The organism is Methylomonas sp. MED-D, assembly GCF_050276835.1.
GTDB lineage: Bacteria > Pseudomonadota > Gammaproteobacteria > Methylococcales > Methylomonadaceae > Methylomonas > Methylomonas koyamae_A.
In genome coordinates, this window is the sequence record NZ_CP189965.1 from 2,697,036 (window position 1) to 2,754,706 (window position 57,671).

A 57,671-nucleotide genomic window follows, 5' to 3' on the forward strand; every position below is an offset into this window, starting at 1 on the left:
GCAGAGAATGGCCGGGATTGTGTAACGCTATTCGAAAACTGGCATCCGGACTTGATTTGGATGGACCGGCGCATGCCGGTGATGGACGGCATCGAGGCCACCCAGCGGATTCGGCAAGCGCCGGGAGGACGACACGTTAAAATTATCGCGGTCACCGCGTCGGCGTTTCAGGAACAGCAGCAGGAAATGTTGGACGCCGGCATGGACGACGTGATCCGTAAGCCTTACCAGTTCGCGGAAATATACGACTGCCTGGCGCGGCAGCTGGGACTGAGCTATCGCTACGCCAGCGAGGCGCCGGCCACCGCCGCGCCGGCCGTGGATACCGACGCGCTGGCGGCGCTTCCGGCCGAATTGCGCAATCGGCTGACCGACGCCTTGGAAAACCTGAACAGCGAAGCGGTCGCCGCGCTGATCGCCGAAATCGCCTTGCTAGACCCAAGCCTGGCGGTCGCGTTGTCCGGCGTGGCCGACCAATTCAATTATCAAGCGTTGCTCGGATATCTGGATGCCGCTAAGCGGAAGAACGGCTAGATCGGCGCCGGTCCACCAATGGCTATATTCTGGCCATTCAACGAACGCTCGACGCAAGATGGCGCACTATGATTAACGATCCGGCGTGACGCGATGCTCAAAACCTTAGCTTAAAAAGGGAAGCCGCTCGTGCAGGGCAAGACAACTCGGCATACAATAACCGGTTGTATACGACCGATGCGGCGCTGATTCAGGAGCGTTGACAACCAAGGAAGCGCCTGTCGGCAGAATCGGCGAATTCCTCCGCCGGCAGCCACAGATAACGGCTCCCGGCGGAGAAATTCGAGTACCCAAACCCATCGGCCGCGCCAACCCAAGTCGCGGCCGCGCAACCGGAGGAGGCCCGCCTTGACCAGGGAAAACCCAATGCTCAATGAACAACCCGGTTCGACTTCGTCCAAAGGCTTGATCTTAGCGGTGGACGATACGCCGGCCTCGCTCAGGCTGCTGACCGACGTACTCAAGGCCGAGGGCTACGAAGTGCGCTCGGCGATCAGCGGCGAACTGGCGCTGCACGCTGCCGAGATCCAGGCACCGGAACTGGCCTTGCTTGACGTCAGCATGCCGGGCATGGACGGCTTCGAAGTCTGCAGACGGCTTAAGCAAATTCCCGGCTCCAGCGACGTGCCGGTCATTTTCGTCAGTGCAATGTCCGACACCCAGGAAAAACTGCGCGGCTTCGAATTAGGCGCGGTCGATTACGTGACCAAACCGTTCCAGCGCGAGGAACTGCTAGCCCGCGTCCACACCCACCTGGAACTCAACCGGCTGCGCCACCATTTGGGCGACATGGTCGAGGAGCGTACCCAGTCGCTGAAACGTAGCGAATTGAAGTTGAGGGCCAATTTACTGGAATCCATCACCGCAATCGCCGCTACCGTCGAGATGCGCGATCCGTATACCGCGGGTCACCAACGCCGGGTCGCCCAGGTCGCCACCGAAATTGCCCGAGAAATGAACCTGCCGGATAATCGCATCGAAGGCATGCATCTGGCCGCGGTCGTCCACGATGTCGGCAAGGTCAAGATTCCGGCGGAAATTCTGTGCAAGCCGGGCCGGCTGACCGAACTGGAATTCTCGCTGATCAAATTGCATGCCCAGGACGGCTACGACATCCTGAAAGCCATCGATTTCCCGTGGCCGATCGCCGAGTTTGTCGGTCAACACCATGAACGGCTGGACGGTTCCGGCTACCCGCAAGGCTTAAAGGGCGAGGAAATTCACCTGGAGGCCAGGATCATAGCAGTTGCCGACGTCATCGAAGCGATGGCCTCCCATCGCCCTTACCGGCCTGGTTTGGGCATAGACACCGCTTTGGCGGAAATCGAAAGTAAGCGGGGGATCATGTTCGACCCGCAGGTCGCCGACGCCGCGCTTCGGCTGTTTCGGGACAAGGGCTACCAGCTGGAGAGTTAACCGCGGACCCGCCGGGTCCGCTTAGGCGCCGTAACGATAGATCGGCGGAATCTCGGCGGTATGATCCAGCTCTATCAATTGCTCGATGATCCCGTCGTTCAATCCGTACACCCAACCGTGCAAGGTCGGCTGGTGGCCGTGTTTCCAGGCCGTCTGCACGATGGAGGTATGCGACAAACGGTGTACCTGCTCCAGGATATTCAGCTCTATCATCCGATCGACTTTTTTGTCTTCGCTCAAATAAGCGAGCTCGTCCTGATGCAGCCGATAAACATCCTTGATGTGCATCAACCACTTATTGGTAATCGTCAGATCGCCGCGTTGCGGCTGCATCGCCGCCTTGACGCCGCCGCAACCGTAATGGCCGCAAACGACGATATGTTTTACCTTCAAAACCGCGATGGCATATTGCAAGACACTCAGGCAATTGAAATCGGTGGTAATCACCTGATTGGCGATGTTGCGATGCACGAAGATTTCGCCGGGCTGAGCATTGACCACTGTTTCGGCCGGCACCCGACTATCGGAACAACCGATCCATAAAAAATCCGGGCGCTGTTCCTTGGCCAACTCGATGAAATAACCGGGATCCTTGGCGACCATGTCCTGCGACCAGGCGCGGTTTTCCAACAGCAGTTTAGAGGGTGTATGCATGGGCCGACCTATCGGGTTGAGTTGTTTGCAAACCGAGACTCAGTGTCGCCGCACCCTGCCAGACTCGACGCCGTCCGCCAGGCCGGGTAGCACCCGAATCTCAAACCGCCCATTATCCCCGATAGCGCCGGCGTTTTCGACCGCTACCTTTCCGTCGGTTATAGACCTAGTACTCGACCTTGATAGAACCGATAAAACTGATCGGCGCGCCGGGCATATTGCCATAGTAGCGCTGGCTGGCGTCGAAGGTATCAGCCCCGGTGAAATAGCGCTTATCCAACAGATTATAAGCGTTGAGTTGCGCGGTCATCCGAGTCGGCCCCACCTTAAATTTGTAAGCCGCCGAAGCGTCCCAGGTCGCATAGCCCGGCAATTGATAGCTGTTTTGCGGATCGCCCTGGCGCTGGCTGGTCACGCGGATACCGCTGCCCAAACTGAGGCCGGCGAAGGCCGGATCGGTGAATTCGTATTTCAACCAGACATTAGCCGAATGGCACGGTGCGTTGGGAAAACGCTTGCCCAGCAGGCTGACGCCACCGTAGACGTCCTGCTCGGTAAACTTAGTAATGCGGGTATCCAAATAGGTGTAATTGGCGATCAAACTCCAATTCTCGGATAGCTCCCCGGCCAAGTCGAACTCAACGCCCCGACTGCGTGCCGCGCCCACCGTGGTCGTATAGCCAAGTAAAGCCAGCGTTGGATCGGGATTGCCGGTGGCCAAATTGGTTTTGACGATATCGAAATAAGCCAGACTGGCGGTCAATTTTTGATCGAACAGTTCGGTCTTGATGCCGCCTTCGAATTGTCTGGCTTCTTGCGGCTTTAACGGCGTGCCGTCCGTATTGCGGGCGCTGTAGGAATTATTGGTACCCAGCGATTCGGTGTAGTTGCCGTACAAGGACAGCCACGGAAAGGCCCGATACAACACGCCGACCCGCGGACTGAATTTTCCGGCCGACACATGGTTTGCGTTCATGGCGGCCTCGGCGGCGGCATAGGAACTGCCGGAGCTGCCGACGCCGTAGTCGGCCCAGTCATAGCGGCCGCCGCCCAATAAATGCAGCCTGTCCCAGAACACCATTTGATCCTGAAAATACACGCCGTTCCATTCCTGATGGTAATGGCCGTAATTCAACGGTAGCAGCGCCAAGTTGCCGGTAAAAGGCTGCGGGTTATAGATGTCGATACTATCGACGCTGGCGCAGCAGCGATTCTGGCTTTCGTCGGTGTACGCGTAATAGTCGTGACCCACCAACAAGGTATGTTTGACGCCCCAGGTATTCAGATGGCCCAACAGATTGGTATTGAACGAATAGGTTTGCGAACTTTTGACATTGTTGTCCCAATTGTAGCGATCGACGGTGCGCTGGTCGGCATGAATGCCGTACGGAAAAATGTCGTATTGAATCCGGCTGCCGAGAAAGGCCGAAAATTGCTGACTGATTTTCCAATCGTCGTTAAAAGCATGCGACCAGTTCAGGTCGGCGACATTGCGCTCCTGATTGGCGTGCGCCGACTGATCGCTTAACGCGGTGTTGATCGGCAAATTGGCCGGTCGAGTCGCTCCGTTCAGCACCGGAAGCCCGTCGTCCCAGCGAAAGTCGTCGCGTTGATATTCCATACCGAAATTGACCTCGGTCCGATCGCTGACCTTCCAGGTAAATTGCGGGGCGATGAAGATACGGTCGCGGTAAAACAAGTCGCGAAAGGATTTGGTGTCCTGGTAGGCCAGATTGAAGCGGTAGGCGAAGGTTTTATCCTGGTTCAACGCGCCGGTGGCATCCAACGTGGTCCGATAATTATCGAACGAGCCGAACTGTTGCTGCAGCGAGTAGTACGGCGTGAGCAGCGGCTTTTTTAAAACCCGATTGATCATCCCGCCCGGCTCGATCCGACCGTACAGCATCGCGCCGGGACCTTTCAGCACTTCCAAACGCTCGACATTGGCGGTTTCCGCCGCCCAGGAGGCTTCGCGAATGCCGTTACGGTAGGTCGCGCCGTTCATGTCGAAGCCGCGCACGGTAAAGTTTTCGTAGGTTGGCGACGGGCTGATTTGCACGCCGCTGACGTTGCGCAAGCCGTCGGCCAATGTAATCGCTTGCTGATCCTTCAAGACTTGTTGCGGCACGACTTGTATCGAAGTCGGCGTGTCCATCAACGGCGTATCGGTGCGGGTCGCGGTACTGGCGTTGGTGCGATGATAGCTAGGATTGTAGGGATCATCGGCCAAGTAAGCCGTTTGAGCGGTCACTGTCACCGCGCCCAGCGTCTCGACATGGTCCACCGCCGCCCCCGCCGGCTTGATCGCGACGGTGTTGGCTGCGGTAAAACTGAACACTAGACCGCTACCGGCCAACAACTGCTGTAAGGCCTGCGCCACACTGAAGCGGCCGTTAACCGCCGGCGCGGTTTTGCCGGCCACCGCGCCATCGGCGTAAAACGGTTGCACGCTGGTCTGCCGCGATAAAGCATCCAACGCGCGGGCCAGCGGTTGGGCGGGAATATTGATCGCGAAAGTCTGGTCTTCCGCCCGCGCGGCGCTGGAGGCCAGCAGCAACGGGGCAACGAAAATATACAGCGGCATGTTTGACATCGGTTCTCCTTATCGTGGTTTGGGTTCCGTTCGATAAGACCGTTTCAAAAATAAAACACCGCCACATTCGCCGATTTGACAATCAGCGCCCGGCCGTTTAAACACTCCCGTGCCGAAATTTATCGCCTGGCCAGAATGCCGATTCGGTTACCGTCCAAATGCGCGATCCTGACCGGCAATGCGGTGGCGATGGTATTCAGGGCCAGTGGCAGATTGTCGGTCGGAAAGCGGCCGCTGACCGACAATTGCCGCAAGTCAGCGTCGGCGATTTCAATCGACACCGCATGATAGCGCTCCAGCTCCCGCGCCACGTCCGCCAGGGTCAGATTTTTCAAAACCAGCACCCCGCCCCGCCACGCGGCAATGGCTGCTAGATCGCCGGCCCGCACCGGCGCGGCATGCCCTTGTCGATCAAAGTTGGTTTGCTGACCGGCGGTCAAATGCAGCACCTCGGGGTTCGTGGCAACCTTAACCGCGACTTCGCCCTCTTGAACAGCGACATCGACGTTCGCCGGATCCCGGCGCACATTGAATTGGGTGCCGATATCCTCTATCCACCCCTCGCCGACGCGAACCTCGAACCGGGTTAAGTTATTGTGGGCCACGCTAAACCAGGCCTCTCCCCGCTCCAGCCAGACCCGGCGGGCCCGCGCCGAGTAATTGACCCGAATCGCCGTGTCGGTATTCAATTCGATGCTGGAACCGTCACTCAACGTCACGGTTTCCCGTTCGCCCTTGCCTGTCGTAAAGCGCTCGGCGGTCAGCCACTGCCAGATCGGCGGATTGACGATCAATACGCCGGCCAGTAATGCGGCGGCGGCCAAACCGGCCATCGGCCAACATCGCTTGCGGCGAGCGTGCCGGTAAACCGCTTGAGCCTGTTTAAGTTGCGGCCGCGCCAATTCGCCCAGACCGGCCAACTCGCGCCATAAACGCTCCGCGCGGCGAAAGGCGTCCGCGTGGCGAGTATCCATGACCAACCAGGCCTCGAAGCCGACACGATCGTCGGTTGAGCAGTCGCCGGAATTCAGGCGCGCTAGCCAGGCCGAGGCTTCCTTGCGTATCCGGGCGTCTCGCTCGTCGCTATTCGTCGAGTTCATGGGCATTCGGGCGGCCACGCGATCAATCCCTATCCCAATCGGCGGCGTCCACTGCCGTCAGGAATAGTTCCAATGCTTTCGCGCAATGCCGCTCGATCGTACGTCGCGGCAGATTCAGGGTCTCGGCGATTTCCCGATGACTGTAGCCTTCGATGCGGTGCAACAGAAAAATATGCCGTTGGATTTCCGGCAATTCCTGCAACACCTGCATGCACAAGCGCAGGGTTTGTTGATCGGCCGATATGGCTTCAGGCGTTGCTACCGAGCTGCTGATTTGATCGAAATCTTCGATTTCGCCGTCGTACAGTTCGCGTACCTGCCGCTTGCGGCGCAAATCCACCGCAGCATTGGCGGTTACCCGATACAAATAAGCGCGCGGGTTCAAGATCGCATCCGGCGCCTCGTGTTCCAACAAGCGCAGATACGCATCCTGCACCAGGTCTTCGGCGGCATCGTCCAAGCGCTGCCCGGCAAATCCCAGCAACTCCTGCCGGTGCAGTCTGAACAAGCGTTCCAGCCAATTTTGTTTTCGGGCCATCACTGATGCAGGGACAAAAATCGCCTTTATAGCAAATACTCCGGCGCTGCGTTATCAATAATCACGGCCGATCGCCGCAAAGCGATCGGCCTTAGCGCGACCAAGCACCACGCAAACCAACCGCCCTGCCGTGCCGTCTATCCGGTTTAAAACTCCAACTTCATCGACCCAATCACCGTCAACGGATCGCCGGGCATATTCCAGGCGCGATTGGCGTTATAGGGTTCGCCCGCCACGAAATAGCGCTTATCGAAAATATTGTAAACGTTCAATTGGGTGGTGAGTTTGCTGGCACCCAAGTGCAAACTGTATCCGACCGAGGTATCGACCCGCACGTAGCCGGGCAACTGGTAGCTATTGGCATTGTCGCCTTCCCGCTTACCGGCCAGATAGGCGCCGATTCCAAGTTGTAAACCGGACAAGGCCTGATGTTGAAAGGCGTATTTCAGCCAGGTGCTACCGGAGTGTTCGGCGACGTTCGGCAAGCGGTGGCCGATGTTGCCGGACAACGCGCCGTCCTGGGTGATACGGGCGTCGGTGAACGCATAGCTGGCGATCAGGCTAAAGCCGCCGCCCAATTGCCCGGCGACGTCCATTTCGATACCTTGGCTGCGCGCGGCGCCGATGGTCTCGGAAATGCCTTCCCGAACCAGGGTTGCCACATTTTGTTTATCGATATGAAAATAGGCCAGATTAGCGGTCAAATCGCCTTTAAACCATTCGCCTTTCAAGCCGGCTTCATACTGTTCGGCGGTTTCGGGTTTCAACGGTTGTCCGCTCTCGGAGCGGCCGTTGTTCGTCCCGAATCCCTCCACTCGGTTGCCGTACAGTGACAGCCAATTCCATGGGCGGTACAGAATACCGACTCGGGGGCTAAAAAACCCCTCGCTTTGGGCCGCGAGATTGACGTTGCCGAAACTGGGAATGTAGCCGTTGTAGTTGTCGTTCTGATCGGCGGAGTTTTGATAAGAAGTCGAGGCGCCCGTAGCCTGGTGGGCCCAGTCGTAGCGGCCGCCGCCCAGAATTTGCAATTTGCCGTCGAAAAATGCCAGATGATCTTGGAAGTAAAGGCCGTACCAGGAGGTTTGGTTGATCGAGAAATCGTTGGGATGGTTGATGCGTTGAAATTCGTAGGCGTTGTAATCCAAATTCGCGTAAACCGGGTTGTAAAGGTTGACCCGGGTAAAGGCGAAATTGCCGCCGCCGAAATCGGCGGGAAAATGATAAGGACTGTTGGCCGGCGCGTTGACGGCATTGAAACCGAAGAAGCCGGATTGGCGCACCTCGTCGTAAAAGTAATCCCCGCCCACCAAAACGTTGTGGTTGACCGGACCGGTCGCGAATTTGCCGTTTAAATTAAAAAACGCGTTATAGGATTCCTCGGTGCGATCTTCGAATTGCGAGCCGCGACGAACGACCTGCGGATTGTTGTCGGTTGCCAACAAAGGCTGAAATACAGCGACCAGCAATTCGCGGTAATGCTGGGTGGTCCAGTTGGCGACGAAACCGTTCTTGAAGGTCCAATGATCGTTGAATGCGTGCGACCAATTGAAATCCAACAGCGTGCTATCGGACGGATCTTGGTTGAACTGCCCGCCGGGTTGACCGTAATTGGTGTTGATGGGTACGTTGGCCACTCGCGTACCGACGGCCGGAATACCGGTATCGTAAGGCAAGTTACGATCCATATATTCCAGGCTCAGATTGAATTCGGTCGCATCGCTGGCTTGCCAATGCAACGACGGCGCCACGAATACTTGAGTTTGGCTGACGAAATCGCGAAAGGAGTTTCGGTCGGTGTAACCGAAATCCAGGCGGTAAGCCAAGCTCTTGTCGTCGTTCAGCGGTCCGGTGGCCTCCGCGACGGTGCGGTATAAATCGTAACTGCCGAATTGTTGTTGCAGCGAATAATGCGCTTCGCTTAGCGGCTTTTTGGTGACGACGTTGACCATGCCGCCCGGCTGAACCCGGCCGAACAACATCGCCGCCGGACCTTTCAAGACTTCCACTTGTTCGATGTTGGCCAAGTCGGCATTGAAGTTGGATATACGTTGACCGTTGCGAAATCGGGAATAGTTGGTGCCGAAGCCGCGAATCACGAAGTCCTGGCCTTGCCCGCCCGATGTCCATACCGGCTGCACGCCGCTGACGTTTTTGACCGCGTCTTCCAGGCGGATGGCCTGCTGATCGCTCAAGACCTGCCGGGGCACGACCTGCACCGTCATCGGCGTATCCATTAACGGCGTATCGGTTTTTGTCGACGCCGACGCGAACGCGCGATTGTAGTTGGCGTTGTTGGGATCGAACTGCTCGGCGTTCGCCTTGGCAACCACCGTCACCGCCGCCAAGGTCGCGGCGGAATTGGCATCCGGTTGGGTAATCGCCACCGCATGATCGCCGTTGAATTTGAAACTCAAGCCGGTACCCGACAAAAGTTGCTGCAAAGCCTGCGCGGCGGTCAGATTGCCGGATACCGCATGGCCGGTTTTGCCGGAGACGACCTGATCGGAATAAAACGGTTTGATGCCGGTCTGGGCCGCCAGCGCGTCCAACGCCGCCGGCAACGGCTGGACCGGAATGTTGAAGTGGAAGGTTTGTTCCTCGGCCTGCGCGGAAGCCAGGCAAACGGCCAGTGGCGCGGCGGCCAGCAAATCTCGTAGCGGATTCATCGGTTCTCCTGAAAATGAATGAGTCACCGATAAGAGCGTTTTAGCGTGGGCAAACACCTCAATTTATTTTGTTTCGAAACCAACGGTCGCAACGTACCGAAATAGCCTCAACAAGGCAGACCGAGATATACGCCGGACATGGATTAACGGTTCGTAAAACCGGGTGACGTTTCGGGGAAGGATTTCGACGCGGCATTTTGCAAGCGCTCCAAATAGTTCAAGATTTGCTCGTCCAGCAAGAAGCGCAATTCCCATTCCATCGCCAGGTCGGCCGGCAGGCTGCCGATATCGTGATACCGGATGTAACTCTGCCGCAGTAATTGGCCAATCGCATCGGCGTCGTATAAATCGACGGCTTTTTCGCCGGCAACGACGTCGGCGGTGTGGGCCAGGGTCTTGGCCAGCTCAGCGTCGAAGTCGCGACTGTGGCGTTGCAAAGCCTCGGGAAAACGGTCGAATTGCTGGCCGCTCAGCAAACGATAGCGCTTGCGGACCTGAAGCAATGCCGACAGATTGCTCGCGTCCCGAATGATCGCGCGCAATACGCCGCGTTCGCGCATCTTGCCGGCTTGGCGGGCATCCGGTTCCAGCACCGCATGTGCCAGCAAGTCTTGCGCCGCGGCCAAATCCTTTTCCGCCGCCAGCCGCAGCGGCAGCGTATAGCTCATCAGATGGCCGGGATCCGGCAGTCGCACCGTCAGTTTGGCCAGCGTACGCAACGCGGCGATGCAATGGTGACGCGCCAACGCCGCGGACCGGCGCGGCCACAACGCATAATCGAGTGCGCCCATCACCGTCAGACCCAGCAAAATACCGATGACGCGGTCGCGCGGCAAAAATAGATCTTCAACCGCGCCGAAGTCGTGCAGTACGAACAATGCAAACGAAAAACCCAACTGGCGGCCGAGGTAGGCGATGCGCTCGCTGCCGGCGGTGATCCAGGCAGACAAAGCCCAAAACGGCGCGGTCGCCAGCATGAAGCCGATGATGGAATCGAACTGCGACTGAAACACCCACACGTACACATAGGCGCACGCTCCGCCTAACGCGGCGCCGCCGACCCTGAGCAGCGACAGCCGGTAATCGGCGCCAAGACTGGTCTGCGCGGCCACCAGGCAAGTCGGTATCGCGGTGTTGATGTCCGGCCAATCTAGGCTTTGCACGATCAGCATGCAAAGGATGGCGCCCAACGAAAACTTGATGCCGAATTGCAGACTGTCGGCGTGTCGCTGCCAAAATTCGTAGCCCAGCCAGGCCGGATAGACGGTTTGCGGCTCGGTTTCCGTTTCGGCCGGGTCCGAGTCCGTCGCCGGCTGATGCAAACGTTTCATCAGCGCGGCAATGCGTTGCAAGGCTTGCCAAAATGCGGTTAGCACCGTCGGTTGACCAGTCCCTGCGTAACGCCGCAATACCTCGTCGTCCAATAACGCGGCCACGGCGTCGCTGAGGTCTTGCCGGTTGGTGAAACCCTGTCTCAAGATCGCGCAAGCTTGCTGTAAGGCCGCGTAGACGGCTCGCTTTTCCGCTGTCAGCGGCTGAGCGCGATAATCTTCGGTCAGCGATTGCTCCAGCCACAGCGCGATTTGACGCAAACCGTCGATTTCCTGCAGCAACTCCAGATACGCCGCATGCCGGCGCCGTATCGACACATGCAGCAATTCGCTGTTGGCCAACAAGGTTTGCAATTTGCCGAACAGACCGATCGATGACGGTTTGACCGAAGCGCGGCGTGGTCGGCGGGCTTCGCTGTCGGACAAGCGGCCGAGAAATATCGTCTCCGCCGCTTTCAGTTGATCGGCGATGCCGGCAATCAGCAAAGTGCGCGGGTCGCGCGGCGCGATACTGAGATGGACCAGCGTCCAACTACCCAAGCCGAGCACGCCGATCACCGGAATGTTCCAGAGTGCGTGATATAGGTTTTCGTCGGGCGTGGTCGGACTGTACAACACCGGAATCGAATACCACAGCGCGATGCCGGTCGGCCAGGCGATGAGTCGGGCGTGAAACAAGGCCAGCGCCATGATCGCGAACGACAGGCTCAACATCAGCCAAGGATCGTTGCCGGCCAACATCAACGCCAACACCGAGATCAGTACCGTCACGAACAGATAAAACAACTGGCGCAAGCCGAATGCCAGCGATTGGCCGGCGTTGGCGTAAGCGTCGTAGCTCAGGCAAACCAACAGCGATAGCGCGCCCAGCGGCGGCACGTGCAGGCTTTGGCTGACCGTCGCGATAATCAACGACACCGCGAACAGCCGCGCCGCGGCAATCCGCCGCTCCGGGGAGTCCTTCAATTCGGCGGCCAGGAATTCGGCCAGACCGGTGCCGAACCAAAACCGGCCGTGGCGTTCCCGCCTGGCGCGGCGGTTCGAATCAGTCATGTTGCCGATCGCCGTCCGCCGATGCGGCGCTATCGTCCGGAATCGGCAACGTGCGATCCAGTACCGTGACGAAGGCGGTCATCCCCATGCGTAGCGGATGCTCCGGATCGCGGTCGAGGATTTCGATTCTGACCGGAAAACGCGACGCCAGCACCACCCAGTTCAGCGTACGTTGTACCTCCGGCAATCCGCCTTGCTGTTTGACGTTGTCCGGCGCATTGGCCCAAGCGATGCCGGTCACCACGCCGCGAAAGCGCTTGCCGGGATAACCGACCAGAAACACGTCCGCTTCCTGACCGGGGCGTATCGATTGCAAATAGGTTTCCTTGTAATTGGCGACGGCGTACCAATGGCGGTCGTCGACCAGCGCGAACAACTGGCCGCCGGCCTTGGCATATTCGCCTTCGCGGGTATTCAAATTGGTCACGTAGGCATCGAACGGCGCGCGGACTTCGCAATATTCCAGCTCCAGCTCGGCGGCTGTCACGGTGGCGCGGGCCGCTTCGACGCGGGCATTGACGTCGCCGACCTGAGCGATCAGGGATTGCGCGCGCCGGCTATCGCTCTCCGCTTCGGAGACCGCACTCCCGACCGACAGCGCCTTGGCCTTGGCATCGGCCAACGCCGCCCGGGAGGCCGAGTAACGGGCGCGTGCCTGCCGAAGTTGATCGCCGGTCACGTATTGCTTTGCCGCCAGCGGCTCCAGTTGCTCGAGGTACTGTTCCAGATAGTCGTCGTCGGCCGCGATGCGTTTGATTTCGGCCAGCGCGGCCGCGTACTGATGTTCCAGGCGCGCGACCGCGCTGACGGCGGAACTTTTCGACGCCCGCAGCGATTCGACCTCTTGTTCCGCCAACATCAGTTCGGCCTTGGCGCGATCCAGTTTGGCTTGATAAGGTCTGGGATCTATGACGTAGAGCAACTCGCCCTTGCGTACGAACTGATTGTCGCGCACGTGCAGTCGCACGATGCGGCCGGAGACTTCGGGCGCGATGCCGACAATGTCGGCGCGGATCATCGCGTCGTTGGTACGCGGATGGCGGAAATTGATTTGCCATACCCAAGCGCCGGTCGTAACCGCCGCCAATACGATCGCCATGCCGAGAATGCGGCCGATGCGCACCCGGCGCCGATAGTCGAGTTTAGGGTCGTTTGCCATGCCGGGCCTCAACTTGCGTAAAACAACAACCAAATCACGAAGGTGCATAATGCCCACAGGCTGGGAGCGATCAACAACGGCGGCCCCAGATGCGGCGCCAAGCCGACACGCGCCAATTGCCACATCAACGCCACGCTGGCGGCCAAACCGGTCAAAATGCAGATGATCCAGGCCGGCCAAAACGAACCGTGCAGGCTCAACATCGGATCGCAGCCGGCCAGCAATAGCGGCGCCGAATACGCCAGCGGGAATGATCTAAACAAACGAAACGGAGTCATGACGGCCCTCAATGCGAAACGTTGGCGTTATGGAAAAAACGGACTATCGCGAACGCGGCTGTTGTAAAACCCCCGATAGGCTGTTAGCCGTGCCAGGCGCAACCACCGATACGATTTCAAACATCGTTATTGTAAAGCGCTACAATCGGTTTGATACAACGATATTGTTCAATATTCGTTGGCAATTTGTTGCCACATTCGCAGTGGCGCTTCCGTTACTATATAAGCATTTCCTTCTAATGGTGGCGAATTTTTTGACTCAGTCAGTTTCCGCGTTTCCGCCTGTACCGCGCGTTCGGCCCGCCGATTTTAGTCCCGGCCGCCCGTTACGATTTAAATGCTGCCTGCCGTTGCTGTTGTCGATAAGCACCGCCTGTGCGCCGCCCGTCGCGCACCGGCACCCCGACGCCGGCGAACCGCAACAAGCGCCGGTGGTGCGCTGGTCCGAATACCGTGTTAGCCATCCGCTGCCGTCCGTGGAGAAGGCGCCCAGCCCATCCGCCGCGCCGAATGTGCGGCAACGTTACGATCTGCCGGCCCTAATCGACATGGCGCTGCAAAACCATCCGGAAACCCGGCTCAGCTGGGAAGACGCCAAAGCGGCCGCCGCCAGAGTCGAACGGGAAGCCGCCAGCTGGTACCCGAAACTGACCGCGTTGGCCTTCGGCCAATATTTCAAGACCAGCATCCCGATTCCGCAAAGCACGCTGGTCAGCACCGGCGTCGGGACTTTCGGCGGCGCCGAATTGGCTTGGACCCTGTTCGACTTCGGCCGCCGCGAGGCCTTGGACGAAGCCAGTCTGGAGCGCTTCGAAGCGGCTCAATTCGGCTTCGGCCGCAAACACCAGGAGATCGCCTACCGCGTCGCCGACAGTTTCTTCGCCTATCAGGCGGCAATCGCCAAAGTCGCGGCGGCGGAGCAAACATTTACCGCCGCCAAGGCCAACGCCGATGCGGTCAATGCCAAACTGTCGCAAGGTTTCGCGACGCGGCCCGATTTGCTGCTGGCCCTGCAGGAACAAGCCAAGGCCAATTACGATTGGCAGGATGCGCGCGGCGCCGTGACTCAGACCAGAGCGGCGCTGACCACCAGCGCCGGTTTGTCGCCGTCGGTCGAACTGTCTCTGATCGATCTGAGTCAGGTGCCGTTGCCCGACACCTTGGCGCCGTCGGTGGAAAAAATCGTCGACCAGGCCCTGGAGCAGCGCCCGGATTTGCAGGCCAAGCTGGCCGAACTGCGCGCCCGCGAAGCGGAGGTGAGAAAAGCCCGCGCCGAGTATTGGCCCAAGCTGTCGTTGAAAGGCAGCATCGGCAATCAGTATTGGGGCGACGTGCAGACCGATCCGCCAAGCCGGCGGCATTATTCGTCGGACAATCTGGTCGGCAGCGCGATGCTGAATCTGGAATGGAATTTGTTCGACGGCTTCGAACGCCGCGGCGCGGTGGACGAGGCCGAAGCCAAACGCCGGGCCGGCGAAGCGCAGATCGACAGCTTGCGTCTGGAGATCATGCGCCATATCTGGCAAACCTACGCCGACACCAAAACCGCGTTGGAAAAACGCGAATTCGCGCTGGCCCTGCTACGCGCCGCCGAGGAGTCCTACGCGGCGACCCAGGAATCCTACCGGCACGGCTTTTCCACCGTCATCGAGCTGCTGTCCGCGCAAAAGGATCTGGCCCGAGCCCGCTACACCGAAATCGACAGCCGGGCCGATTTGCTGAAATCGGCCGCCGCGTTGGTATATGCGGCCGGCGGGGGCGAGTCGCCTTAAAGCGATCGGCAATATTGCGTCCCGTCAGTCGGAGGCCAACACCGGATAATCCGTATAGCCCTTGCTCGGACCTTCGTCGCCGTACAGATAAAAGGTCGCGGCGTCGAACGGGGTCAACGGCGCGCCAAGTGCTATGCGGCGCGGTAGGTCCGGGTTGGCGATGAAGTGTTTGCCGAACGACACCGCGTCGGCATCGCCATTGGCGATGGCTTGTACCGCGCTTTCGGCCGTGAAGTTTTCGTTGGCGATCAACGCGCCGCCGAAACGGCGTTTCAACGCCGGACTGATCGCGTCGGGACCTTGCGCTTCTCGGGTAAAGATGAAGGCAAGTTTGCGTTGGCCCAATTGTTCGGCGACGTAAGCGAAGGTCGCCGGCGGGTTGGCGTCGCCCATGCCGTGCATGTCGCAACGCGGCGACAGATGCACGCCAACCCGGCCGGCGCCCCACACCGAAATCGCCGCGTCGGCCACTTCCAGCAGCAAACGAGCGCGGTTTTCCACCGGTCCGCCGTAGGCATCGTCACGGCGATTGGTGCTGTCTTTCAGGAATTGGTCGAGCAAATAGCCGTTGGCGGCGTGAATTTCGACGCCGTCGAAACCGGCCAGTTCGGCATTGGCCGCGCCTTGGCGAAAGGCTTCGATAATTGCGGGAATTTCGTCCAACGCCAAGGCCCGCGGCGTCACGTAATCGCGCATCGGCCGTAGCAGGCTGACGTGACCTGGCGCGGCAATCGCGCTGGGCGCGACCGGCAAGGCGCCGTCCAGATAATACGGATCAGAAATCCGGCCGACATGCCACAGTTGCAACAACATGCACCCGCCGGCGGCGTGTACCGCGTCGGTCACGCCGCGCCAGCCGTCGATTTGTTCCGGCGACCAGATGCCCGGCGTATCCGGGTAGCCGACGCCTTGCGGGCTAACGCAAGTGGCTTCGCTGATGATCAGGCCGGCACTCGCTCGTTGAGCGTAATAGTCCGCCATCAGCGCATTCGGCACGCGGCCGGCGCTGGCGCGGCAACGGGTCAGCGGCGCCATCACGATGCGGTTGGGCAATTCAATGTCGCCGATACGGATGGGATCGAACAAGGGATTCATGCGCGGCTCCTGAGCGGTTAAATCCCTCATGATACCAGGGCCGCCGCGAAGCGAAGCACTAGACTGGTTCGGTTAGCGACGGCCCTGGTCCGTCATCCTAAAAAGGGCAGTTGGCGTGTATTGCGGGCCGTTCGTGCTGAGCAATGTCGAAGCATGGACGGCTCGCAATACACTCACCAAACGGGTGAATGAAAAGTCCCGCGCGCCCTTCGACAAGCTCAGGACGAACGGGATTTTTCATCGCCAAACTGCTCTTTTTAGGGTCATTGCTTGGCGCTGATTAGGATCGTGCCATCCCCTTCCCTGACAATCCGCGCCGCCAAACCGTTTTGCAAGGTGCTTAAACTCTCGTTCAAATCGGACGTGGAAAAGCGGCCGCTAACCGTCACGGTTTGCAATTGGCTGTCCGTCAGCTTGAATTCGACCGCGTGATAGCGCGACAGTTGGCGCAACACTTCCGGCAAGGGTTGGCGTTTGAAGATCAGCGTACCGTCGCGCCAAGCGCCGCTGGCGGCGTCGGCGACACTGGGCGCCCGCAGATTTCCGTCGGCGCTAAAACCGGCTTGCAGACCGGCCGTCAGCGCCAGCGCCGGCTTACCGGGCACGCTCAACGCCACTTCGCCTTCGACCACCGCGACCGTCGTGTTCTCGCGGTCGATCGCGACGTTGAATTGCGTGCCGACGTCGCGGATGCGCCCGGCGCCCACCCGCACTTCGAAAGGGTGCTCGGCATCGTGAGCGACGCTGAACCAGGCTTCGCCCTGCTCCAGCCAGACCGTGCGCGCGCCGAAACGGTCGATCCGCAATCGCGTCGCGGTATTCAGTTCGATGCGGCCGCCATCAGCCAAGACCAGGGTCCGGCGCTGGCCAATGTCGGTTTGGTAACGAGCCGCCGCCAATTTTTGTAAGGGTTCCGGGTACTGAAAACCCAACGCGACGGCGAACCCGACGGCGATCAAAGCGGCATTGCGCCGCCGGCGGGCCAACTGGCTATGGCGAACGAAGCCACGCGCGGCGTCCAGCTGCTTGCCAGCCACATCGGGTAAATCGCCGAGCTGTTGCCAGAATTGTTGAACTTGTTGGTAAGCCTCGGCATGTTCCGGCGACCCGCCGAGCCAATCTTCGAATTGCCGGCGTTCGGTTTCGTCCGCGTCGCCGCGCAAGCGCGACAACCATTGCAGAGCTTGGCGTTGAGATTCGGTCAGACTGGCGAGGCTCATGACGGCACAACCTAAGAATTCAACGTTTGCCGGCCAACGCGGCCGCAAAGCAGTATTCCAGCGCCGCGTAAAATTGGCGTTCGACGTTGCTGCGCGACATCCTGAGCAGTTTGCCGATTTGCAGGTAGGTCAGTCCGTCGACGCGATGCAACAGGAAGATGCTGCGTTGCAGCGGCGGCAGCTCGTCCAACGCGCGCATGACGCCCTGCAGAATTTGTTGGTGGTGCAGGCTGACATCCGGACCCGGCGCATCCGCCGGCAGGCTATCCAAGTCCTCGACTTCGCCGTGGTAACGTTCGCGGACCGCGAGCTTGCGCTGGTAATCGATCAGCGCATTGCCGGTCAATTTGTAAAGATACGCGCGATGATTTTCGATGGTTTGCGGCTCGGGATGCTGCATCAATCTTAGAAACGACTCCTGCACCACATCTTCCGCCACCTCGGCGGCGCGCTGACCGGCGAAGTACACCAATTCCTTGGAATGACTGTGAAACAATTGCTCGAAAAGGCTTTTGATAGTCATGGTCGGCGAGAAGATCGGAGAAACCAGGCGGATAATATAGCAAAAGCCAAGCCACTCACCCGCTTCGATGCCGACATCAATCCCTCGGCCCACGATAATCCGTGGTTACCGGCTAACCGAGTTTTTTGGCCGGTCCGGTTTGGTCGGCCGGAGGCCCGATCCTAAATAAAACAAATACGGCATATCACACACTCGATACGTCATATGCCGCACTTTTTTGTTTGCAACGCTCCAGCTGATCTCCGGGTATAGGCTCTATCTGGCGCTCGCCGACCGCAAAAAGTGGCCTGTAATTTGCTGAAAGCGACCATTCCATTGCCGATTCGAACTGCATGTCCACGGTTAGCGAACCCCTATTGCTGGACGCGTTTTTACGCCACCAAAGCGAAATCCGCCAATTCTTGGCCCGCAAAGTCAGTTGTCCGACCGCGGCGGACGACTTGACCCAGGAAACCTATTTGCGTATCGCCAGATACCGCGGCGGTGAAGAAATTCTGGATTTGCGGGCGTTTTTGTTCCGGATAGCCAATAATCTGGCTCTGGATTATTTGCGCGGCCTGGCCCGCTCCGAAGCCCGCGACTACGGACCTATCGAAGACTCGATCGCTTGCCGGGCGCCGCAACCGGATTCCGCCGTCGCCGCGCAACAGCAACTGGCCAGGATGGAACGCTTTATCTACGCGCTGCCGCAACAATGCCGGACCGTGTTTCTAGCCTGTCGGGTCGACGGCAAGAGCTACGCCGAAATCGCCGACGAACTAAACATTTCGCCGCGCACGGTCGAAGCTCACATGTACAAAGCGATCAAATTATTGAAGGAACGCATGGATTGGTTGTGAGCTGCCGCCGTCCGTTTCCGCTTGCCGAGTAAAACTGGCATTATTTCGTTACCGTCATTTTCGAGCCGCCCAGCGCATGTCCGACCAACACCCGCGATCGATCGCCGACCAAGCCGATGCCTGGTTCGCCCGCCTGCAAGACGCCGACGCCAGCGACGACGAGCGCCGCCGATTTCAGGCCTGGTACGCGGCGGATCAACGCCATGCGCAGGCCTACGAGCGCACCCGCCAATTGTGGAGTTTGCTGCAATTGCCGGCGGAACGGGTGACCGAACGCCTGCAAGCGGAATCCCGCCCTGCCCCATCGCCGCCCCCGAGAGCCGCAATCCCATTCCGCCGCTATCTGGCCGGCGCGAGCGCGGCGCTGCTCATGATGGCCTGGCTGTTGCCGGCGCGGATTCAGGATTGGCGCAGCGACTACCGCACCGGCCCCGGACAGCAAACCAATGTGACGCTGGCGGACGGCTCGCGAATCATGTTGAATACCGACACCGCGCTAGCGATCCGGTTCGGCGCCCGCGAACGGCGCGTCGTGTTGCTGCGCGGCGAAGCGTTTTTCGAAGTGGCGCCCGACCCGGCCAAACCCTTTATCGTGGACGGCGGCCATGCCGAAGCCCGCGCGGTCGGCACCGCCTATGGCGTGAAAAAGTCCGGCGCGGACTTGGCCGTGACCGTCGCCGAAGGCACCGTGGAAGTCGGCGACGGCGTGGGCGCGCAAGCGGTGCGCGCGATGCAGCGCATCGAATTCAAGCAAGGCCGCTTGCAAGCCCCGCAACGCCTGACCAACGACGACAGCCTGGCCTGGCGCCGCCACCAAGTGGTATTCCAGCAGCAGCCGTTGAACGAGGTGTTGGCCGAAGTCAACCGCTACCGCGCGGGCCGCATCGTCGCGGTCAGCGGCGAACTGGGCGGACGCATCGTCAGCGGCGTGTTCAACGTCGGAAATTCCGCCGCTGTCGTCGATGCCTTGCAAGCCACTCTCAACGCGCGAGCCGCGCATTTACCGGGCGATTGGGTGTTGTTGTATTACTAACCCGGCCTTTAAATACCGTTCTCCCTGAGCCTGTCGATGGGCGCGCTACAGTGCTTCGCCCGACAAGCTCAGCCCAACGGATACCAGTGATAAATAGGGCCGGGTTAATAAATGCCCCGGCACTCACGGTGCGCAATTCACCACCAGTTCCTGACTGTACTGACCAACTTCCTGGTCCTTGGACATGAACACGGCGGTGTAGCGGCGCAGTTCCGGCTTGCCGGGCGTCAGCAGCGGCCGGCGATCGACGAAGGGCGAAACGGTGGCGCGGCCCAACAACACCCAGTCGGTGTCGATGTCGCGCTGGCAATAGAGATTCACGCCATCGCTGCGGTGCTTCACAAAACTCAGTACCACCACGCCACCGGTTTGATCGTTGCCGCTCAATTTGGGATTGGCCGTGGACAGATCGCCGGCCCGGTTGCTGCTGTCGATACCCAATTGCGCACCGATACCGTCGGTGTAATTGGCGCGCGCCTTGATGCGCCGCACTTCCGCCCGAATCAGGTTTTCGGACGCTTTACGACTGTCGCTCTTGTCGGCGGTGGCCTGCTTGGCGAGCGCGGCGGCGTTGCCGGCCAGCCGCGACTTATCGTGAAAATCGGCGTTCGCCGCCGTTAGCGCCGCCAAGTCGGCGTCCGCCACGCCGTGTTCGGGTTTCAGATTGGCCAGGAAATGGTCGAACCAGGCCAGAAAGTCGTGATCGGCGTTCGGGATAAACGTGGATTTGGGCATGTTAAATTCCTCGATGAATGAATTGTATCCGCCCACCTACTCCAGTTTCGCCACCGGCAACGCCCGCGACGAGGGTGTCGGCGTTTCCATGCCGTATTTTTATGTTGGAAACACGTCCTTCCGCTGTCCAGTGACGTGCTTCCAAGGTTCCGTGACGTGTTTCCAGGCTTCCGTGACGTCCTTCCAGCCTTCCGTGACGTCCTTCCAACGTTCCGTGTCGTGTTTCTACGGCTCCGTGAACGGCAAATCGCCGGAAGCCTTGCCAGCCGTGGTCTGCAGCGGTTGCCCCCCAACGTTGGAAACACGTGTAAAAACCGTTCAGGGACGGGCAAGCAAAGCGGCTTACCGCCAGCCGCGTTGAGATGCGCGCCTATTCGCTCGCCAGCGAGCTAACTTAAGCGGAAAAGCTAGTGGATTAGCAGAGGCGCGCCCTCCTTGAGCGTTGGAAAGGATAGTCTATAAATTAAAAACAGCATAGAATAGCCACTAACGACTTCGCGCGGACATTTTTCCATGCGCTATGATTGCGGCTCGTTGCGTTTAGGAAGTTTAGTTGGCAGCTAACGACCCCAAGCTGACTATTAGATAAATTTTACGAAGGGCAGCAAGTTTATGAAGAGCAGACATTTAAAATCATTCAAGTATTTGTCACTAGCGGTCCAGTCGTTGAAGTGTTCCAGACCCAGTTATCATGTCAAAAATGCATGTTACCCCGTTTAGAACTTCAAGGGCTCTTCAAAGAAATTGACTCAAATGATTGGCCTAGTGTACAAATTATGTGGACATAGACAATAACTTGTTATGCCTTATAAGTTTAATAAAATAATTATGGAACAATGAAAAATTATAATTTCGCGCTGTTGTGTATGGTGTTTGTATCTGGTTGTACAACTGTTCAAACCGAAAATATAGACATCAAGGATACAGAAAAATCAATAAAAGTTAACACTATTGACGAACAATGGCAGCCAATACTAGCGGCAATTAACAATGAAAATTATGCATCTGTAATGGATGAGCTTCATAGGCTTGCAAACGCCGGCCATCCTGAATCCCAGTATTACTTAGGTCTTGCATACGAAAACGGGTATTCTGTTGAAAAAAATTCAAATCTAGCTATTAAGTGGTATGAATCATCGGCGAATAGTGATCTTCCGAAAGCCCAATATAAAATGGCAGTGATATTTGCTAATGGTGAACTTACACAGAGAGACTATTCCACTTCCAAAGTTTGGTGCGAAAAAGCTGTAAACAATAAATATATAGAGGCTTATTCGTTATTAGGCTACTTACACGAATTTGGTTTCGGAACAGAGATAAATATAGAAAAATCCAAGGAATTATATCTTGAGGGTGTCAAATTAGGTGAGCCTAATGCCAAACTCAATTTAGCCAATTTGTATTATTCGGGTGGCTTGGGAAATAAAGATTATGATAAAGCGTTTCAATTGTATAAGGAGGCTGCAGTAGAAGGTGTACTAAATGCGCAATATATGTTGGGAAGTATGTATGACTTTGGATTCGGCACTAAAAAGGATCCCAAAGAAGCTGCAATTTGGTATAAGAAGGCCGCAGAAAAAGGGGAACCTCAATCTCAAAATGCGCTTGGAGTATTATATGCTCTCGGGGATGGTGTGCCCCAGAGCGATGAAAATGCACTATATTGGTACAATAAGTCCGCAATACAAGGATTCCCAGAGGCCCAATTTAACTTAGGTTATCGATTTGAAAAAGGTTTAGGCGTTGATCAAAGCTATATAAAAGCAAGAGAATGGTATACAAAAGCATTTGAGCACGACCACCCTAAAGCAACTCACAATTTAGGAATACTTTACGCAAAGGGTTATGGAGGCAAGACAGATAAAGAGTTAGCATTAAAAATGTTTCATAAGGCTGCAGATTTAGGGCTTCCTGAATCGCACTATGAGATTGGTGTCGCTTACAATATTGGTAGCGGAGTCATTAAAAATCAATCGATTGCAGCAAAGTGGTTTCAAAGTGGAGCCGCCCTAGGGGGGGCGGATGCGCAAGTGGCACTTGGAAACCTCTATTTCATTGGAGAAGGGGTAAAGAAAAACCTTGTCAAAGCAGTAGAGTACTACAGACAAGGAGCTGAACAGGGTCAAACTGAAGGACAGCAAAAGCTTGGTTACGCATATCTAAATGGTTTGGGTGTAAATAAGAATCTCGTTCTAGCTGCCCAATGGACACGTAAATCAGCGGAACAGGGAAATATTGGTGCGCAGGTAAATTTAGCAGTTGCATATGAAGATGGATTAGGTGTTAATCAGGATTATAATAAAGCATTAAAATGGTATCGTCTGGCAGCGAATCAGGGCGATCCTTCAGCTCAGTTTAGAGTAGGGTATTTTTATTTCAAAGGTTATGCTGGAAATATTGACTTCAAAGAAGCCGTCAAATGGCTTCGTTTATCCGCGAAAAAGGAATTCGCGAATGCAGAATATATGCTTGGTTATATGTATGATAACGGCTTTGGCGGACTTGATGTCAATTCTGATGAGGCGCTTACTTGGTATAAAAAAGCAGCCTCTCATGGATCAATTGAAGCTCAGAATATAATTTCTAAATAGTGTCTGCGCGAAAATCAATTAAATTTATATGATTCATTACATGGGTAAGGTCTTGGTTGCGGTGGGTGGTCAATCAAAGCCAGGTCAATCCGAGCCTACCCATTGTGCGCGCCTTAAGACCATTTACTTACCAGACTTTGTTTAGCGCCTATTATCAAAATAATGTGAACAATGAATTATAGAGCCTTAAAAAAACAAATAATAATTATAATTCTGTCGTTTCCATTATCTTTTTCTATATCGGCTAAAGATAGGCAAATCTATAAACCTTTAGGCCCCCAGGGGCTCACAGAGATATTTAATAAAATTGAAAAAGAGCATTTGCTGCCTATAGATCAATCGACAATATTTAAGCAAGGCATAGCCGCGTTAAGTAACTTTGATAATGATTTTAAGTTTACCCACACAGAAAGTGAAATTGTTATTTCCTATAAAAATCAACAGATGAAGTACAATATTAATGCGCCTCTTAGTATCGGGGATCTTATATATAAAATAATTAATGATACCAAGTCTTTATCTAAATTAATTTCATATATTGATCTTAACACCCTCGAAACTAGTATTATTGATCGAGCGGTGTTTTCTATTGATGGGCGCTCTTATTTTCAGCAAGATTTTAGAGGCACAACCCAACAAGAAGCTGGGCGGAACAACTTTCGAAACAGCAAGTTCCACAGGACAGATGAATCTAATATTACTTTCGCACAAGAAGTTAAAAACGATATTTTATATATTCGAATTGTTGATTTTTATAATGGCTTTGAACGCGTAAACGAAACTATTTTTTCCGAAAAATTAAAATATAATCCAACGCTCTTCGATATTGTTATTGATATTAGGGGTAATACTGGAGGAAGTTTAGATGTAATTGGGCTTTACTTGGACTTATTTATTACTGATTCAGTTGTGATACAAGAATCTAACCGTACACAAGTGCCAAAACCTGAAATCCGAACTGGCACAGCTACAAAATTTCCAAAAAATCGTATTATATTATTGGTAGATGGTCAAACTTCGAGTGGAGCAGAGGCCTTTGCGCTAGCTTTGAGGGATTTGCGAAATGCAAAAATTGTTGGAACTCGTACGCTAGGTGACGCATTCGTTTTAACAGTATTCCCCCTACATAATGGCAATGCATTAGCTGTGACGACATACAAATTATTAGACTATAAAGGAGACTTTTTGCCTAATGGAGGTATAAATCCAGATATATGCACTAATATGCTTGAATCAGAATGCGCCAAAAATATTTATTCTGGCCCTAGGGGCAGCAACGAAGATATGGATTTCTTAGCTGCAAAAAATTACCTAGAGCGAACTAGAAATATTTTAACAAATCAAACTCAACCGCCCGCCGAAAGCGGTGACTGATTTAAATTGTTAAGCGGCTGCTTTTAGGTGCTTACCTGCTATTGGTGGAACGATGACGATAGGCAGCTTTTGGCCGAACCCCCAGTCCCCTAACCCAGCGAACCCGCGCGGTTTCCGCCGGCTTGCCCACTTTACCGCTATGTAACCCTTTGGCCGGATCGGCTCGGGCCTTTCCTCGTAGCAGCTTTCCAGCCCCAACCGATAGACCACTGCCCTATCGCGCTTGATGCCCGCCCTACTTCGAGTGTCGGCGTAGCCCATCTACCGCGTGCGGCCGAAACTTTTTTACATCCGCCGCTAAGGGTACAGATGCGGTCGCGGCGTCTTGGTAATCGATACCGTTCACTTATGGAGAATGCACGATGATTTACCAGGACTCATTGACCCGCGCCGTAGTATTGATTTCCGCCGTTACGATACCGGGGATTGCGACCGCCGAGACTACGACGCTGAGCTTCGACATAGCTTCGCAACCGTTGAGCAGCGCGTTGATACGGTTTTCGGCGATCAGCGGCTTGCAGGTGCTTTACGAAGGCCGGCTCGCCGATCAAGTTCAAGCGCCGGCGTTAAAAGGAACTTTCAGCGCCGAACAGGCCTTGCGCCAATTGCTGCAAGGCTCTGGCTTGAGTTTCCGCTTCAGCAACGCCTCGACCGTGACGCTGGATAAAACCCCGGCGGCGCCGACGCCGCAGTCCAACGGCACCGCGACGATGCCGGCGGTGACGGTGACCGGCCAAGGCGTCTACGACACCGCTTCGCCCTACAACAAGGATTATGCACTGCCGAATGCCACCACCGGCACGAAAACCGATACGTTGCAGTTCGATACGCCGGTATCGGTACAAGTGATACCAAAAGCCGTCATCGAAGATCAACAGGCGATCGGCCTGGAAAACGTCTTGAAAAACGTCAGCGGCGTGGCGAAAAACTGGGGTTTCGGCGCGGACGCCAACGAAAACATTTATCTGCGCGGCTTTGCCAACGGCATCAACAGCGTCGGCAATATTTATCGCGACGGCGTACTGACGCCCAACATGCCGATCTCGCTGGCGAACGCCGAGCGCGTCGAAGTCTTGAAAGGTCCCGCCGCGATGCTATACGGGCGAGCGCAACCCGGCGGCCTGGTCAACGTCGTGACCAAGCGGCCGCGCGGCGACGCCTATTACTCGCTGCAGCAACAATTCGGCTCCTACGATACCTATCGGACACTGCTGGACGCGACCAACAAAATCACCGAAGACGGCGCGCTGGCTTATCGGGTGAATTACGAACATCTGGACAGCAATTCGTTCCGGAACAACATCTTCAATCAGCGCGACTTTCTGGCACCCAGCCTGACCTGGCATATCACCGATAAAACCCAGCTTGATCTGGACTTTATCTACCAGGACAGCCGCAGCATCGCCGACTCCGGCATTCCTTACGATCAGCAATTGTCCGGCGCGATTCCCGGCAAGATTCCGTTGAGTTTCAACGGCAACGAGCCAACCGACTACAGCAACAAGCGCTCCTACCAGCAAGGTATTACGCTGACCCATGCTTTCACCGACGACTGGAAGGTGCGGGCCAAGTTTTCCGCGCTGGTGCAAGACAGCGCCGCCGCGCAAACGCCGTCGAACGAAACGACCAACGGCTCCGGCGATATTGCCAGGGGCTTTTTGAAGAACGCCACGGATTTCGATAACAAATACGGCACGATAGACATCACCGGCCGGTTCGCAACCGGACCGATACAACACAACGTGTTGCTCGGCGCCGATTATTACAACTCGACCGATAAACACTTCAGCAGCCCTTACCGAACCGCTGTGCCGACCATCAACGTGTTCGACCCGCAATACGGTTTTACCGGCTTTCTGAACGATCCGCTAAGGCTGGGTAATATCGAACATAACGAGTGGTACGGCATTTATCTGCAGGACCAATTGGCTTGGAACGATACTTGGCATTTATTGCTCGGCGGCCGCTTCGACAACGCCACCTACCGCAATAGTTTCGGCGACAAAACCGACGACGATTATTTCAGCCCGCGGATCGGTTTGATGTACCACCCGCTGGATTGGCTGGGCGTTTACGTCAACTTCGTCAAAGGCTTTAACGCGTTCAACAGCGGCACTGCGTTAAACGGTTCGTCCTACGATCCCGAGCAATCCCGCGAAATGGAGTTCGGCATGAAAGGAAACTGGTGGAACGGCAAATTGCAAGCCAATCTGGCCTTCTTCGAATTGACCAAGAAGAACGTCAAATCGCCGCTGCCGGCGCCGTTCAGCGATTACTTCGTCACGATAGGCGCGCAGCGCAGTCGCGGCATCGAGTTCGATTTGCAAGGCCAATTGACCGACGCCTGGAACGTCATCGCCACCTATACCTACATCGGCGCGGTGGTCACCAAAGGCTTGACCGGGGACTTCACCGGGGTCGGCGGCACTGGCGACCGCTTGGAAAACATTCCGCGCAACACCGCCAGTTTGTGGTCGACTTACGATTTCAGCCACCTGGGCGCGGAAGGCTTGAGCGCCGGCGCCGGCGTTTATCTGGTGGACAGCCGCGAAGGCAACGTCAACAACAGCTACGAAATCCCCGGCTATACCCGCGTCGATTCGATGCTGCGCTACCGGCGCAAGATTGGCCCGTCCAACGTGACCTTCCAATTCAACGTCGAGAATCTGCTGGATAAGGAATACATCGCCTCGGCCAACGGCTATAGCCAATTCATCCACCAGGCGATGCCCGGCGCGCCCAGGACGTTTTTAGGTTCGGTGAAAGTGGAGTTTTAGCACGAAGCGTTTTCTACAAAGCTCGGGCCGGGTGCCACGTTACCCGGCCCGAGTTGCGGCTCGTCGCGGCCCTTCATCGACCAATGCGTTTCAATACCGTTGCATTCTTATATCGTCCTTTCAATGCATACGGACACAATCCGATTCTGTTCAGGGTTAAATTGATGTCCACTCCACCAGCCAAACACCGACGTCCAAAGACCGTCAAAATTCCCGCCTTAAATTACAGCGACTTATCCGAAAAATAACTCAGCCAAACTATTCAACATTGGCAGACAAAAGACGTAATCCGTCAAGCAGTTTTACATCTTCTTTACAAGCGAACTATTAACTTTTACGATCTTTTTATTCGTGTTTCGGTAACTTGAGCCCTAGGCCATCAAGGACGGCTGAATGATCGGTGAAGGGATGGGGTTAACGGCTATCGAGTATTTATCGATAGCGACAGTCCTTTTGGGGGCAAAATGCGCAAATTGAAGAATTTAACTAGAGATATTTTTACCGCGATTACCTTTACGGCGGGAATGTTTGTATTTATGTCCGGCGAATTTATTCTATCTACCGTATTATTTTGCTTGGCGAGCATTTCCAGTAATATCGACTCAGATGCTAGGACCGGATTTAACGATCGTCGAGCGAAACATCGTTAATAACTACCTGATTTTTTCGATTATATCGGCATTTATCAGCGTACCCTATGGACTTTAATCAGCCGCAACATGGATGATTAACTTCAGACCATCTTGTTACTATAAAAGTCGCTGGGCGCTGCAGACATACCGGTGTCCGGACGCCCTTAATCCCGGCTAAAGCCGCGCCGATGCCCACTTTTTAAGTCTCCGTGGCGTAACCCTGTCGTAGCCGCAGTTAGGATCGAAAAGGCCGTTGCGTGCTTCCGGCACTCTGATTTTTATATTCCATTTATATCCGGCATGGCTATTTTTACGACTTTTTTATCGGTCGTTTTGTACATTGTTTAACAGGCGATCGCGGCTGATTGCAATCGTAGTTTTTTCAATTTTAACGAGGTAATCCAAATGGATATTGCGTATTTGCTGTTAACGGCGGTGTTCTTTGTGGCGACCGCATTATTGATCGGCGCGTGCGAAGCGTTGAGGGGGCAATCATGAGCTGGATTTATTTACTAAGCGGCGGCTTGACGCTGGCCGTGTTCGTTTATTTGGTCGTGGCATTGTTTTATCCGGAGAAATTCTGATGACAGGTCAAGGTTTTTTACAGATTGCCGTTTACCTCTTTACGCTGTTGGCTTTAGCCAAACCTTTGGGCGCTTATATGGCACGGGTTTATCAAGACGAATCCGTCGGATTGAACCGCTGGTTCGGCGGCGTTGAAAGACTGTTTTACCGGCTGAGCGGCGTCGATCCGGAACAGGAAATGCGCTGGACTCAATATGCGCTGGCGATGCTGGCGTTCAATTTGTTCGGATTACTGGCGGTTTACTGCTTACAACGTTTTCAGGACGTGTTGCCGCTGAATCCGCAAGCCTTAGCGGCAGTGACGCCCGATTCGGCGTTCAATACCGCAGTCAGCTTCGCCACCAACACCAACTGGCAAGGCTATGGCGGCGAAACCACAATGAGTTATCTGACCCAGATGTTGGGCCTGAGCGTACAAAACTTCGTCTCGGCCGCCAGCGGCATGGCGGTGCTGGTGGCGTTGATTCGCGGCTTTAATCGCCGCAACAGCGCCAGCATCGGTAACTTCTGGGTGGACATGACCCGCAGCACCTTGTACATCTTGCTGCCCTTGTCGTTTTTGCTGGCGATGGTATTGGTCGGTCAAGGCGTGGTGCAAACCTTCAATCCATATCAAACCGTCAATTTGCAAGAAGCGGTCAGCTACTCCGCACCGAAACTGGATGCCGATGGTAAAGCCATGGTCGATGCCGATGGCAAACCGGTGACCGAAACCGTGTCCACCCAAACGCAAACCCTAGCGATGGGGCCGGCGGCTTCGCAAGTTGCTATCAAACAATTGGGTACCAACGGCGGCGGATTTTTTAACGTCAACTCCGCTCATCCGTTCGAGAACCCGACGCCGCTGTCCAATTTCCTGGAAATGCTGGCCATCCTGCTGATCCCTGCAGCACTGTGCCATACCTTTGGCGCGATGGTCGGCGACACCCGCCAGGGCTGGGTAATCCTTGGGGCAATGACTTTGGTGTTTGTCGCGCTGATTTTCGTCACGGTGCCGGCCGAACAAAACGGCAACCCGGCTTTAACCGCCTTGGGCGTCGATCAATCCGCCACCAACCAACAGGCCGGTGGCAATATGGAAGGCAAGGAAAGCCGTTTCGGTATCGTCAACTCCGGCCTATGGGCGGTGGCGACGACTGCGGCATCCAACGGCTCGGTCAACGCCATGCACGATTCTTTTACGCCGATCGGCGGCATGGTGCCGATGTGGCTGATGCAATTGGGCGAAGTGATTTTCGGCGGCGTCGGTTCCGGCTTGTACGGCATGCTCGTGTTTGCCATCGTCGCGGTGTTCATCGCCGGCCTGATGATAGGCCGCACCCCGGAATATTTAGGCAAAAAAATCGAAGCCTATGAGATGAAAATGGCCGCCATCATTATCCTGATTCCGCCTTTGATGGTATTGGGCGGCACGGCGGTGAGCCTGATGCTGGAGGTCGGCAGAGCTTCGATCTTCAACCCCGGCGCTCACGGTTTCAGCGAAGTGCTGTATGCCTGGTCGTCGGCCGGTAATAACAACGGTAGCGCCTTCGGCGGTTTGTCGGCCAACGTGCCGTTCTATAACTTCATGCTGGGTCTGGCGATGCTGTTTTCCCGCTACTGGCTGATGATTCCGGTGTTGGCGATTGCAGGTTCCTTGGCAGCTAAAAAGACCGTGCCGGTCGGCCCCGGCACCCTGCCGACGCACACGCCGTTGTTTGCCGTTTTATTGATCGTCACCGTGCTGATGGTCGGCGCGCTGACCTTCGTCCCGGCCTTGGCCTTGGGGCCTATCGTCGAGCATTTGCAGATGACGGCCACCAAATAAATTTAGGGTGGATTAGGTGCGCAAGGCAGAAAGTTCTCCGACAAACGATGATCTTTATGCGCACCGTAACCCGCCATGGCAGCGCCGATTGCCCCCAAAGGCGCATCAGAATAGAGATAACACCATGACTAGCAAACCCGTTTCAACGTCCTTACTGGACCCGCAAATTCTGCAACAAGCCTTGTTCGATGCTTTTGCCAAACTGACGCCGCAACAACAATGGAAAAACCCGGTGATGTTCGTGGTCTACCTCGGCAGCTGGTTGACCAGTGTGTTGTGGTTGCAGGCGCTGAACGGCGAAAGCGAAGAATCCGCCGGCTTTATCCTCAGCATCACGCTGTGGTTGTGGTTCACCGTGTTGTTCGCCAACTTCGCCGAAGCGGTGGCGGAAGGCCGCAGCAAGGCCCAAGCCGCGTTTTTGCGCAGTGCCAAACGCGACATCGCCGCCAAAAAACTGGATGAAGCCAAATACGGCAGCAACTACAGCAAAGTCGAAGGCTCCAGTCTGCGCAAAGGCGATGTGGTGCTGATCGAAGCCGGCGATTTCGTGCCCGGCGACGGCGATGTCATCGAAGGCGTGGCCTCGGTGGACGAAAGCGCGATCACCGGTGAAAGCGCGCCGGTGATCCGCGAGTCCGGCGGCGATTTCAGCTCGGTGACCGGCGGCACCCGAGTGCTGTCCGACTGGCTAGTGGTGCGTATCAGCACCAATCCCGGCGAAACCTTTCTGGACCGCATGATAGGCATGGTGGAAAGCGCCAAACGCCAGAAAACCCCCAACGAGATTGCGTTGACCATTTTGTTGGTGGCGTTGACGCTGGTGTTCCTGATGGCGACCGTGACCTTGCTGCCTTTCTCGCTGTACAGCGTGCAGACCGCCGGTGCCGGCAACCCGATCAGCGTCACCGTGTTGGTGGCCTTGCTGGTGTGCTTGATTCCGACCACTATCGGCGGTTTGCTGTCGGCGATCGGCGTGGCCGGCATCGGCCGGATGATGCAGAAAAACGTGATTGCCACCTCCGGCCGGGCCGTGGAAGCGGCCGGCGACGTCGATGTGCTGCTGTTGGACAAAACCGGTACGATCACCTTGGGTAACCGCCAGGCCTCCGGTTTTTTTCCGGTCAAAGGCGTGACGGATCGCCAACTGGCCGATGCCGCGCAACTGGCCTCGTTAGCGGACGAAACGCCCGAAGGTCGTAGCGTTGTGATACTGGCGAAGCAAAAATACAATATTCGCGAACGCGATATCCATTCCCTGGGCGCCACTTTCGTGCATTTCAGCGCCCAGACCCGGATGAGCGGCGTCAACCTGGAAGGCCGGCAAATCCGCAAGGGCGCGGCCGATTCGATTCGGCAACATATCGAAGAACAAGGCGGCAAGGTGCCGCAAGAGCTTAAGAAAATGGTCGACGATGTCGCGCGCCGGGGCAGCACGCCGCTGGTGGTATCGGATGGCGCTAAAGCGCTGGGCGTCATCGAACTAAAGGACATCGTTAAGGGCGGCATCAAGGAACGTTTTATCGAACTTCGGCAGATGGGCATTAAAACCATCATGATCACCGGCGACAACCGCCTGACCGCCGCCGCGATTGCCGCCGAAGCCGGCGTCGACGACTTCCTGGCCGAAGCCACCCCGGAAGCCAAGCTGAATCTGATTCGTCAACATCAAACCGACGGCCGCTTGGTGGCGATGACCGGCGACGGTACCAACGACGCCCCGGCCCTCGCCCAAGCCGACGTGGCGGTGGCGATGAACAGCGGCACCCAGGCAGCCAAGGAAGCCGGCAACATGGTCGATCTGGATTCCAACCCGACCAAGCTGATCGAAATCGTCGAAACCGGCAAGCAAATGCTGATGACGCGCGGCGCGCTGACCACGTTTAGTATCGCCAACGATGTCGCCAAATATTTCGCGATCATCCCGGCGGCCTTTGCCACTACCTATCCGGCCTTGAACGTGCTGAACGTGATGGGTTTGGCGACGCCGGCCAGCGCGATTCTGTCGGCGGTTATCTTTAACGCCTTGATCATCATCGCGCTGATCCCGCTGGCTTTAAAAGGCATCAGCTATAAACCGGTCGGTGCGGAAAAACTGCTGCAAAACAATTTGCTGGTCTACGGCGTCGGCGGCTTGGTCGTGCCGTTTATCGGCATCAAGGCGATTGATTTAATTTTGGTTGCGATGAATCTGGTGTAAACCAGGCACAACAAATACCGAGAGCTTTGTTCCCTCTCCTGGTGGACGACTGCAAGGATGCAGGAGGTAGAGCAACGCCGGGAGCATTTGCCGAGAGGGCGTTTTTACAGAATTATTAAGGCATTAAATGATGACTACTTACTTAAAACCCGCAGCGATGATGCTGTTCCTGCTGACCCTGGTGACCGGTGCCGCTTATCCGGCCCTGGTGACGGTGCTGGCGCAAGCCTTGTTCAGCGAGCAAGCCAATGGCAGCCTGATCAAAAACCAGCAAGGCCAGCCGATCGGTTCGGAACTGATCGGCCAAACTTTTAGCGAGCCGAAATATTTCTGGAGCCGGCCCTCGGCCACGGGCCCCTATAGCTATAACGCCGCCGCTTCCAGCGGTTCCAACCTGGGGCCGACCAATCCGGCGTTGGCTGACGTGGTCGCCGCCAGGATACAAGCGCTGAAAGACGCCGATCACGGCAACCACTCGCCGGTGCCGGTGGATCTGGTCACCGCATCCGGAAGCGGCCTGGATCCGCATATCAGCGTCGCCGCTGCCGAATATCAGATCAAACGGGTCGCAAAGGTCCGCAAAATTAACGAAGCCACGTTGCGCGAACTAGTGGATGCACATACCGAAGGCCGGCAATGGCTGGTGTTCGGCGAACCCAGAGTCAATGTGTTGAGATTGAATCTGGCACTGGACCGGGCAAGCCGCTAGTGATACAGGGAAATGCGTGTAGGCTTGGTTGAAGGCGGCAAGAATAGGTCATTTCACACACTCCGCTTTATTCGCTCCGGAACCGTCCTCCAAGTTAAATACCTGAATTTCTTCAAGGAAATAACGAACGTATCAATACGGGTAATTTGTAAGTAAAAACGTACGTCGGCATTTTTGAGGATTTCCCAGATAAATTGGGTCGAATCCGAGCGAATTTGATTCGTTCTGTGTTATTTCACACACCACTAGGTCATATCCCCTATTTTTTGAATCGATGTCTATTTGACTTTTTTCATTATTCGTCTACGACACCTTGCTCCGATCTTTTTAAGCCGCCGCCTGAAGAAAAATAGCTGTAGGCTATTGACTTATATAGAGTATTTTTTCTGGAAAAATCAACCATCAATGTGGGCACGCCGATTGCTCCGCGAAAGCCGATGCCGCGCGGATTCGTCGATTCAGGTTGTCTGGAGCAGAAACACCCGGAATAGTGCTTTCTATCCGTTTCCATCGCCCCGCAGCCGCCGCATCGGACTATCACCCACGACAGGATACATTATGAGAAAAACCATCACACTTCCCTTGGCCTTTGCAGCCGCGCTGGCGCTGGGCTACAGCCTGATGCCGCAAATCGAGGCGCCTTATACCGGTGTCGGCAGCGTCGAAACGCTAGGCTCGGTTTACGAACGCTGGAAATCCGCGTTCGAAATACAGGGCCACCCGGAAACCGTCAACATCGGTCTCGGCTATTCCAAATCGCTTTCGCGCGAACTCAGCGACGGCCAAGGTCAGGCCGCTATCGATCTGATGAGCGGGCAAGTGCGCATTTCGGTTAAAGGCTTGTCTGCCGAGCGGCCCTACGATGTCTGGCTGATCGACAACCATCACAGCGGCAACGCGATCAAGCTGGGTCCGATGTCCGCAAAAGCGGACAAACGGGTTTTCGCAACCATGCTCGATCGCGACCGTCTGAACGGCTTTACGTTGGACAGCGTTGCGATAACCTTGGCCGGCAAAACCCCAAGCGAAGGCGGTCTGCTATTCGGTTCTCCCGGATTGCTGCAACGGGTTTACTACACTGAACGCTACTGGCCAGCGGCCAATCTGGGCACTGTCGGCCACGCGGAACCGGCGGGTCAAGCCGAAGTCCCTTTCGATTTTCTGCTGCCTAAAACGGCGCACGCCGCCACCGCGGCAACCACCGACCAACAATTGGCCGAATTAATCGCCAAGGGTCAAAAGCTGTTCACCGAAGAAACCTTCGGCGGTAACGGCCGAACCTGTTCCACCTGTCACCGTCCCGACCGCAATCACACTATCGATCCGGCGTATATCGCTAAATTACCGCCCAGCGATCCACTGTTCGTCGCCGAAAACAACCCGGCCCTGGCCAATCTGGAAAAACCCGCGCTGTTACGTCAGTTCGGGCTATTCGTCGCCAACGTGGACGGCTTCGGCAAACCGCCGGTGATGCGGGCAGCGCCGCATTTGCTGGGGTTGTCGGCTTCGTTGAAATTCGAGACATTGGCGATGGGTGGTGAATTCACCGAAGACAACGATTATTTCGCGGAACACGATCCGATCGCGCAGCAAGACAATCGCCAAACCGAAGCCATCGGCTGGGGTGGCGACGGCGCGCCGGACGGCGGTTCGCTGCGCGACTTCGCCAAGGGCGCGGTCAAACAACACTTGCCCAAGCGTTTGGACCGGGTCGAGAACGTCGATTTCCGGCTGCCAACCGAAGACGAATTGGACGCGCTGGAAGCTTATATGCTGTCGCTGGGGCGTAGCGCCGACATCAATCTGGCGGCGATGACCTTCAAGTCGCCGCTGGTGCAACGCGGTCTGAAATTGTTCAACACCAAGAACAACCCCGGCGAGACCTTGAGCAACGGCTACCCGGTCGGCGGCACGCCGGTCTTCGGCACCTCGGCCAATTGCAATGGCTGCCATATGAACGCCGGCGCGATCAGTTCCACGACCGGCGGTAATCCGACCCGCGACACCGGCATCGAGCGCATGCGCGATCAATTGCATCACCTCGCCGACACTAGCGTGGCCTACGACGGCGGATTCGGCCAAGTTCTGCAAAGCGATTGCGGTCCGGACTACGATCAGCCTTGTTACAGCGACGGAAGCGTCGATCCGCGCAACATTCGGCCCGCGGATCATCCGCGCCTGAACCGTTTCAACACGCCCCCGTTGGTCGAAGCCGCCGATACCGCGCCGTTCTTTCATAATAACAGCGTCACAACGCTGGAAGAGACCGTCGCCTACTACAACACCGAATCCTTCAACCAGTCGCCGGGGGCGTTTACCTCCAAAGGCGTCAATCGTCAGGTGAAGCTCGACTCGTCGCAAGTTATCGCGGTTGCGCTGTTTCTGCGTTCGATCAATGTACTGGAAAACATCCGCAGTTCGAATGCGCTGGATCAAAAAGCCATCGACCAGGCCAACGCCAACAGTGTGAAATCGGTAAAACTGGCCATCGCCGACACTCAGGATGCGATCAGGGTGCTATCCGAGGCGGTAATCAACCCGTATCCGGAAGCCCTGAACAAGTTGGAAAAAGCGTTGGATTATGAACATCGCGCCGTTAACGGGTGGTTCATGACCGGGGGACAACGCCTACGCTTGCTGCAACAGGCCATCACACTGAAAAATCAGGCCAAGGCCTTGATCGTCACCGAAGGCTAAACGCCTTCTTTCCGAAAGCCCGCGCGCGGCAACACGAGCGGGCTTTTTCATGCGGACGAGTTACCGATAAGCCGATTGCCGATCGATGATATATTTTCCCTCGTCTCGAGTCCTAAAGCTGGATTGCTGAGTTGTTCGACCTAGCGGTCCAGGTAATCAAGCTCCGCATCCTTAAGGTCCTGTCGGGTAATGCTGTTTTCAAGCGTAACCAAGCGCCGGACCGGCTGCTAGCCTCACACCGTCGACTCTAAGCCTCGCTCATTCCGAACTGACGGAGGGAGGCGATTACGTTAATAATTGAACATTGTTTAATTATGTAATATATTGGCGCCCGGCAATTCGCTGACTGTCTGCTAATATGCGCGCACGGGAGGATATCTATGTTAAAGATTGTTTTACGCTGGCTAATGACGCTGGTCTTCAAGGTGAAGGTCAATGGTTTGGAGCACTACGCCCAAGCCGGCAAACGGGTGCTGATTATCTCCAATCACACTTCTTTTCTCGATCCGTTGTTACTTGGCGTGTTTTTGCCGGACGACATCACTTTCGCGATCAATACCCAAATTTCCCAACAATGGTGGCTGAAACCGTTTTTAAGGTTATCGACGGTCTTTCCGATGGACCCAACCCATCCGCTGTCGTTGAAGGCGCTGATTCATCATTTGCAAAACGACACCCGCACGGTCATTTTTCCGGAAGGCCGTATCACCGTGACCGGCTCGCTGATGAAAATCTACGATGGTACCGGCATGGTCGCCGACAAATCCGGCGCGACGATTTTGCCGATCCGGATCGACGGCGCCGAATACACCCATTTTTCCAAGCTGCGCAATATCGTGCGCTTGCGCTGGTTTCCGCGCATCACGCTGCAAATTCTGCCGCCGACCCGGATAGACACCCACGGCGCGGTGACCGGCAAAGCCCGCCGAAAATACAGCGGCCATATTTTGGCCGACATCATGACCGAAATGATGTTCGCCAGCAGTCACTACCGGCAAACCATTTTTTCGGCGTTGTTGGAGGCCAGAACGATACACGGTGGTAAACATCGGGTAGCCGAAGACCTGGATCGCAAACCGCTGAATTACGATGCCTTGGTGACCCGTAGCATTATTGTCGGCAAACTGTTGCGCAATATCAGCGCCAGCGGCGATCAGGTGGGTCTACTGCTGCCGAATTCGGCAAAAACCCTGTGCGTGATTCTAGGTTTACAACTGTATGGCCGAGTTCCGGCGATGTTGAATTACTCAATCGGCGCGACGGGTATGAAGTCGGCGTGCCGGACCGGGGTCGTCAAAACCGTGGTTAGCTCGCGGCGCTTTATCGAACTGGCCCACTTGCAAACCGAAGCACAGGCTTTGTCCGAGCAGGTGAATCTGGTGTATTTGGAAGATTTGGCGGCCGGCGTGAATGCCTTTGCCAAAATCATCGGTTTTATCCAAGCCAAGACCGCCGACTATTGGTACGATCACCGCCGCTGTAGTCCGGACGATGCCGCCGTGGTCCTGTTTACGTCCGGTTCCGAGGGCGAGCCGAAAGGCGTTGTGTTGTCGCACGGCAATATTATCGCCAATCACAAACAGTTAAAGGCCAGGATCAATTTCAATCCGCAAGACGTGGTGTTGAATTTTCTGCCGATGTTTCATTCCTTCGGCTTCACGGTCGGCACCATGCTGCCGGTGTTGAACGGGATGACTACATTTTTCTATCCGTCGCCGCTGCATTACAGCGTGATTCCGGAAATCGCCTACGACATCGGCGCGACCATCATGTTCGGCACCAATACCTTTTTGGCGGCTTATGCCAAGAAAGCCCACGCCTATGATTTCTATAACATGCGTTACGTCGTGGCCGGCGCCGAAAAATTGCAGGAAAGCACCCGCCATTTGTGGATGGACAAATTCGGCATTCGGATATTGGAAGGCTACGGCGCCACCGAAACCGCGCCGGTGACCTCGGTCAACACGCCTATGGACTACAAAGCGGGTAGTGTCGGCCGTTTCATGCCCGACATGCTCTACAAGCTGGAGCCGGTGGAAGGCATAGAGCACGGCGGTAAACTGCATGTCAGCGGCCCCAACATCATGAAAGGCTATCTGCTACCGACCAATCCCGGCATTTTGGTACCACCGGCCTCGGTCTACGGCGACGGTTGGTACGATACCGGCGATATCGTGCAAGTGGACGACGAAGGCTTCATCCACATTCAAGGGCGCAGCAAACGTTTCGCCAAAATCAGCGGCGAGATGGTGTCGCTGACCGCGGTCGAGCAACTGGCCGGTCAGGCCTGGCCGGACGGCCATCATGCCGTGGTCGCCCTGCCCGATCCAAAAAAAGGCGAGCAACTGGTATTGCTGACCAACGTCAAGCAGGCTACGCCCAAAGCCCTAGCGGCGGCCTCGCCCGGCGTGGCGGCAATCAATCTGCCGAAAAAAGTCATGATCGTCGAACACATTCCGATATTGGGAACCGGCAAAACCGATTACCCCGGCGCAACCCAACTGGCAGCCGAGTGGTTAAACGCCGCAAACACCGACGACGGCGACGACGCCTGACCCTAGCGACTTAATCCTAACGCCCCAAGGTCATGAATAAATCTATCTACCCGCTGTTGGTCGCCCAATTTTTGTCCGCGTTCGCCGACAACGCCATCTTGTTTACCGTTATCGCGATGGTAATGCAAGCCGACCATCCGCCGCCGTGGTATGTGCCGGCGCTGCAAAGTGTGTTTCTGGTAGCGTTCGTGGTGCTGGCGCCCTGGGTCGGCGGCCTCGCCGACCGACATCCCAAGGCCAGAATCCTGATCGTTGCCAATCTGATCAAGGCTGGCGGAGCCGGTTTACTGTTATTGCAGGTCGAACCGCTGCTGGCCTATTGTCTGGTCGGAGTTGGCGCGGCGCTATACAGCCCCGCCAAATACGGGATATTGCCGGAACTGGCTGGCCACGCCGGTTTGGTCAAAGCCAACAGCTGGATAGAAGGTTCGACGATACTGGCGATTCTGACCGGTATGACGGTCGGCGCCAGACTGGCCGATTATTCGGTGTATTGGGCGCTGACCTCGACGATCGCGCTGTTTATGGTCTCGGCCGCGACCACGTTATTTTTGCCGACCGGGCTGCGCAAGCCGATTCCGGAGGGATCGAAGATCTTGCTGTTTTTCCGCGAGGTCCGCGAGTTTCTGGCGTCGCCGCGTTCGCGCTTCGCGGTTCTCGGCGCTTCGCTATTCTGGGCCGCCGCCGCCGCGGTACGGGTGATCGTCATCGCCTGGGCGCCGGCGGTATTGCTGATGCATAACGCCAGCGACATCGCCGATTTGACCTTGTTTTTGGCAATCGGCATCGTTGCCGGCGCGGCCTTGGTACCGCGCCTGATTCCGCTGGAACATCTGCGCCGAGCCAGACTGCCGGCATACGCGATGGGTTTGCTGATCGTAGCCTTGAGCTTTACCGACGCAGTTTGGCCGGCACGCGCGGTGTTGTTTTTAATGGGTACCGCCGGCGGGATGTTCATTGTCCCGATCAACGCGGCTTTGCAGGAAATCGGTCAGCAAGGCATAGGCAGCGGCGGCGCGGTGGCGATGCAGAATTTCTTTCAGAACCTGGCGATGTTGATCGCGGTCGGCGGTTATACCGCCGCGGCGGCCGAAGCAAACCAGCCGGCCATAGCCCTGATCGTGCTCGGTGGCTTGTTGATGGCTGCTACCTTCGTCGTGGTCCGGCATTTGCCTGAGACTACGCCACCCGCCAACCCCGAATAAACGTCGACACCAACAGCGACACCGACGCCCGGGCCGAGTCGATCCCGGACGGTTGGCCATGCCCGGTCAGCGCCAATATACTGATGCCGTGGACCCCACTCCACAACGCGCGCGCCGCTCGCCGCTCGGATTCCGCGTCGGTACCGGCATGCAGTTGCCGTATCAAGCTTTCGACGATATCGAACATATACTCGATTTTTTGTTGATACCAATCCGGTGGCGCTTCTTCGCTCTGCATATCGAATATCATCCGCCAGCGGTTGAAATGCTTGGCGGCGAAATCCAAGTAAATATCCGCCAGTTTCATCAAACGTTCGCCAGGATCGCCGTCGGCCGGACAGGCCGCCAGATGCTCGGCCAACTCGTCCAGTGTCCTCGCTTTCAGGTGAATGATCAGATCGCTCATATTGGCGAACACCATGTAAATGCTGCCAACCGTGTAGCCTATCTCCATCGCGATTTTTCTGACCGTCAACGCATTGAAGCCGTCCTCCACGACGATGGTTTCGGCGGCGGCCAAAACCATTTCCTTGATTTGCTCCTGACTGTGTTCGCTTCTTCTAGCCATGTTTACCCTGCGGCAGCGTCCAAAAACCTTTAACATACACGACCTTGGATTGGGAATCGAGTCATGCATCACGAATTACTGGCGGTTGTCGACCAGGACGACCAAGTCGTCGACCATTTACCGCGCGGTGTGATTCACGCCCAAGGGCTACGCCACCGCGCAGTGCATATTTTAGTCTTTAACCGACAAGGCGAGCTGTTTTTGCAAAAACGCTCGATGTTGAAAGACTTGAACAAAGGACTCTGGGACAGTTCGGCGGCCGGCCATGTCGATGCCGGCGAGGACTACGAAACCGCCGCGCCGCGCGAGCTGATGGAAGAATTGGGCGTCAACGCCGATCTGCAAGCACTGTTCAAATTAATACCGACACAGGACTTGGGTATGGAATTCATCCAGGTGTACCGTTGCCGTCACGACGGTCCATTCCAGTTGGCGGAAACCGAAATCGACGACGGCATCTGGCTAACGCCCGACGCCGTCAGCGAACGGGTCGAACGCGACGATCCGACCCTGACCGTCACGTTCAAAATTATCTGGCGCCACTATCGCGAGCTAGACCGCACTGCTTAGATCACTCTACCGTCAAGCGCTGGCCGCTCTTGGCCTTGCTTTTTACCAGGGTCAGTGTCAATACGCCGTTATCGTATTTGGCCTTGCTGGCGGTCTGATCGATATCGACCGGCAACTGAAAGCTGCGCGAAACCTGACCGTAATAGCGTTCGCTGCGCAGAAGCTTATCTTCGTTGGACTGGCTGTCGATCTGACTGATGTCGGCGCTGATACCGACCACGTTGCCTTCGATACGGACGTGGATGTTGTCCTTGCTGGCGCCGGCCAGTTCGGCTTCGACGATGAATTCGTTCGGATTTTCCTTTATGTCGACTTTGATCTGGCTAGGCAGGGGATCGCCGTGCAACGGCCGCACCAGATAGCCGGGACTAATATCCCGAAACAACTCGTCGAATAAACCGCGTTGACTGAATGAACTCAAACTGCTCATCACAATTCTCCTGCTGTTATTAGGGGAAAGCCAATGATACGGAATGAATCGCGGTTTGAAAACAACCGGCGGATAGCCTAAACGGCCTACTGAAAAACGAAGTTGGCGGAGCGGACGGGGCTCGAACCCGCGACCCCCGGCGTGACAGGCCGGTATTCTGACCAACTGAACTACCGCTCCGCTGTTAAGAGCGGCGCATTCTACAGTATATTTGCTAACCGTCAAGCAAAACCAATACCATTTATGCCAGATATTCCCTGCCCGCTTTGCGGCGCCGCATCTTCCGTCGAGTTTCATCGCGACCGTAACCGCGACTATCGGCGTTGCGGTCGATGTCGCCTGGTCTACGTGCCTGCCAGCCAGCATTTATCGCAGGATGCCGAGAAAGCGATTTACGATTTGCATCGGAACCAAACGGACGACCCCGGTTATCGTTGTTTCCTGTCGCGCTTGGCCGCGCCGTTGCAAGAACGCTTGGCGCCCGGCGCTAGCGGCCTGGACTTCGGCTGCGGCCCCGGTCCGGCCTTGGCGGCAATGCTAAGCGAAGCCGGCCACGCGGTGAAGCTATACGATCCGATTTACGCCGCGCACCCGGCCTTGTTGTTACGCCAATACGATTTCATTGTCTGCACCGAAGTGGTCGAACATTTTCGGCGGCCGGCAGAGGAGTTCGAACGAATATTCGGCATGTTAAGGCCTGGCGGCTATCTGGGACTGATGACCAAACTGGTCATTGACGCCGCCGCCTTCGCGCGCTGGCACTATAAGAACGATCTCACCCATATCGGATTTTATTCCCGAGACACCTTGACTTGGTTGGCGAACCGCTATGGCTGCGGCATCGAATTCGTGGCCGCCGACGCCATCATTCTGCGTCGCAATCCCGACCGTTACAGCGATTAACTTCGACCGTGACATGGTCCAATTGGGAAAAGCCGGCCAAGCGGGTTTTGTAATACGCTGGCGACTGGGGGAATTGCGTGACGACGCCGACAATGGCCGCGCAATGATTGGCGCTGAGTCGCCAAACGTGCAGATCGCTGACCTTGGTTTCGCCGTCGGCCTCCAGTTCACCGCGAATACTGTCCAAAAAACCGGTTGCCATACTCTGATCCAACAACACCGGCGCCGTCTCGCCGACCAGTCCGTAAGACCAAATCAGGATGACCAACGCGCCGACGAAGCCCATCGCCGCATCCAGCCAGACCCAACCGTAGTATTTGCCGGCGAGCAGCGCGACCATCGCTAGCACCGACGTCAACGCGTCGGCCATCACATGCAGATAGGCGGCCCGTAGATTATGGTCTTGGTGGTGATCGTGAGAATGGCTGTGGTCGTGATCGTCATGATCGTGGTGGCGATGATCGTGGCCATGCTCGGCATGACCATGGTGATGATCGTGGTGATCGCGCAGCAACAGCGCGCTCAACAAGTTGATACCCAGCCCCACCGCAGCCACGATAATGGCTTCGTCGAAGCGTATCGTTTGCGGCATCATCAGCCTTTCGACCGACTCGGCGGTCATCGCCAAGGCCACCATCGCCAACGCGATCGAACTGGCAAACCCCCCGAGCACCCCAACTTTCGCCGGACTGAACGCAAAGGTATTGTCGAATTGGTGCAGCCGGGTGTAACGATAGGCAAAGATGGTGATCATGAAAGCGACCACATGGGTTGCCATGTGCCAACCATCGGCCTGCAACGCGATCGAATGAAATTGCATGCCCGCGCCGATCTCAACCAACATCGTCGTAAACGTCAACAACAACACCCATTTGGTCCGCCGCTCACCCTTACGGTTGATTCTGGCGAAGTTGTGCGGATGCTCCCAACGACTTAATTGATGTACATGCATGACTGGCTTCCCGATTTCCCGATGCTGGCGCGAATTCAAAACCGCATTCTAGCTCAGCCGACCGACAAACTCCCAGTACGTTCTCGGCGCCAATTCACGATTCGCTTTAAAATGCCGGTTCCGTTATACCCACCTAAATTCCGATGGCCAATCCGTCCGTTTTTACCGTCAGCCAGCTCAACCGCGAAGCCAAGCGCTTGCTAGCGCAGCATTTCCTAACCGTACAAGTACAGGGTGAAATATCCAACCTCAGCCTGCCGGCTTCGGGTCACGCCTATTTCACGTTAAAAGACGCGCAGGCCCAGGTACGCTGCGCGATGTTCAAGGGCCAGCAATCGACGCTGCGGTTCAAGCCGGCCAACGGTCTGCAAGTGCTGGTGTCCGCCCAAGTCAGCCTGTACGAGCCGCGCGGCGATTACCAACTGGTCGTCGAACGGATGGAGGCGGCTGGCGAAGGTGCGTTGCGGCAGGCTTTCGAACAATTGAAAGTCAAGCTGTCCGCGGAGGGTTTGTTCGACAGCGACCGTAAACAAGTATTGCCGCTAATTCCAGCCCGGATAGGCGTTATCACTTCGCCGAGCGGCGCGGCGATCCGCGACATCCTGACGGTCCTGAAGCGGCGCTTTCCGGCGATTCCGGTGGTGATTTATCCGGTCGCGGTGCAAGGCGAGGCCGCGCAATTCGAAATCAGCGCCGCACTGGCGGCGGCCAATCGCGATGCGGCGGTGGACCTTGTGATTCTGGCGCGCGGCGGCGGTTCGCTGGAGGATTTGTGGGCGTTCAACGAAGAACGCGTGGCTCGGGCGATCGCCGCCAGCCGCTTACCGGTGATCGTCGGCGTCGGCCATGAAACCGACGTCACGATAGCCGACTTCGTTGCCGACCTGCGCGCACCGACACCGTCGGCCGCCGCCGAACACGCCGTACCGGAACAAGCCGCTTGGCTATATGCCTTTACCGACGCGGAACGGCGCTTGACGCGACTAATGCAACTGAAACTGAGCAGCTCTCGGCAACAGCTGGCTTGGCGCGAAAAAGCCTTGCAGGCTCAGCACCCCGGCGAAAAACTTCATCGCAACGCCCAACGCTTGGACGAACTGGAGCGCCGTCTGGCCCACGCTCAGCAGCGCCGGCTTAGCCAGCAGCGTCAACACTGGTTGCAAGTCGAGGCTCGCCTGAAACAGGCCCAGCCCACCGCCGCATTGGAACGCTACCGGAATCGCTTGGAATTTCTGGAGCAACGACTGGCTGCGGCGATGAACCGTAAACTGGCGGACCTGGCCCAACGCCAAGCGGCGGCAGGCGCCACCCTGCACGCGGTTAGCCCGCTGGCAACCTTGCAGCGCGGCTACGCGATCGTCCAACGTCACGGCGAAACGGCAATCATTAAATCGGCCGCGGATCTGGCGGTCGGCGATTGGTTGGACATCCGTCTGGCGAGCGGACAAGTGGTCAGCGAGGTCAAACGGCTTACACGGGACGTGGCCTAGCGCAAGTCCAGCGCGGCGTAACTGTCGTGGTCGTCGACGGCGGCGGATGCCCGGCGGATCATTTCCAGATTGGGTTCGGCGTCCATCAGACCGCCGATCGCCAAGGTCACGACCATCGCTTCGAAAGGATAGAGTAGATGGGCACGATAGCGTCGCAGCAAGCCCGATTCGTCGAGCTGATCGATGCCTTGTTCGGACAGCGCGCCGAGATAGCGCTGCAATAGTGACCGTTCGTGCGCGCGTCGCACTTCGGGAGTCAGCGCGGTCGCCATAAAGTAGGCCAGATCGCCTATCCCTTCGCCGGCCCTGACCAACTGCCAGTCGAGGAACCCCGGACCCGACGAGGTCCAGAACAAGTTGCCTGGATGACAATCGTGGTGAATCAGGGTTTTGGTGCCGCTGCTGAGGGATTGCGTAATCCGGCGGCGATTGCGGGCATAGTTCAGCGCTGTGCCGTGCAAGCGGGTCGGCACCAATCCGCCGGCCCTCCGCAGTCCCCGCTTCATCAGCGGTACCGCCAGAACCGTACCCATTTGATGCTCGATTTGCTGACTGAAGCCGTTGAGCCAGCGGTGCTCCCGCAGCAAATGGGCGTTCCCCCAAAATCGTCCGTGAAAACGCGCCAGATTGTCGACGACTTGAACGGCCTGTTCCGCCGTCAAGGCCTCGCCGGATTGACCGGCCCTGTGGCCAAACTCGGCCAGATCCGCCATCACCAGCGTACTGCCGCCCCAGCGCGTTTGGGCGGCCAGGATTTTAGGCAATCTCACCGGCAAGGACGGCGCCAGCGCCTTATAAAAACTGACTTCCTTGTGCAACAACCGAGGCAGGGCGGTGATCAGCCTGGAACGCCAGGCCAGCGACGGCGTTTTGATAAACCAGCGCGACGGCACCTCCGCTTGGGCATCGTGTTGCACGGTAATCCGCCAGCGGGTCGAGGTACCGACATTGACCGAATCGACGCAGACGTCGGCGACTCTGGCCGCCGACACGTGTTGATCAACGATTCGCTGCGCCCATTGTCGGGACAAATGTTCGGGCTTAGCCAGTACTATATCGGGCCGCGTGCTCACCACGCCCCCTGTTGCACCGGCCGGCACCGCGTCGCCGTTTCGGATCGGCCGCCTGAAAAAAATGGGTTCATCGTCGCCTGTCGAATGAAAATTGCGTTGACGCGCCGCCGCTCGAAGCTATCGATGAGGACCGGCGCAACCTAACATTTCTTAACAAAAGCGGCGCATTTTACTATTAGGGTGGTAAGTTACAACCACGAGCGCGCGCCGCGCATTTCGATTGCCCATATCGACCAACAACTTTTGCTAGAATCTGGAATGTTTACAAGCCCTTTTTCATCGCCTCCGGTATCCAATGCCTATCCCATCATCTACCCTAGCGCCGGCGCGTCTTGATGTGTTCGGCACCGAAGTGACGGCTGCCTATCGACTGAGAGGAAGCGGCCAACGTGGTTAAGGCTTTGCGTTCGCCGGGCTTCACGACCAGCCTGTGGTTGACATTCGCGGTTTTCGTTGGCTTTACCGCGATGTTCACCCTGTACGTCCGTTCGGAGAAAGCGATAGACCGAGCCAACGACATCCGTATTCAATCGGTGTTACTGGCTGGCGAATTGCGCCAGTCCTCGGATGATCTGACCCACATGGCGCGCAGCTACGTGGTCACCGGCCATCCGATTTACAAGCAACACTATCAAGAGATTCTGGATATTCGCGACGGTAAAGCGCCAAGGCCGGTCGACTATCAAAATGTCTATTGGGACTTGGTCTTGGCCGACGATCGACGGCCAAGACCTTCCGAAGACCGAGCCGCGCCATTGCTGGACTTAATGCGCACGGCCGGCTTCAGCGACACCGAAATGGCCGATCTCGCCTTGGCCAAGACCCGCTCCGACGCGTTGACCGCGATCGAAAGGGCCGCGATGGCTCTGGTCGATCAGGCGGAGCCGATCGCCGATCCGACCCGCATGCGAGCTAGCCAAATGGTGCACGATGCGGCCTACCACCAAGCCAAGGCGGCGATCATGGAACCGATCGGCTCCGCCTACCAAATGGTCGAAAACCGTACCCAACAAACAGTGAACGAAGCGATTTCCACCGCGATGACGATGCGGATCGGTCTAATCGCTCTGGCCGCGCTTCAGGTGCTGACCTTGCTGTTTGCGCTCCGCAATCTGAACCGAGCGTTGGGCGTTTCGGTGGAAGAACTACACAGCCATATGGTCCGCATCGGCGGCGGCGACTTTCGAACCGCGATTCCGCTGACCGCCAAGCAAGACAACAGCGTGATTGCCTGGCTGGCCGACATGCAATGTCGGCTGGCCAGCCTGGAGGCCGAGCAGCTTCAAGCCGAAATGCGGGCTCGGCGGCTGACTCAGTTGTACGCAGCGCTGAGTCAGTGCAATCAAGCCATCGTGCGCTGCGCCAATCAGGAAGAATTGTTTCCTATCATCTGCCGCGACGCGGTGTTGTTCGGCGGCATGACGATGGCCTGGATCGGTTTGGTGGACGAATCCGCCCGAACGGTCAAACCGGTTGCCGGTTACGGCGACAGCATGGACTATCTGAATCAGCTTGAAATCAGCATCGATCCGAATCTGCCGAGCGGGCGCGGCCCCACCGGGATTGCGATACGCGCGGATCGTCCCTACTGGTGCCAGGACTTTCAAAACGATCCCAATACCGCCACCTGGCGCGACCGAGCCACGGAGTGCTACGTCCAAGCGTCCGCCGCATTGCCCTTGCATCGCGACGGCCGGGTCATCGGCAGTTTTAATTTATATTCAGGCCAATTAAATGCCTTCGACGACGACGCCCGAAACCTGTTGCTGGAAATGGCGATGGATATCGACTACGCGTTGATGGGCTTCGACCGTGAGGAAGAACGCCGCCGTAACCAGCAAGCCGAGCAATTTCGCGGCTTTATGTTGGAGAGCTTGAATAGCGGAGCGCCGCTGTCGGCGATATTGATCAACGTCGTCACCAAACTGGAGTCCATTATCGCCGACAGCCGTTGCTCGGTACTGCTATTGGACGAAGCCACTCAACAATTGCGCTTAGCGGCCGCGCCCAATTTACCGGAATTTTATAATCAGGCGGTCGACGGCTTGCCTATCGGTGCCGGCGTTGGCGCTTGCGGCAATACCGCTTACACCGGCCAACGCACCATCGTCGCCGACATTCAAACTCATCCGTACTGGGCCGCGTACCGCGACATCGCCCGTCATGCCGACCTGGGCTGTTGTTGGTCGGAACCCATCCTCGCCAACGGCAACCGCGTACTGGGTACCTTCGCAATTTATCGAAGTTATCCGGCGGAGCCCGACCGCTATCATTTGCAACTGCTGCAAATGGCGGCGGATTTCGTGACGCTGGCGATAGAGCGTAAGAAAGCCGAGGACGACATTTATTTCCTGGCCAATTTCGATCCGTTGACCGGCTTGCCGAACCGGGCCAGGCTTAACGAACATCTGAAGCTGGCGATCGGCATCGCGAAACGCACTAACGGGCATCTAGCCCTGATGTTCCTGGATTTGGACCACTTCAAGGACATTAACGATACCTTGGGGCACACCATAGGCGACGCCTTGCTGATTGAATTGGCCGGCCGCCTGAAACAAGTATTGCGAGACGAAGATACCATCACGCGTCTGGGCGGCGACGAGTTCATCTTCCTGTTGCCGGGCACCGATGCCACCGGCGCGGCTTGGGTCGCTCAGAAATTGCTGGATACCATCGCCGCCGCGTACCGGATCGATCAGTACGATTTAACGTTGACCGCCTCTATCGGGATCGCCATCTATCCCGGCGACGGCGACGACCTGGAAGCGCTATCGCGGTGCGCGGATACCGCAATGTACCGCGCCAAACAGGAAGGGCGCCACGGCGCCCGATTCTTCACGCCGGAAATGCAGGCCAGTTCGGCCCGGAATCTGCAACTGTTGAATGCGTTACGATCGGCGTTGGAGCGCGACGAATTGACCTTGCACTATCAACCCCAAATTGCCTCCGGCAGCCGGCGGCTTATCGGCGCCGAAGCCCTGTTGCGCTGGCGACATCCGGAATTGGGTTTGGTGTCGCCGGCAGAATTCATTCCGTTGGCCGAAGAGAGCGGCTTGATCCTGAGCATAGGCGAATGGGTGATCCGAACCGCCGCCCGCCAAGCCGAAAGCTGGCGCCAAGCCGGCTTCCCGCCGTTCATCATGGCGGTGAACGTATCCGCCGCCCAATTCAAACAGCCTGAACTGCCCGAATTGGTCGCGGACATTCTGCATGAAGTCGGCCTGCCGGCCGAATACCTAGAACTGGAATTGACCGAAGGCGTGGCGATGCACAATCCGCAAGGCGTCATCGCGATGATGGCGCAGTTTCACGAGCGCGGCATTCGGATGTCGATAGACGACTTCGGGACCGGCTATTCGTCGCTGAGCTATTTGAAGAAATTCAAGGTTTACAAATTAAAAATCGACCAATCCTTCGTCCGCGATCTAACCAGCGACCAGGAAGATAAAGCCATCGTGGCGGCGGTGATCAGTTTAGCGAAGAGTCTGGGCCTGAAGACCATCGCCGAAGGCGTCGAGACGGTCGAACAACTGGACTACCTGCACCAGCAGGGCTGCGACGAAATGCAAGGCTATCTGTTCAGCAAGCCGCTCCCGGCCGAGGCCTTCACCGATTGGTTGCGAGCACATGCCGAACCGGCATCGTCCGGCGATTGATCCCGCGACAACGTTCAAGCGCGGCCCAGGACTAACGAGATCGGAATGACGACACTTTATTACAGCCACGCGGACTGCTTAAACCACGACACCGGTCCCACCCATCCGGAAACAGCGGCTCGTCTGCTAGCCATCGATAGCGCACTGTCGTCAGCGGACTTCGCCAAACTGGTGCGGGTCGCGGCGCCATTACCGAACGACATCGAAGACAAATTGGCCTTGATTCACTCAAAGGCCATGATTGCCAAGGTCGTTGAAGCCGTTCCGGCCGAGGGACTGGTAAAGTTCGACGCCGATACGGTCGGGTCGGCGGGTTCGCGTCTGGCGGCATTTCGGGCGGTCGGCGCGGTGTGCGATGCTATCGACAAGGTGTTGAGCGGTGCAGCGGATAACGCTTTTTGCGCAATTCGTCCACCAGGCCACCACGCAACGCCGGACTACCCGATGGGGTTCTGCCTATTCAACAATATCGCGATCGGCGCCGAATACGCCAGAACCCATTACGGGCTGACGCGCGTCGCCATCGTCGATTTCGACGTGCATCACGGTAACGGAACTCAAGCGGCGTTTTACGCGCAACCGCAAGTGTTGTATGCATCCAGCCATCAGTGGCCGCATTATCCAGGTAGCGGATTGGCGCGGGAAACCGGGGTCGGCAATATTATCAATCTCCCGCTTGCCGCGGGAACCGACGGCGCGACTTTCCGGACCCAATACCGGGAAACCCTACTACCGGCCGTCGCGGCCTTCCAGCCGGAATTGCTATTGATTTCGGCCGGCTTCGACGCTCACCGCGACGATCCGCTGGCCGGCTTGAATCTGCTGGAAGCCGATTTCCGATGGTTGACCGACCAACTCTGCGAGATTGCCCACGCCTGTTGCCGGGGGCGGATCGTTTCCAGCCTGGAGGGCGGCTATGATCCTCGAGCGCTGGGCGCCAGCGTGGCGGCGCATGTCGCCGCTCTAATGGCGAGCGGCGACGCCCAATGAGTGTTTATTGCAAATTGCTCAGCGTGTAGACGTAACCGCTGTCCTTCATCGGCGAATGACAAGCAAAACAGGTCGCGGATTTGTCGCTGTCCAGCATCTTCAAGGTTTTGCCTTCCCAAATGCCGAATCCCCAACCGCCGGTATTCGAGTATTTCCGGCTGTCCTTGACCATCGCTTCGGCGGCGGTGAATGCGCCGGGAACCGTGGCGGCTTCCCAATTCGGATGTTTTCGTTGATCCCATTTGATTTTGGCGATCACCGTCCCGTCGGGCCAGGGCTTGGTTTTGCCAGCCCGCGCCGCCGCGATGGCGGCATCGTTACCAACGATGGCGCGCACACTGTTCTTATCGTGGCGTAGCGATACGCCCAACAAGCGCCAGTCGCGGTATTCGCCATGCTCGATTTTGGCCGCGACGCCGGTCTCGGCCAGAGTTTCGCCGCCGACCAGCACCAATGCCGACGCGACCAGCACGCCGGCGTATTCGATAATTTTCATGAAATGCTCCGTTCCGTAAGATTGATTCGGGCCGATAGTCTAACTGCAAACCCAGGAATCGGCGCGATCGGTCAGCGAAACACCAGTATTCGCCTATCGCCGATTGATGCCAGCGTGCAATACGCGAGGTATATTGGGCTTGCAATCGAAAACGCGCAAACGAGCAATCAGCGCAATTTTCTAGCGGAATTAAGTGCAACTGTACAACGCCAACTGCCCGTTTCAGGGTAATAGTCCATCAGTTCGATGGCCCTGCGAGTGGAAGCATGGCAGCCCTTCTTATTAGTCGTCCGCGATTTGAATGCTACGATCAGTTCGCATTGGTGCTGCAGATTTCGGCAGCACACGCGGTTTGCCACGGTCGCCGCGATGGACGGTCTTAGGTTTGTGTAAATCCCGGAGTGCGCGATAAACCATGTCGGTGGAAGCGGCGTAGAGTTCGTCGATGGATTTGACCTGGGTAGCTCGTTCCGGACTTTTGCCGGCAATCGATCCAGCCGTTGGCGCAATGCCAACAGCGAGTCGGCGGGTATCGGGCTATGCCGCGTCGCGGGCATTGACACCCTGCTCCGCGAGATAGTTATACAGGGTGCTTTTGGAAATCCCCATGATTTGGCAGATTTTCACAGTGCTGTGTTGGCGTTCTTTTAACTTGCCAAGTAATTGCGACTGGCCCAATGAACAAGGCTAAGGCCGGACGGATCATTTAATCCGTCCGTAACGTTTGTCTTACCTTCAAACTTGGTTTGAAACGTTCAGGACGGGGTATATACCCCGTCCCGCTCAGATACCCCGTCCCGCTCAAGGACGGGTTGCATACCCCGTCCCGCTCAAGTTGTTGGGGCTGGGCGAATTACCAAGACCAAGACTGGACGGATTATTTAATCCGTCCGTAACGTTTGCCTTACCTTCAAACTTGATTGAAACGTTCAGGACGGGATGCATACCCCGTCCCGCTCAGTTCTAAAATGGCGGAACGCTGTCGTCTTCCGCCTTACGGCCTTACGGCCTTACGGACTTATTGGGGGCTGGCCCGATTATTCAACTCGCTCGTAACGTTAGTCTCGCCTTCAAATTGGCTTCAAACGTTCGGAACGAGCCTTTGCCCGAAGCCGGACGGATTATTCAATCCGTTCGTAACATTTGTATTACCTTCAAACTTGATTTGAAACGTTCAGGACGGGGTACATACCCCGTCCCGCTCAAGGCCAAATGCATGATTGCAAAATCTGACCCCAGGCTTTTCGTATTGCGGGTTATCACGTATTGTCGTGTTTATTTGAAATAAGTTATCTCAAAACTTTTTTCCACTCACCACTACCCCACTCATATTCCTTCCCTGTAAATCTAATATGCGAATCATCGACAGCGTCAATTATAAGTTCTTTTGGACCAGTGAAAAGTTGAAAATATTTTGATACGAAAGTAAAAAGAGTGGAACCCGGCCCTCCCTTTATACGCGATTCTCGTAAATACAAGACTCCATTACTTACCCACCAACGCCCTTCAAATCTATCCCCGATAATTGAGAAAAGCACGTCTTCAGCTTTCTCTTTAGGCAATTGCTTAAAAACGTAGGTACCATCCGGCTGTAAATCAAGTACCAATGACTTGACTGAACCATCTTTCTTCCATGTTCCAATAATTTTTGTCTCAATGGTCATTATTTACTATCCCGATTTATTCATCTGGTGATTTGCCTGCGCCTAACACCTAAACTCAGCCATTCTACTTACAGCATCGGCTGGAGTACATTGTTATTCATTACTTTTTCGTGCAAATCCTAGCAAACCAAGCATGCCACTACCAAACAACAATGCTGCTGATGGAAGTGGAACTTCTGGCACATATTCAGTGTAACCATTTACTGCTAACACATTTGACATACCGTCTGGCGTGTAAAAACTGACCGAACTATTCATAACTATATCTTTAAATGCAAAACCGGCATACGATTGATTACTAGCCACTAGATCTGCAACGTAGTTGGTTACATCAAAAATATACAAACCAAGATTATTTATTCCACCGGTTGTCAATATTAAATTATCTTGCAAAAGATCATCATAAGTAATAATGCCGTCTCCTGAATAACCATGTATTTCCAGTATGGGGGTTTCAGAAAAAACATCAGGGTACGCAGAATACCCAGTTGCAAGAAGGTATAACTCTGCTGACTGTACTTCTGTGACACCTTCTAATGAAAATTCAATGGCGCTCTTGGATTCATATGGAAGACCTAAAAAGTTATTCGCTAATGCTCCACCAACATGTGGCGCACCACATTCGAAGTCAATAGAATCCGGTCTCTCACAGAATGCTGCTTGGTCAGACGCATATATGCTTGCTGCAATTGATGATGAACAATAAAATAGTGCTAAATAAGGTATACAAACTAATTTTATTGTAAGCGCCTTACAAAAAGTTAGCATGTGTTTTCGGTGTCGCGTCCCTGGGTGGATGCTGGACTGAGAGCCATCTATACATTCAGACTTGTTGTTATTCGCTTATTAGACATTTTATTTCTCCTATAGTTAATAAAGGTTTATGCATAACGTGAAGCTAACCGGCGAGGGCAAGCGCAGCTTGACCGAGTCCATTGAGCGAAGCGAACGGGGTTGAGCGCAAGGTTATGCATATGATGCAAAAATTGCCTACTGGTTGGAAATTTACACCACTGCACAAGAATTGCCCTCAATGTGGATTTGACTTAAGCCAACAATCTGTAGAGGCCAAAGACAATAAGAATTGCGCCGAGAACATCGAATGCGACACCAACAAATCTGGGGTTTCTTGGATGACTGGTGATGACGCCGCCAGGGTGATAAGCAGTAGCGCTCATGAGCGCCGTTTGAAGTGGGTGGTTGATCCACTCTCCGAGACCGACGAAGAAACAGCCAAGAGAAATTACTGCGGTGGGAATGGTGGGAAAGGAGGCGGAAAGAACACCAGCGCCTGCGGACAGAAACACAACGAAGCTCACGACCATAAGCACTTGGTACCAATAATCGAGCGCAAGTTTGGAAAGCGGATTATCCATTGGCTACTCGGGCGGAGTTGAAATATGCATAACGCCAAGCTAAGGGGCGCGCAGCGAAGCGGAGCGTCCCTTTGAGCGACGTGTTATGTTGCATTATTCGATTCCTGCTCATCATTGTAGAAAGCGATTCCTGGCTCAAGGGTTTCCAGTCCATCAAAATTTTCAATCTCGTACATTTCTTCTAGATAAAGCATTGGCGGATCATCTTCTGTATTTAAATGAGCCCCTTTTAACCGCTCTATATTCCTTACAAGATACACCGCTTTTAACTCGGCCTCTTCATGGTTGTCCGCCTCAACGTATCGCGTCACATAAAATCCCATGCGCTCAATTTTTCCATCCACTTCCATAAGGAAGTTCTGACCATTGATGATTACTTCATACTTATTCATGTACTTACAACATAACGTAGAATTCAGCCGATGCTTGAAGCGTAGCGGAAAGCGGTCGGCTGGAATGATAAGTTATGCATTGATTGTTACTTTGTTTCGGTTATCAACACGTTAGGATTTGCTGGGTCGTAAAAGAAATAGGTATAGAACTCAACCGGCTTGCCATTATCGAGTTTCGGTGAATACCCCTTATCAAGGATAAATTTCTTAGCCGCATCTACATATACTGGTGGAACAGACACATCAACTGGAGCTACGCCGCCAGATATTGGATCAGTGACGCGGGCAACCCGCACTGAACGAACAGACCCATTGACCTCCACCACAATACCAAAGATTACGCTATATAGTTTCTTGGCTTTTCCTGTAACGTAGCTCGGAGAATTGGACGACTTCGCTAGGACAGTACCGGCCAGAAGCATCGCAAGGATTCCCCAGAACTTTATCCAATTCGTCGTATTACGCCCCATTCGTGGCTCCATATTGGTTGACTGCATAACGAATAGAGTTAACCTGCCAAAGCGGAGCGAAGCGGAGTTTTGGTCAGGTTTAACGACTGGTTAAATGCCTTGATGACATTTCCAAACAATAATTTTGATTCAAGCAAAGAAACACGAATGACGCTGAAAATCATGGCTTAACCTGGAGGGAAAAACCTTGTCTGGTTGAACGCATGTTAACCTGCAAGGTTTTTCCCTCCAGGTAATAACATATTTTCATGATTTCTTCAGCCATTATTTGCTATTTCTTTACGATAAATTAATTGCTTTCCAAGCCTTTCGAGATTGGCCCCGCATTTAACTATTGATTATCAGGCAAATCTGCCCGTATAACCTGATATTCACCGCCTTTTCAGGCACTTTTGCCTGCGTATCCGTAAAAGTGGGCATGTTTGCCTCGATAACTTGATATTGGCGGCCAATTCAGGCAACCTTGCCTGCGTATTAAATTCGCCGCTGACTTTATCAGGTAGGTGTTTTGTGTCAAGCACCAAATTGCCAAGCTTATTGGACGATGTGCGTCGCGTGATGCGGTTGAAACATTATTCCTTGCATACCGAACGTAGTTACTGCGATTGGATCAAGCCGTTCATTAAGTTTCACCGGATGACCTGAGCAGGCCGGGGTTTGTAACCCCGGCCTAAGCGTTTCAAACCAACCTTGCAACGGTTCAAACGTGATGGGCGGGTTTACAAAACCCGTCCGGTGCGAGGGCAGGGTTTACCTCGGATTAGGTATTGTTTAACCCATTCATCCCTGCTTCTGTTGTCAGATAGAAACGATGCGGCCGAAAAGATAATTTGCCGAGTAAATTACCTGGACAGCGGAGAAAATAACTCGGCCAATGCCGCTGAAAACCTCAGCGTTCTATTGCGGAAATAGACGAGGCTCCAGTAAACAGGCAAGGCGCTCTGTTGATAATGGACGGTTCGGTTTTTGATTGCCGGCAGTCTCAGGTAATCAGGCAGCGTTCTGTTATGGAAGTCCGCAATTCTATTGCGGATATGGACTTTTCTATTTCCGAACTCCGGGTTTCCATGTTGAAAAAGCAATGGCCTCGAATTGCCAAGGAAAAGTTTGATTTGGAACTCGGCTGCCGCACATCAAAAACAGGACGTTGCACGTCCAAAAGAGAAACGTCCATATCCATCAGACAAGGCTGCTGAAATTGAGTCGGGCACTGGAGAAAAAACCGAGGACGCTGGAGAAAATATCTCGGTGCGTCCCAGGCAAAGACCGGCTCGCCGATATTCATCACAGACCGGCCGGGAAAATAAATCGGCCACTGCGTTTTGATGAATAAATAGTGTTGGATTGTATGCTTTCAGCAGCCCAACGTTCGACGCCAGGGCTTTTGATTGCAAGCCGCTACAGGTAGCGAACCGAAGCCGGCAAGGCCAGCTTGGGCGTTAAGTATTACTCCGGCTATTCAATCGGATATAGAATGGTACCGTGTGGACTTTACGGCAAAATTGGGCTCATCGAATGAACCCGAGGAGACAGAGCGCAACGGTTCGAACCCAACCGCCGCGCTCGGGAAAATTTAACGCAGCTCGTCGGCTTCTTCGCCGATTTCCCACTCTTCGGTCGCGGTTTCGATGATCTTGCCGGATGCGGCATCGACTTCGACTTTGGTTTCCACGCCTTTGTCGCTAACGACATCGAACTCATAAGAAGACGCGCCGTTTTCCTCGACTTCGTATTCCACTTCCTGGATAGTACCCGGATACGCTTTCAGTACCGTGGCAGCGGCATCTTCCTCGGTAACCTTGACGTTTTTCTTGAAGCTGCTGGTGTTAGGATCGGCGACTTCGGTTTCACGTTCGGTGATTTTGCCGCTATCGGCATCGCAAACAAACTCCCATTCGGTCCGATTGGCGTCGCGAACTTCGACTTCGTAAGCGCCTTTGCCAGCAATATTGAGTTTTTCCAGCTTCAACAATTCGCCGGCTTTGTCCTTTTTGACCGCCTGCAAACAATTTTCCAAGCCTTGGTCGGCCGCGGCGCTGGCACCTGCGAAAATCAGCAAAGCAACGGCGATTCCAATTTGTGACTTATTCATGACATCCTCCCAAAGGTTGTTAAAAAAGGAATAATTCCCGATTTACGGGAATTATAGCCAATTTAACCCACGAGGCCATGTCTTTTTGCGCAGGCAACGATGGCCGGCCGGCCGGACAGTCCGAGCTTAAGTTTGATTTGGGTCTGCGTGTTCGAGACCGTCTTACGACTGACACCCAATTGAACGGCAATTTCAGCCAGCGATTTACCGTCGGCCAAGAGGCAAAAGACATCGTATTCGCGCGAACTCAACGCGCTGAACGGCTCGAGGATTTTTTTTAGCTGACGCAAGGCCAACATTTGCGCGATACGCTGATCGATAAAATAGCCGCCGGCCGCGATCTGAACCAGAATCCGCGCCAGTCGGTCGGCCGGCAGCGGCGCCAGCAGAACACCCAACGCACCGCTAGCCAAGCAACTCAAGGCGTCGTCGACCGACATCTCAATCACCGCCGCAATCTTGCAATCGGGATACGTGGATGCCAGGCTTCTAATCCGGGTCGGTAGTCCCGCGCCCGCCAATAATACGATGTCGGCATGGTCCGTCGTTATACCGTCCTCGGGCGACAGGGCGATGCCCTGCGCCGCCAACACCGCGACATCGATGCCCAAAGCCTCGGCTTCGGCGCCGCTCAAGACCGCCCGCAATGTCACGGACATGCGCCGAACCGGCTAAGCGAACCCAACCAACCGAAACTAGCCGACCCAAACCCGCGCATTTCGGAACATTCGCAACCAGGCGCCGTCTTCGCGCCAGTCGGCCGGATGCCAGGAGTTTTGCACGGCTCTGAAGCAGCGTTCGGGATGCGGCATCATGATGGTGAAGCGACCGTCACGGGAAGTCAGGCCGGTAATGCCGAACGGCGATCCGTTCGGATT

General features: G+C 55.7%; 47 protein-coding genes and 1 tRNA gene (2 of these 48 cut by a window edge). 21 read left to right on the forward strand and 27 right to left on the reverse strand.

Going from position 1 to position 57,671, the window contains the following annotated elements; translation table 11 throughout:
* Window positions 1-534, forward strand: partial view of a PAS domain S-box protein gene (locus tag ACQE3E_RS11920; protein WP_313727813.1) — the 3' end only. Its footprint begins 2,781 nt before the window's first position; the window shows 534 of its 3,315 coding nt (coding positions 2,782-3,315); the start codon falls outside the window, past its left edge; it ends in the stop codon at window positions 532-534.
* Window positions 535-900: 366 nt separating this feature from the next.
* On the forward strand, window positions 901-1,950 hold the full coding sequence (locus ACQE3E_RS11925; protein WP_313727812.1) for an HD-GYP domain-containing protein: 1,050 nt from the start codon (window positions 901-903) through the stop codon (window positions 1,948-1,950).
* Window positions 1,951-1,971: 21 nt separating this feature from the next.
* On the opposite strand, the gene can is transcribed toward ACQE3E_RS11925, so the two are convergent.
* From can to ACQE3E_RS11965, 8 genes are all read right to left on the reverse strand, one after another.
* A complete protein-coding gene (gene can, locus ACQE3E_RS11930) occupies window positions 1,972-2,604 on the reverse strand; it encodes a carbonate dehydratase (protein ID WP_064030413.1) in 633 nt (210 codons plus the stop codon).
* Between the two features lie 166 nt (window positions 2,605-2,770).
* Window positions 2,771-5,197, reverse strand: coding sequence for a TonB-dependent siderophore receptor (locus ACQE3E_RS11935; protein WP_313727811.1), 2,427 nt, complete (start codon window positions 5,195-5,197; stop codon window positions 2,771-2,773).
* A 119-nt stretch (window positions 5,198-5,316) separates the two neighbouring features.
* Complete coding sequence (locus tag ACQE3E_RS11940) at window positions 5,317-6,297, reverse strand: FecR family protein (RefSeq protein ID WP_313727810.1); 981 nt, start codon at window positions 6,295-6,297, stop codon at window positions 5,317-5,319.
* Between the two features lie 22 nt (window positions 6,298-6,319).
* On the reverse strand, window positions 6,320-6,835 hold the full coding sequence (locus ACQE3E_RS11945; protein ID WP_281023311.1) for an RNA polymerase sigma factor: 516 nt from the start codon (window positions 6,833-6,835) through the stop codon (window positions 6,320-6,322).
* A 146-nt stretch (window positions 6,836-6,981) separates the two neighbouring features.
* Window positions 6,982-9,504 (reverse strand): TonB-dependent siderophore receptor, encoded by a 2,523-nt coding sequence (locus ACQE3E_RS11950; RefSeq protein WP_281023312.1) that lies wholly within the window; start codon window positions 9,502-9,504, stop codon window positions 6,982-6,984.
* 143 nt (window positions 9,505-9,647) lie between these two features.
* A complete protein-coding gene (locus ACQE3E_RS11955) occupies window positions 9,648-11,888 on the reverse strand; it encodes an FUSC family protein (RefSeq protein WP_427500568.1) in 2,241 nt (746 codons plus the stop codon).
* Window positions 11,881-13,047 (reverse strand): HlyD family efflux transporter periplasmic adaptor subunit, encoded by a 1,167-nt coding sequence (locus tag ACQE3E_RS11960; RefSeq protein ID WP_427500569.1) that lies wholly within the window; start codon window positions 13,045-13,047, stop codon window positions 11,881-11,883. The genes ACQE3E_RS11955 and ACQE3E_RS11960 overlap by 8 nt, the downstream gene beginning before the upstream one ends.
* A gap of 8 nt (window positions 13,048-13,055) precedes the next feature.
* Window positions 13,056-13,325, reverse strand: coding sequence for a YtcA family lipoprotein (locus tag ACQE3E_RS11965; RefSeq protein ID WP_064030395.1), 270 nt, complete (start codon window positions 13,323-13,325; stop codon window positions 13,056-13,058).
* 356 nt (window positions 13,326-13,681) lie between these two features.
* Between ACQE3E_RS11965 and ACQE3E_RS11970 the strand changes: the two genes are divergently transcribed.
* Complete coding sequence (locus ACQE3E_RS11970; protein WP_427500570.1) at window positions 13,682-15,097, forward strand: TolC family protein; 1,416 nt, start codon at window positions 13,682-13,684, stop codon at window positions 15,095-15,097.
* 24 nt (window positions 15,098-15,121) lie between these two features.
* Here the strand turns inward: ACQE3E_RS11970 and ACQE3E_RS11975 are convergent, their stop codons facing one another.
* The 3 genes from ACQE3E_RS11975 to ACQE3E_RS11985 form a co-directional block, all read right to left on the reverse strand.
* On the reverse strand, window positions 15,122-16,192 hold the full coding sequence (locus ACQE3E_RS11975; protein ID WP_427500571.1) for an alkene reductase: 1,071 nt from the start codon (window positions 16,190-16,192) through the stop codon (window positions 15,122-15,124).
* Between the two features lie 263 nt (window positions 16,193-16,455).
* Window positions 16,456-17,412: a FecR family protein gene (locus tag ACQE3E_RS11980; protein ID WP_427500572.1), complete on the reverse strand. Its 957-nt coding sequence runs from the start codon at window positions 17,410-17,412 to the stop codon at window positions 16,456-16,458.
* A 19-nt stretch (window positions 17,413-17,431) separates the two neighbouring features.
* Window positions 17,432-17,935, reverse strand: a complete 504-nt coding sequence (locus ACQE3E_RS11985) for an RNA polymerase sigma factor (RefSeq protein WP_427500573.1) — start codon at window positions 17,933-17,935, stop codon at window positions 17,432-17,434.
* A gap of 332 nt (window positions 17,936-18,267) precedes the next feature.
* Here ACQE3E_RS11985 and ACQE3E_RS11990 point away from each other — a divergent pair, with 332 nt between their 5' ends.
* Both ACQE3E_RS11990 and ACQE3E_RS11995 read left to right on the forward strand, forming a co-directional pair.
* Window positions 18,268-18,774, forward strand: a complete 507-nt coding sequence (locus ACQE3E_RS11990) for an RNA polymerase sigma factor (protein ID WP_313727806.1) — start codon at window positions 18,268-18,270, stop codon at window positions 18,772-18,774.
* Between the two features lie 76 nt (window positions 18,775-18,850).
* Entirely contained in the window at window positions 18,851-19,807 is a 957-nt protein-coding gene (locus ACQE3E_RS11995) for a FecR family protein (protein WP_427500574.1), read from the forward strand.
* A gap of 123 nt (window positions 19,808-19,930) precedes the next feature.
* Here the strand turns inward: ACQE3E_RS11995 and ACQE3E_RS12000 are convergent, their stop codons facing one another.
* Window positions 19,931-20,542 (reverse strand): hypothetical protein, encoded by a 612-nt coding sequence (locus ACQE3E_RS12000; protein WP_427500575.1) that lies wholly within the window; start codon window positions 20,540-20,542, stop codon window positions 19,931-19,933.
* Window positions 20,543-21,378: 836 nt separating this feature from the next.
* Between ACQE3E_RS12000 and ACQE3E_RS12005 the strand changes: the two genes are divergently transcribed.
* The 10 genes from ACQE3E_RS12005 (at window position 21,379) to lplT (ending at window position 39,671) form a co-directional block, all read left to right on the forward strand.
* Window positions 21,379-23,133, forward strand: coding sequence for an SEL1-like repeat protein (locus ACQE3E_RS12005; RefSeq protein WP_427500576.1), 1,755 nt, complete (start codon window positions 21,379-21,381; stop codon window positions 23,131-23,133).
* A gap of 171 nt (window positions 23,134-23,304) precedes the next feature.
* Window positions 23,305-24,507, forward strand: coding sequence for a S41 family peptidase (locus tag ACQE3E_RS12010; protein ID WP_427500577.1), 1,203 nt, complete (start codon window positions 23,305-23,307; stop codon window positions 24,505-24,507).
* A gap of 362 nt (window positions 24,508-24,869) precedes the next feature.
* Complete coding sequence (locus ACQE3E_RS12015; protein WP_427500578.1) at window positions 24,870-27,284, forward strand: TonB-dependent siderophore receptor; 2,415 nt, start codon at window positions 24,870-24,872, stop codon at window positions 27,282-27,284.
* A 1,126-nt stretch (window positions 27,285-28,410) separates the two neighbouring features.
* A complete protein-coding gene (locus tag ACQE3E_RS12020; RefSeq protein WP_064025021.1) occupies window positions 28,411-28,500 on the forward strand; it encodes a potassium-transporting ATPase subunit F in 90 nt (29 codons plus the stop codon).
* Entirely contained in the window at window positions 28,500-30,308 is a 1,809-nt protein-coding gene (gene kdpA / locus ACQE3E_RS12025) for a potassium-transporting ATPase subunit KdpA (protein WP_313727801.1), read from the forward strand. Before ACQE3E_RS12020 ends, kdpA begins: the two co-directional genes overlap by 1 nt.
* A 124-nt stretch (window positions 30,309-30,432) precedes the next feature.
* Window positions 30,433-32,505, forward strand: coding sequence for a potassium-transporting ATPase subunit KdpB (kdpB, locus tag ACQE3E_RS12030; RefSeq protein ID WP_313727800.1), 2,073 nt, complete (start codon window positions 30,433-30,435; stop codon window positions 32,503-32,505).
* Between the two features lie 127 nt (window positions 32,506-32,632).
* A complete protein-coding gene (gene kdpC, locus ACQE3E_RS12035) occupies window positions 32,633-33,214 on the forward strand; it encodes a potassium-transporting ATPase subunit KdpC (RefSeq protein ID WP_427500579.1) in 582 nt (193 codons plus the stop codon).
* Window positions 33,215-33,772: 558 nt separating this feature from the next.
* Window positions 33,773-35,911 (forward strand): hypothetical protein, encoded by a 2,139-nt coding sequence (locus ACQE3E_RS12040; RefSeq protein WP_427500580.1) that lies wholly within the window; start codon window positions 33,773-33,775, stop codon window positions 35,909-35,911.
* A gap of 380 nt (window positions 35,912-36,291) precedes the next feature.
* Window positions 36,292-38,466 carry an AMP-binding protein gene (locus ACQE3E_RS12045; RefSeq protein WP_427500581.1) on the forward strand — a complete coding sequence of 725 codons (2,175 nt, stop codon included), beginning with the start codon at window positions 36,292-36,294 and terminating at the stop codon, window positions 38,464-38,466.
* A gap of 32 nt (window positions 38,467-38,498) precedes the next feature.
* Entirely contained in the window at window positions 38,499-39,671 is a 1,173-nt protein-coding gene (gene lplT, locus ACQE3E_RS12050; RefSeq protein WP_313730256.1) for a lysophospholipid transporter LplT, read from the forward strand.
* On the opposite strand, the gene ACQE3E_RS12055 is transcribed toward lplT, so the two are convergent.
* Entirely contained in the window at window positions 39,646-40,239 is a 594-nt protein-coding gene (locus tag ACQE3E_RS12055; RefSeq protein ID WP_071156731.1) for a TetR/AcrR family transcriptional regulator, read from the reverse strand. The two genes, lplT and ACQE3E_RS12055, sit on opposite strands and share 26 nt — an antisense overlap.
* Window positions 40,240-40,302: 63 nt before the next feature.
* Here ACQE3E_RS12055 and ACQE3E_RS12060 point away from each other — a divergent pair, with 63 nt between their 5' ends.
* On the forward strand, window positions 40,303-40,809 hold the full coding sequence (locus tag ACQE3E_RS12060) for an NUDIX hydrolase (RefSeq protein WP_313730255.1): 507 nt from the start codon (window positions 40,303-40,305) through the stop codon (window positions 40,807-40,809).
* A 1-nt stretch (window position 40,810) separates the two neighbouring features.
* Here ACQE3E_RS12060 and ACQE3E_RS12065 read toward each other — a convergent pair whose 3' ends face one another.
* Together ACQE3E_RS12065 and ACQE3E_RS12070 are read right to left on the reverse strand one after the other, a co-directional pair.
* On the reverse strand, window positions 40,811-41,239 hold the full coding sequence (locus tag ACQE3E_RS12065) for an Hsp20/alpha crystallin family protein (RefSeq protein WP_175463663.1): 429 nt from the start codon (window positions 41,237-41,239) through the stop codon (window positions 40,811-40,813).
* Between the two features lie 103 nt (window positions 41,240-41,342).
* Window positions 41,343-41,419: transfer RNA gene (locus ACQE3E_RS12070), tRNA-Asp, on the reverse strand.
* Window positions 41,420-41,482: 63 nt separating this feature from the next.
* Here ACQE3E_RS12070 and ACQE3E_RS12075 point away from each other — a divergent pair.
* Entirely contained in the window at window positions 41,483-42,142 is a 660-nt protein-coding gene (locus tag ACQE3E_RS12075) for a class I SAM-dependent methyltransferase (protein WP_313730254.1), read from the forward strand.
* Here the strand turns inward: ACQE3E_RS12075 and dmeF are convergent.
* A complete protein-coding gene (gene dmeF, locus ACQE3E_RS12080; protein WP_168031629.1) occupies window positions 42,105-43,094 on the reverse strand; it encodes a CDF family Co(II)/Ni(II) efflux transporter DmeF in 990 nt (329 codons plus the stop codon). The genes ACQE3E_RS12075 and dmeF overlap by 38 nt on opposite strands.
* 143 nt (window positions 43,095-43,237) lie before the next feature.
* On the opposite strand from dmeF, the gene xseA reads away from it, so the two are divergent.
* Complete coding sequence (gene xseA, locus ACQE3E_RS12085) at window positions 43,238-44,584, forward strand: exodeoxyribonuclease VII large subunit (protein WP_313730253.1); 1,347 nt, start codon at window positions 43,238-43,240, stop codon at window positions 44,582-44,584.
* Here xseA and ACQE3E_RS12090 read toward each other — a convergent pair.
* Window positions 44,581-45,657: an ecdysteroid 22-kinase family protein gene (locus tag ACQE3E_RS12090; protein WP_231883543.1), complete on the reverse strand. Its 1,077-nt coding sequence runs from the start codon at window positions 45,655-45,657 to the stop codon at window positions 44,581-44,583. The genes xseA and ACQE3E_RS12090 overlap by 4 nt on opposite strands.
* A gap of 389 nt (window positions 45,658-46,046) precedes the next feature.
* Between ACQE3E_RS12090 and ACQE3E_RS12095 the strand changes: the two genes are divergently transcribed.
* Together ACQE3E_RS12095 and ACQE3E_RS12100 are read left to right on the forward strand one after the other, a co-directional pair.
* A complete protein-coding gene (locus ACQE3E_RS12095; RefSeq protein WP_427500582.1) occupies window positions 46,047-49,313 on the forward strand; it encodes a bifunctional diguanylate cyclase/phosphodiesterase in 3,267 nt (1,088 codons plus the stop codon).
* A gap of 45 nt (window positions 49,314-49,358) precedes the next feature.
* Window positions 49,359-50,303 carry a histone deacetylase family protein gene (locus ACQE3E_RS12100; protein ID WP_313730251.1) on the forward strand — a complete coding sequence of 315 codons (945 nt, stop codon included), beginning with the start codon at window positions 49,359-49,361 and terminating at the stop codon, window positions 50,301-50,303.
* Window positions 50,304-50,307: 4 nt separating this feature from the next.
* Here the strand turns inward: ACQE3E_RS12100 and ACQE3E_RS12105 are convergent, their stop codons facing one another.
* The 7 genes from ACQE3E_RS12105 to ACQE3E_RS12135 form a co-directional block, all read right to left on the reverse strand.
* Window positions 50,308-50,799, reverse strand: a complete 492-nt coding sequence (locus ACQE3E_RS12105; RefSeq protein ID WP_427500583.1) for a cytochrome P460 family protein — start codon at window positions 50,797-50,799, stop codon at window positions 50,308-50,310.
* A gap of 537 nt (window positions 50,800-51,336) precedes the next feature.
* Complete coding sequence (locus tag ACQE3E_RS12110) at window positions 51,337-51,477, reverse strand: helix-turn-helix domain-containing protein (protein WP_409521119.1); 141 nt, start codon at window positions 51,475-51,477, stop codon at window positions 51,337-51,339.
* Between the two features lie 611 nt (window positions 51,478-52,088).
* Window positions 52,089-52,463, reverse strand: a complete 375-nt coding sequence (locus tag ACQE3E_RS12115; RefSeq protein WP_313730250.1) for a hypothetical protein — start codon at window positions 52,461-52,463, stop codon at window positions 52,089-52,091.
* Between the two features lie 93 nt (window positions 52,464-52,556).
* Window positions 52,557-53,231 carry a hypothetical protein gene (locus ACQE3E_RS12120; RefSeq protein WP_313730249.1) on the reverse strand — a complete coding sequence of 225 codons (675 nt, stop codon included), beginning with the start codon at window positions 53,229-53,231 and terminating at the stop codon, window positions 52,557-52,559.
* Window positions 53,232-53,509: 278 nt separating this feature from the next.
* The gene (locus ACQE3E_RS12125) at window positions 53,510-53,839 is read right to left on the reverse strand and encodes a hypothetical protein (RefSeq protein WP_313730248.1); all 330 of its coding nucleotides are present in this window, start codon (window positions 53,837-53,839) and stop codon (window positions 53,510-53,512) included.
* An 83-nt stretch (window positions 53,840-53,922) separates the two neighbouring features.
* Window positions 53,923-54,231 (reverse strand): hypothetical protein, encoded by a 309-nt coding sequence (locus ACQE3E_RS12130; protein ID WP_168032346.1) that lies wholly within the window; start codon window positions 54,229-54,231, stop codon window positions 53,923-53,925.
* Window positions 54,232-54,317: 86 nt separating this feature from the next.
* Window positions 54,318-54,701 carry a hypothetical protein gene (locus ACQE3E_RS12135; RefSeq protein WP_071158574.1) on the reverse strand — a complete coding sequence of 128 codons (384 nt, stop codon included), beginning with the start codon at window positions 54,699-54,701 and terminating at the stop codon, window positions 54,318-54,320.
* Between the two features lie 546 nt (window positions 54,702-55,247).
* Here ACQE3E_RS12135 and ACQE3E_RS12140 point away from each other — a divergent pair.
* Window positions 55,248-55,346, forward strand: a complete 99-nt coding sequence (locus ACQE3E_RS12140) for a phage integrase N-terminal SAM-like domain-containing protein (RefSeq protein WP_427501651.1) — start codon at window positions 55,248-55,250, stop codon at window positions 55,344-55,346.
* A gap of 928 nt (window positions 55,347-56,274) precedes the next feature.
* Here ACQE3E_RS12140 and ACQE3E_RS12145 read toward each other — a convergent pair.
* The 3 genes from ACQE3E_RS12145 to purL form a co-directional block, all read right to left on the reverse strand.
* Window positions 56,275-56,793, reverse strand: coding sequence for a PepSY domain-containing protein (locus ACQE3E_RS12145; RefSeq protein ID WP_064024991.1), 519 nt, complete (start codon window positions 56,791-56,793; stop codon window positions 56,275-56,277).
* Window positions 56,794-56,855: 62 nt separating this feature from the next.
* Entirely contained in the window at window positions 56,856-57,452 is a 597-nt protein-coding gene (locus ACQE3E_RS12150; RefSeq protein ID WP_313730246.1) for a response regulator transcription factor, read from the reverse strand.
* Between the two features lie 36 nt (window positions 57,453-57,488).
* Window positions 57,489-57,671 carry the 3' end of a phosphoribosylformylglycinamidine synthase gene (purL, locus tag ACQE3E_RS12155; protein WP_313730245.1) on the reverse strand. The gene runs 3,690 nt beyond the window's last position, so 183 of the gene's 3,873 nt are visible here — the last part of the coding sequence; its start codon lies off the right edge, out of view — the gene reads right to left on this strand; it ends in the stop codon at window positions 57,489-57,491.

Bases quoted from the DNA above. Each gene is read 5' to 3' on its own strand.
- ACQE3E_RS11965 (WP_064030395.1), bottom strand. From the start codon at position 13,325: ATGACTCCGTTTCGTTTGTTTAGATCATTCCCGCTGGCGTATTCGGCG.
- ACQE3E_RS12040 (WP_427500580.1), top strand. From the start codon at position 33,773: ATGAGAAAAACCATCACACTTCCCTTGGCCTTTGCAGCCGCGCTGGCG.
- ACQE3E_RS11945 (WP_281023311.1), bottom strand. From the start codon at position 6,835: ATGGCCCGAAAACAAAATTGGCTGGAACGCTTGTTCAGACTGCACCGG.
- ACQE3E_RS11980 (WP_427500572.1), bottom strand. From the start codon at position 17,412: ATGAGCCTCGCCAGTCTGACCGAATCTCAACGCCAAGCTCTGCAATGG.
- ACQE3E_RS12045 (WP_427500581.1), top strand. From the start codon at position 36,292: ATGTTAAAGATTGTTTTACGCTGGCTAATGACGCTGGTCTTCAAGGTG.
- ACQE3E_RS11925 (WP_313727812.1), top strand. From the start codon at position 901: ATGCTCAATGAACAACCCGGTTCGACTTCGTCCAAAGGCTTGATCTTA.
- ACQE3E_RS11995 (WP_427500574.1), top strand. From the start codon at position 18,851: ATGTCCGACCAACACCCGCGATCGATCGCCGACCAAGCCGATGCCTGG.
- ACQE3E_RS11940 (WP_313727810.1), bottom strand. From the start codon at position 6,297: ATGAACTCGACGAATAGCGACGAGCGAGACGCCCGGATACGCAAGGAA.
- ACQE3E_RS11990 (WP_313727806.1), top strand. From the start codon at position 18,268: ATGTCCACGGTTAGCGAACCCCTATTGCTGGACGCGTTTTTACGCCAC.
- ACQE3E_RS12145 (WP_064024991.1), bottom strand. From the start codon at position 56,793: ATGAATAAGTCACAAATTGGAATCGCCGTTGCTTTGCTGATTTTCGCA.
- dmeF (WP_168031629.1), bottom strand. From the start codon at position 43,094: ATGCATGTACATCAATTAAGTCGTTGGGAGCATCCGCACAACTTCGCC.
- kdpA (WP_313727801.1), top strand. From the start codon at position 28,500: ATGACAGGTCAAGGTTTTTTACAGATTGCCGTTTACCTCTTTACGCTG.
- lplT (WP_313730256.1), top strand. From the start codon at position 38,499: ATGAATAAATCTATCTACCCGCTGTTGGTCGCCCAATTTTTGTCCGCG.
- ACQE3E_RS12120 (WP_313730249.1), bottom strand. From the start codon at position 53,231: ATGCTAACTTTTTGTAAGGCGCTTACAATAAAATTAGTTTGTATACCT.
- ACQE3E_RS12005 (WP_427500576.1), top strand. From the start codon at position 21,379: ATGAAAAATTATAATTTCGCGCTGTTGTGTATGGTGTTTGTATCTGGT.
- ACQE3E_RS12060 (WP_313730255.1), top strand. From the start codon at position 40,303: ATGCATCACGAATTACTGGCGGTTGTCGACCAGGACGACCAAGTCGTC.
- ACQE3E_RS12125 (WP_313730248.1), bottom strand. From the start codon at position 53,839: ATGGATAATCCGCTTTCCAAACTTGCGCTCGATTATTGGTACCAAGTG.
- ACQE3E_RS12065 (WP_175463663.1), bottom strand. From the start codon at position 41,239: ATGAGCAGTTTGAGTTCATTCAGTCAACGCGGTTTATTCGACGAGTTG.
- ACQE3E_RS11955 (WP_427500568.1), bottom strand. From the start codon at position 11,888: ATGACTGATTCGAACCGCCGCGCCAGGCGGGAACGCCACGGCCGGTTT.
- ACQE3E_RS11935 (WP_313727811.1), bottom strand. From the start codon at position 5,197: ATGTCAAACATGCCGCTGTATATTTTCGTTGCCCCGTTGCTGCTGGCC.
- ACQE3E_RS12150 (WP_313730246.1), bottom strand. From the start codon at position 57,452: ATGTCCGTGACATTGCGGGCGGTCTTGAGCGGCGCCGAAGCCGAGGCT.
- can (WP_064030413.1), bottom strand. From the start codon at position 2,604: ATGCATACACCCTCTAAACTGCTGTTGGAAAACCGCGCCTGGTCGCAG.
- ACQE3E_RS12055 (WP_071156731.1), bottom strand. From the start codon at position 40,239: ATGGCTAGAAGAAGCGAACACAGTCAGGAGCAAATCAAGGAAATGGTT.
- ACQE3E_RS11975 (WP_427500571.1), bottom strand. From the start codon at position 16,192: ATGAATCCCTTGTTCGATCCCATCCGTATCGGCGACATTGAATTGCCC.
- ACQE3E_RS12100 (WP_313730251.1), top strand. From the start codon at position 49,359: ATGACGACACTTTATTACAGCCACGCGGACTGCTTAAACCACGACACC.
- ACQE3E_RS12075 (WP_313730254.1), top strand. From the start codon at position 41,483: ATGCCAGATATTCCCTGCCCGCTTTGCGGCGCCGCATCTTCCGTCGAG.
- ACQE3E_RS11985 (WP_427500573.1), bottom strand. From the start codon at position 17,935: ATGACTATCAAAAGCCTTTTCGAGCAATTGTTTCACAGTCATTCCAAG.
- ACQE3E_RS11950 (WP_281023312.1), bottom strand. From the start codon at position 9,504: ATGAATCCGCTACGAGATTTGCTGGCCGCCGCGCCACTGGCCGTTTGC.
- ACQE3E_RS12000 (WP_427500575.1), bottom strand. From the start codon at position 20,542: ATGCCCAAATCCACGTTTATCCCGAACGCCGATCACGACTTTCTGGCC.
- ACQE3E_RS12015 (WP_427500578.1), top strand. From the start codon at position 24,870: ATGATTTACCAGGACTCATTGACCCGCGCCGTAGTATTGATTTCCGCC.
- kdpC (WP_427500579.1), top strand. From the start codon at position 32,633: ATGATGACTACTTACTTAAAACCCGCAGCGATGATGCTGTTCCTGCTG.
- ACQE3E_RS12130 (WP_168032346.1), bottom strand. From the start codon at position 54,231: ATGAATAAGTATGAAGTAATCATCAATGGTCAGAACTTCCTTATGGAA.
- ACQE3E_RS12115 (WP_313730250.1), bottom strand. From the start codon at position 52,463: ATGACCATTGAGACAAAAATTATTGGAACATGGAAGAAAGATGGTTCA.
- ACQE3E_RS12010 (WP_427500577.1), top strand. From the start codon at position 23,305: ATGAATTATAGAGCCTTAAAAAAACAAATAATAATTATAATTCTGTCG.
- ACQE3E_RS12020 (WP_064025021.1), top strand. From the start codon at position 28,411: ATGAGCTGGATTTATTTACTAAGCGGCGGCTTGACGCTGGCCGTGTTC.
- xseA (WP_313730253.1), top strand. From the start codon at position 43,238: ATGGCCAATCCGTCCGTTTTTACCGTCAGCCAGCTCAACCGCGAAGCC.
- ACQE3E_RS12105 (WP_427500583.1), bottom strand. From the start codon at position 50,799: ATGAAAATTATCGAATACGCCGGCGTGCTGGTCGCGTCGGCATTGGTG.
- ACQE3E_RS12135 (WP_071158574.1), bottom strand. From the start codon at position 54,701: ATGGGGCGTAATACGACGAATTGGATAAAGTTCTGGGGAATCCTTGCG.
- ACQE3E_RS11960 (WP_427500569.1), bottom strand. From the start codon at position 13,047: ATGGCAAACGACCCTAAACTCGACTATCGGCGCCGGGTGCGCATCGGC.
- kdpB (WP_313727800.1), top strand. From the start codon at position 30,433: ATGACTAGCAAACCCGTTTCAACGTCCTTACTGGACCCGCAAATTCTG.